The 56,653-nt window shown below is 41.6% G+C and carries 61 protein-coding genes, 1 tRNA gene and 2 pseudogenes (2 of these 64 only partly in view); 21 read left to right on the forward strand and 43 right to left on the reverse strand.

Features of this window, described 5'->3' with window-relative positions; all coding sequences use genetic code 11:
• The 3 genes from BMZ06_RS06150 to BMZ06_RS06160 form a co-directional block, all read right to left on the reverse strand.
• A protein-coding gene (locus BMZ06_RS06150; protein ID WP_089751154.1) for a glycerate kinase crosses the window boundary here: on the reverse strand, positions 1-838 show its 5' portion. Its footprint begins 320 nt before the window's first position; 838 of the gene's 1,158 nt are visible here — the first part of the coding sequence; it begins with the start codon at positions 836-838; its stop codon lies beyond the left edge, outside the window.
• A gap of 2 nt (positions 839-840) precedes the next feature.
• Positions 841-2,559 (reverse strand): sugar phosphorylase, encoded by a 1,719-nt coding sequence (locus tag BMZ06_RS06155; protein WP_089751156.1) that lies wholly within the window; start codon positions 2,557-2,559, stop codon positions 841-843.
• Between the two features lie 135 nt (positions 2,560-2,694).
• A complete protein-coding gene (locus BMZ06_RS06160) occupies positions 2,695-3,885 on the reverse strand; it encodes a CdaR family transcriptional regulator (protein WP_089751158.1) in 1,191 nt (396 codons plus the stop codon).
• Positions 3,886-4,411: 526 nt separating this feature from the next.
• On the opposite strand from BMZ06_RS06160, the gene BMZ06_RS06170 reads away from it, so the two are divergent.
• Together BMZ06_RS06170 and BMZ06_RS06175 are read left to right on the forward strand one after the other, a co-directional pair.
• Positions 4,412-5,344, forward strand: a complete 933-nt coding sequence (locus tag BMZ06_RS06170; protein ID WP_245755960.1) for a hypothetical protein — start codon at positions 4,412-4,414, stop codon at positions 5,342-5,344.
• On the forward strand, positions 5,307-5,789 hold the full coding sequence (locus tag BMZ06_RS06175) for a flavodoxin domain-containing protein (RefSeq protein ID WP_089751164.1): 483 nt from the start codon (positions 5,307-5,309) through the stop codon (positions 5,787-5,789). The genes BMZ06_RS06170 and BMZ06_RS06175 overlap by 38 nt, the downstream gene beginning before the upstream one ends.
• Positions 5,790-5,956: 167 nt before the next feature.
• Here the strand turns inward: BMZ06_RS06175 and BMZ06_RS06180 are convergent, their stop codons facing one another.
• From BMZ06_RS06180 to BMZ06_RS06190, 3 genes are all read right to left on the reverse strand, one after another.
• Positions 5,957-8,503, reverse strand: a complete 2,547-nt coding sequence (locus BMZ06_RS06180) for a glycoside hydrolase family 31 protein (RefSeq protein WP_089751166.1) — start codon at positions 8,501-8,503, stop codon at positions 5,957-5,959.
• A 489-nt stretch (positions 8,504-8,992) separates the two neighbouring features.
• Complete coding sequence (locus tag BMZ06_RS06185; RefSeq protein ID WP_089751168.1) at positions 8,993-10,177, reverse strand: MFS transporter; 1,185 nt, start codon at positions 10,175-10,177, stop codon at positions 8,993-8,995.
• A gap of 385 nt (positions 10,178-10,562) precedes the next feature.
• On the reverse strand, positions 10,563-11,414 hold the full coding sequence (locus BMZ06_RS06190; RefSeq protein WP_089751171.1) for a DegV family protein: 852 nt from the start codon (positions 11,412-11,414) through the stop codon (positions 10,563-10,565).
• A gap of 383 nt (positions 11,415-11,797) precedes the next feature.
• Between BMZ06_RS06190 and BMZ06_RS06195 the strand changes: the two genes are divergently transcribed.
• Entirely contained in the window at positions 11,798-12,094 is a 297-nt protein-coding gene (locus BMZ06_RS06195) for a hypothetical protein (protein ID WP_089751173.1), read from the forward strand.
• Between the two features lie 614 nt (positions 12,095-12,708).
• Here the strand turns inward: BMZ06_RS06195 and BMZ06_RS06205 are convergent.
• From BMZ06_RS06205 to BMZ06_RS06225, 5 genes are all read right to left on the reverse strand, one after another.
• Positions 12,709-13,950: an Ltp family lipoprotein gene (locus BMZ06_RS06205; protein ID WP_089751176.1), complete on the reverse strand. Its 1,242-nt coding sequence runs from the start codon at positions 13,948-13,950 to the stop codon at positions 12,709-12,711.
• A gap of 422 nt (positions 13,951-14,372) precedes the next feature.
• On the reverse strand, positions 14,373-14,726 hold the full coding sequence (locus BMZ06_RS06210) for a hypothetical protein (protein WP_089751177.1): 354 nt from the start codon (positions 14,724-14,726) through the stop codon (positions 14,373-14,375).
• 17 nt (positions 14,727-14,743) lie between these two features.
• Complete coding sequence (locus BMZ06_RS06215; protein WP_089751179.1) at positions 14,744-15,016, reverse strand: hypothetical protein; 273 nt, start codon at positions 15,014-15,016, stop codon at positions 14,744-14,746.
• A gap of 27 nt (positions 15,017-15,043) precedes the next feature.
• Complete coding sequence (locus BMZ06_RS06220) at positions 15,044-16,216, reverse strand: matrixin family metalloprotease (RefSeq protein WP_089751181.1); 1,173 nt, start codon at positions 16,214-16,216, stop codon at positions 15,044-15,046.
• Positions 16,217-17,512: 1,296 nt separating this feature from the next.
• Entirely contained in the window at positions 17,513-17,971 is a 459-nt protein-coding gene (locus BMZ06_RS06225; protein ID WP_089751182.1) for a hemerythrin domain-containing protein, read from the reverse strand.
• Positions 17,972-18,571: 600 nt separating this feature from the next.
• Between BMZ06_RS06225 and BMZ06_RS06230 the strand changes: the two genes are divergently transcribed.
• Together BMZ06_RS06230 and BMZ06_RS06235 are read left to right on the forward strand one after the other, a co-directional pair.
• Positions 18,572-19,942, forward strand: a complete 1,371-nt coding sequence (locus BMZ06_RS06230; RefSeq protein ID WP_175477811.1) for a glycosyltransferase family 2 protein — start codon at positions 18,572-18,574, stop codon at positions 19,940-19,942.
• A gap of 11 nt (positions 19,943-19,953) precedes the next feature.
• Complete coding sequence (locus tag BMZ06_RS06235) at positions 19,954-20,892, forward strand: LCP family glycopolymer transferase (protein ID WP_245755961.1); 939 nt, start codon at positions 19,954-19,956, stop codon at positions 20,890-20,892.
• Positions 20,893-20,993: 101 nt separating this feature from the next.
• On the opposite strand, the pseudogene BMZ06_RS21260 reads toward BMZ06_RS06235, so the two are convergent.
• From BMZ06_RS21260 to BMZ06_RS06250, 3 genes and pseudogenes are all read right to left on the reverse strand, one after another.
• Positions 20,994-21,152: pseudogene (locus BMZ06_RS21260) on the reverse strand (YolD-like family protein); the annotation flags it as partial.
• A gap of 12 nt (positions 21,153-21,164) precedes the next feature.
• Positions 21,165-21,413, reverse strand: coding sequence for a hypothetical protein (locus BMZ06_RS06245; RefSeq protein ID WP_089751192.1), 249 nt, complete (start codon positions 21,411-21,413; stop codon positions 21,165-21,167).
• Positions 21,414-21,620: 207 nt separating this feature from the next.
• A tRNA-Val gene (locus BMZ06_RS06250) sits at positions 21,621-21,693 on the reverse strand.
• A 242-nt stretch (positions 21,694-21,935) separates the two neighbouring features.
• Between BMZ06_RS06250 and BMZ06_RS06255 the strand changes: the two genes are divergently transcribed.
• The 4 genes from BMZ06_RS06255 to BMZ06_RS06270 all read left to right on the forward strand — a co-directional run bounded on the left by BMZ06_RS06255 (position 21,936) and on the right by BMZ06_RS06270 (position 24,424).
• Entirely contained in the window at positions 21,936-22,661 is a 726-nt protein-coding gene (locus tag BMZ06_RS06255) for an alpha/beta hydrolase (protein ID WP_089751194.1), read from the forward strand.
• Between the two features lie 35 nt (positions 22,662-22,696).
• Positions 22,697-23,212 (forward strand): 2'-5' RNA ligase family protein, encoded by a 516-nt coding sequence (locus BMZ06_RS06260; RefSeq protein ID WP_089751196.1) that lies wholly within the window; start codon positions 22,697-22,699, stop codon positions 23,210-23,212.
• Positions 23,213-23,216: 4 nt separating this feature from the next.
• Positions 23,217-23,639 (forward strand): GNAT family N-acetyltransferase, encoded by a 423-nt coding sequence (locus tag BMZ06_RS06265; protein ID WP_089751197.1) that lies wholly within the window; start codon positions 23,217-23,219, stop codon positions 23,637-23,639.
• Between the two features lie 107 nt (positions 23,640-23,746).
• Positions 23,747-24,424 (forward strand): DUF421 domain-containing protein, encoded by a 678-nt coding sequence (locus tag BMZ06_RS06270; RefSeq protein WP_089751198.1) that lies wholly within the window; start codon positions 23,747-23,749, stop codon positions 24,422-24,424.
• On the opposite strand, the gene BMZ06_RS06275 is transcribed toward BMZ06_RS06270, so the two are convergent.
• The 5 genes from BMZ06_RS06275 to BMZ06_RS06295 form a co-directional block, all read right to left on the reverse strand.
• A complete protein-coding gene (locus tag BMZ06_RS06275) occupies positions 24,404-25,315 on the reverse strand; it encodes an MBL fold metallo-hydrolase (protein WP_089751199.1) in 912 nt (303 codons plus the stop codon). The two genes, BMZ06_RS06270 and BMZ06_RS06275, sit on opposite strands and share 21 nt — an antisense overlap.
• Positions 25,316-25,337: 22 nt before the next feature.
• Positions 25,338-25,640 (reverse strand): hypothetical protein, encoded by a 303-nt coding sequence (locus BMZ06_RS06280; protein ID WP_089751200.1) that lies wholly within the window; start codon positions 25,638-25,640, stop codon positions 25,338-25,340.
• A 69-nt stretch (positions 25,641-25,709) separates the two neighbouring features.
• A complete protein-coding gene (locus BMZ06_RS06285; protein ID WP_089751203.1) occupies positions 25,710-25,925 on the reverse strand; it encodes a hypothetical protein in 216 nt (71 codons plus the stop codon).
• On the reverse strand, positions 25,922-26,257 hold the full coding sequence (locus tag BMZ06_RS06290) for a DUF1360 domain-containing protein (protein ID WP_089751205.1): 336 nt from the start codon (positions 26,255-26,257) through the stop codon (positions 25,922-25,924). The genes BMZ06_RS06285 and BMZ06_RS06290 overlap by 4 nt, the downstream gene beginning before the upstream one ends.
• Before the next feature lie 236 nt (positions 26,258-26,493).
• Positions 26,494-26,724, reverse strand: a complete 231-nt coding sequence (locus BMZ06_RS06295) for a hypothetical protein (RefSeq protein WP_089751207.1) — start codon at positions 26,722-26,724, stop codon at positions 26,494-26,496.
• Positions 26,725-26,915: 191 nt separating this feature from the next.
• Between BMZ06_RS06295 and BMZ06_RS06300 the strand changes: the two genes are divergently transcribed.
• On the forward strand, positions 26,916-27,425 hold the full coding sequence (locus BMZ06_RS06300; protein ID WP_089751209.1) for a CotY/CotZ family spore coat protein: 510 nt from the start codon (positions 26,916-26,918) through the stop codon (positions 27,423-27,425).
• A gap of 42 nt (positions 27,426-27,467) precedes the next feature.
• On the opposite strand, the gene BMZ06_RS06305 is transcribed toward BMZ06_RS06300, so the two are convergent.
• The 7 genes and pseudogenes from BMZ06_RS06305 to BMZ06_RS20595 all read right to left on the reverse strand — a co-directional run bounded on the left by BMZ06_RS06305 (position 27,468) and on the right by BMZ06_RS20595 (position 31,541).
• Positions 27,468-28,001 carry a CotO family spore coat protein gene (locus BMZ06_RS06305; RefSeq protein ID WP_089751211.1) on the reverse strand — a complete coding sequence of 178 codons (534 nt, stop codon included), beginning with the start codon at positions 27,999-28,001 and terminating at the stop codon, positions 27,468-27,470.
• A 300-nt stretch (positions 28,002-28,301) separates the two neighbouring features.
• A complete protein-coding gene (gene fabI, locus BMZ06_RS06315) occupies positions 28,302-29,081 on the reverse strand; it encodes an enoyl-ACP reductase FabI (RefSeq protein WP_089751215.1) in 780 nt (259 codons plus the stop codon).
• 734 nt (positions 29,082-29,815) lie between these two features.
• On the reverse strand, positions 29,816-30,433 hold the full coding sequence (locus tag BMZ06_RS06320; protein ID WP_175477812.1) for a DUF2651 family protein: 618 nt from the start codon (positions 30,431-30,433) through the stop codon (positions 29,816-29,818).
• 126 nt (positions 30,434-30,559) lie between these two features.
• Entirely contained in the window at positions 30,560-31,000 is a 441-nt protein-coding gene (locus BMZ06_RS06325; RefSeq protein ID WP_089751218.1) for a hypothetical protein, read from the reverse strand.
• Positions 30,987-31,141, reverse strand: a pseudogene (locus BMZ06_RS21265) (helix-turn-helix transcriptional regulator); the annotation flags it as partial. The pseudogene BMZ06_RS21265 and the gene BMZ06_RS06325, both read right to left, overlap by 14 nt.
• Positions 31,142-31,150: 9 nt before the next feature.
• Positions 31,151-31,351 (reverse strand): hypothetical protein, encoded by a 201-nt coding sequence (locus tag BMZ06_RS06330; RefSeq protein ID WP_089751219.1) that lies wholly within the window; start codon positions 31,349-31,351, stop codon positions 31,151-31,153.
• Between the two features lie 37 nt (positions 31,352-31,388).
• Entirely contained in the window at positions 31,389-31,541 is a 153-nt protein-coding gene (locus tag BMZ06_RS20595; protein ID WP_175477813.1) for a hypothetical protein, read from the reverse strand.
• 168 nt (positions 31,542-31,709) lie between these two features.
• Between BMZ06_RS20595 and BMZ06_RS06335 the strand changes: the two genes are divergently transcribed.
• Positions 31,710-31,895 carry a hypothetical protein gene (locus BMZ06_RS06335; RefSeq protein WP_089751220.1) on the forward strand — a complete coding sequence of 62 codons (186 nt, stop codon included), beginning with the start codon at positions 31,710-31,712 and terminating at the stop codon, positions 31,893-31,895.
• A gap of 65 nt (positions 31,896-31,960) precedes the next feature.
• Here BMZ06_RS06335 and BMZ06_RS06340 read toward each other — a convergent pair whose 3' ends face one another.
• Both BMZ06_RS06340 and BMZ06_RS06345 read right to left on the reverse strand, forming a co-directional pair.
• Positions 31,961-32,422, reverse strand: coding sequence for a glycosyl-4,4'-diaponeurosporenoate acyltransferase CrtO family protein (locus BMZ06_RS06340; protein ID WP_089751221.1), 462 nt, complete (start codon positions 32,420-32,422; stop codon positions 31,961-31,963).
• On the reverse strand, positions 32,422-33,534 hold the full coding sequence (locus BMZ06_RS06345; protein WP_089751222.1) for a glycosyltransferase family 2 protein: 1,113 nt from the start codon (positions 33,532-33,534) through the stop codon (positions 32,422-32,424). Before BMZ06_RS06345 ends, BMZ06_RS06340 begins: the two co-directional genes overlap by 1 nt.
• Before the next feature lie 141 nt (positions 33,535-33,675).
• On the opposite strand from BMZ06_RS06345, the gene BMZ06_RS06350 reads away from it, so the two are divergent.
• Entirely contained in the window at positions 33,676-34,554 is an 879-nt protein-coding gene (locus BMZ06_RS06350) for an alpha/beta hydrolase (RefSeq protein ID WP_089751223.1), read from the forward strand.
• A gap of 418 nt (positions 34,555-34,972) precedes the next feature.
• On the opposite strand, the gene BMZ06_RS06355 is transcribed toward BMZ06_RS06350, so the two are convergent.
• The 4 genes from BMZ06_RS06355 to mgtE form a co-directional block, all read right to left on the reverse strand.
• Positions 34,973-35,206 (reverse strand): hypothetical protein, encoded by a 234-nt coding sequence (locus BMZ06_RS06355; RefSeq protein WP_089751224.1) that lies wholly within the window; start codon positions 35,204-35,206, stop codon positions 34,973-34,975.
• A complete protein-coding gene (locus BMZ06_RS06360; RefSeq protein WP_089751225.1) occupies positions 35,207-35,467 on the reverse strand; it encodes a hypothetical protein in 261 nt (86 codons plus the stop codon).
• 64 nt (positions 35,468-35,531) lie between these two features.
• A complete protein-coding gene (locus tag BMZ06_RS06365; protein WP_089751226.1) occupies positions 35,532-37,382 on the reverse strand; it encodes a monovalent cation:proton antiporter family protein in 1,851 nt (616 codons plus the stop codon).
• 16 nt (positions 37,383-37,398) lie between these two features.
• On the reverse strand, positions 37,399-38,763 hold the full coding sequence (gene mgtE / locus BMZ06_RS06370; protein ID WP_089751227.1) for a magnesium transporter: 1,365 nt from the start codon (positions 38,761-38,763) through the stop codon (positions 37,399-37,401).
• 185 nt (positions 38,764-38,948) lie between these two features.
• Here mgtE and BMZ06_RS06375 point away from each other — a divergent pair, with 185 nt between their 5' ends.
• Together BMZ06_RS06375 and prpE are read left to right on the forward strand one after the other, a co-directional pair.
• Entirely contained in the window at positions 38,949-40,121 is a 1,173-nt protein-coding gene (locus tag BMZ06_RS06375; protein WP_089751228.1) for an FtsW/RodA/SpoVE family cell cycle protein, read from the forward strand.
• Between the two features lie 260 nt (positions 40,122-40,381).
• Positions 40,382-41,116, forward strand: coding sequence for a bis(5'-nucleosyl)-tetraphosphatase PrpE (gene prpE, locus BMZ06_RS06380; protein ID WP_089751229.1), 735 nt, complete (start codon positions 40,382-40,384; stop codon positions 41,114-41,116).
• A gap of 30 nt (positions 41,117-41,146) precedes the next feature.
• Here prpE and BMZ06_RS06385 read toward each other — a convergent pair whose 3' ends face one another.
• From BMZ06_RS06385 to yjbM, 3 genes are read right to left on the reverse strand one after another with little or no spacing between them, the layout of a single operon-like run.
• On the reverse strand, positions 41,147-42,040 hold the full coding sequence (locus tag BMZ06_RS06385) for an RluA family pseudouridine synthase (protein WP_089751230.1): 894 nt from the start codon (positions 42,038-42,040) through the stop codon (positions 41,147-41,149).
• Positions 42,037-42,852: an NAD kinase gene (locus BMZ06_RS06390; RefSeq protein WP_089751231.1), complete on the reverse strand. Its 816-nt coding sequence runs from the start codon at positions 42,850-42,852 to the stop codon at positions 42,037-42,039. Before BMZ06_RS06390 ends, BMZ06_RS06385 begins: the two co-directional genes overlap by 4 nt.
• A 15-nt stretch (positions 42,853-42,867) precedes the next feature.
• Positions 42,868-43,506 (reverse strand): GTP diphosphokinase, encoded by a 639-nt coding sequence (gene yjbM / locus BMZ06_RS06395; protein ID WP_089751232.1) that lies wholly within the window; start codon positions 43,504-43,506, stop codon positions 42,868-42,870.
• 113 nt (positions 43,507-43,619) lie between these two features.
• On the opposite strand from yjbM, the gene BMZ06_RS06400 reads away from it, so the two are divergent.
• The 6 genes from BMZ06_RS06400 (at position 43,620) to BMZ06_RS20600 (ending at position 47,367) form a co-directional block, all read left to right on the forward strand.
• The gene (locus BMZ06_RS06400; protein WP_089751233.1) at positions 43,620-44,201 is read left to right on the forward strand and encodes a CYTH domain-containing protein; all 582 of its coding nucleotides are present in this window, start codon (positions 43,620-43,622) and stop codon (positions 44,199-44,201) included.
• Positions 44,202-44,255: 54 nt separating this feature from the next.
• A complete protein-coding gene (locus BMZ06_RS06405) occupies positions 44,256-44,657 on the forward strand; it encodes a globin domain-containing protein (protein ID WP_089751234.1) in 402 nt (133 codons plus the stop codon).
• Positions 44,654-45,541, forward strand: a complete 888-nt coding sequence (locus tag BMZ06_RS06410; RefSeq protein WP_089751235.1) for a ClpXP adapter SpxH family protein — start codon at positions 44,654-44,656, stop codon at positions 45,539-45,541. Before BMZ06_RS06405 ends, BMZ06_RS06410 begins: the two co-directional genes overlap by 4 nt.
• Positions 45,542-46,025: 484 nt before the next feature.
• On the forward strand, positions 46,026-46,838 hold the full coding sequence (locus BMZ06_RS06415) for a hypothetical protein (RefSeq protein ID WP_089751236.1): 813 nt from the start codon (positions 46,026-46,028) through the stop codon (positions 46,836-46,838).
• Between the two features lie 43 nt (positions 46,839-46,881).
• A complete protein-coding gene (locus BMZ06_RS06420) occupies positions 46,882-47,094 on the forward strand; it encodes a hypothetical protein (protein WP_089751237.1) in 213 nt (70 codons plus the stop codon).
• 96 nt (positions 47,095-47,190) lie between these two features.
• Positions 47,191-47,367: a hypothetical protein gene (locus BMZ06_RS20600; protein WP_175477814.1), complete on the forward strand. Its 177-nt coding sequence runs from the start codon at positions 47,191-47,193 to the stop codon at positions 47,365-47,367.
• Positions 47,368-47,410: 43 nt separating this feature from the next.
• On the opposite strand, the gene pepF is transcribed toward BMZ06_RS20600, so the two are convergent.
• The 3 genes from pepF to mecA form a co-directional block, all read right to left on the reverse strand.
• On the reverse strand, positions 47,411-49,219 hold the full coding sequence (pepF, locus tag BMZ06_RS06425) for an oligoendopeptidase F (RefSeq protein WP_089751238.1): 1,809 nt from the start codon (positions 49,217-49,219) through the stop codon (positions 47,411-47,413).
• Positions 49,220-49,282: 63 nt separating this feature from the next.
• On the reverse strand, positions 49,283-50,428 hold the full coding sequence (locus BMZ06_RS06430) for a competence protein CoiA (protein ID WP_175477815.1): 1,146 nt from the start codon (positions 50,426-50,428) through the stop codon (positions 49,283-49,285).
• A gap of 94 nt (positions 50,429-50,522) precedes the next feature.
• Positions 50,523-51,224, reverse strand: a complete 702-nt coding sequence (gene mecA / locus BMZ06_RS06435) for an adaptor protein MecA (protein WP_089751240.1) — start codon at positions 51,222-51,224, stop codon at positions 50,523-50,525.
• Positions 51,225-51,521: 297 nt separating this feature from the next.
• Between mecA and BMZ06_RS06440 the strand changes: the two genes are divergently transcribed.
• Positions 51,522-52,184: a TerC family protein gene (locus BMZ06_RS06440; protein ID WP_089751241.1), complete on the forward strand. Its 663-nt coding sequence runs from the start codon at positions 51,522-51,524 to the stop codon at positions 52,182-52,184.
• A 46-nt stretch (positions 52,185-52,230) separates the two neighbouring features.
• On the opposite strand, the gene spxA is transcribed toward BMZ06_RS06440, so the two are convergent.
• The 5 genes from spxA to BMZ06_RS06465 form a co-directional block, all read right to left on the reverse strand.
• Positions 52,231-52,626 (reverse strand): transcriptional regulator SpxA, encoded by a 396-nt coding sequence (gene spxA / locus BMZ06_RS06445; protein WP_014642562.1) that lies wholly within the window; start codon positions 52,624-52,626, stop codon positions 52,231-52,233.
• 280 nt (positions 52,627-52,906) lie between these two features.
• Positions 52,907-53,500, reverse strand: coding sequence for a GNAT family N-acetyltransferase (locus tag BMZ06_RS06450; protein ID WP_089751242.1), 594 nt, complete (start codon positions 53,498-53,500; stop codon positions 52,907-52,909).
• Between the two features lie 143 nt (positions 53,501-53,643).
• Positions 53,644-54,861 carry a putative glycoside hydrolase gene (locus tag BMZ06_RS06455; RefSeq protein ID WP_089751243.1) on the reverse strand — a complete coding sequence of 406 codons (1,218 nt, stop codon included), beginning with the start codon at positions 54,859-54,861 and terminating at the stop codon, positions 53,644-53,646.
• A 501-nt stretch (positions 54,862-55,362) separates the two neighbouring features.
• The gene (locus BMZ06_RS06460; protein WP_089751244.1) at positions 55,363-56,301 is read right to left on the reverse strand and encodes an ABC transporter ATP-binding protein; all 939 of its coding nucleotides are present in this window, start codon (positions 56,299-56,301) and stop codon (positions 55,363-55,365) included.
• On the reverse strand, positions 56,298-56,653 hold the final stretch of the coding sequence (locus tag BMZ06_RS06465; protein WP_089751245.1) for an ABC transporter ATP-binding protein. 706 nt of this gene lie beyond the right edge of the window; the window shows 356 of its 1,062 coding nt (coding positions 707-1,062); its start codon lies off the right edge, out of view; it ends in the stop codon at positions 56,298-56,300. Before BMZ06_RS06465 ends, BMZ06_RS06460 begins: the two co-directional genes overlap by 4 nt.

The raw sequence follows: 56,653 nt of genomic DNA on the forward strand, positions 1-56,653 counted from the left end.
CTAACTCTCCAAGTTGGGCGATCAATTCAAAACCACTTTCCACATGAAGATTTTCCAAAAGGCTGAACAAGGTGAAACCGAAGCCTCCTGCGGCACCACTACCTTCGTGATCTCTGACCACTTTACCGGTATGGTGTTCTAAAGCTGAAGCGTATCGCTGCATGGCTGATTCAAAGTATGGCAAACTTCCAGCCGCCACCCCTTTTTGCGGCCCAAAAACTGAAATCGCACCTTGCTCTCCCAACAGCGGATTGGTTACGTCAGAGGCGATGATCCACTCTACTTCCTTAAAGCGTTCAGCCGCATCCTGAGTTTCAATTTTAGCCACGTGTTGTAAGGCTTCACCATTCATCTTCAATTCGGTTCCTTCATCGTTGAAATACTTCACACCAAGCGCCTGAAAACAACCCGTACCGGCATCTACCGTAGCACTTCCTCCTAAGCCAAGGATGATTCTTTCTGCTCCCCGGTCAAGAGCTGCTTGAATAAGCTGGCCAGTACCATAGGTGGAAGCCTTCAATGGATTTAACTCCTCGCTCTTGAGTCGCGGAAGACCCGAAGCCGCAGCTGTCTCTACGATAGCCGTTTTAGTCTCATTCACCCATCCATATTCAGCAACCACCTCTCGCCCTAGTGGATCCCGTACCATTTCAGAAACGATTTCGCCACCTGATATCTTAACGATAGCTTCAACCGTACCTTCTCCGCCATCAGCAATAGGGATGGATTTAATATCACAAGAAGGAGAATAAGATCTCACTCCGGATTCAACAGCCGAACATGCTTTTGCACTGCTCATTGAGCCCTTGAATGAATCAGGTGCGACAATAATCCTCATTTCTAGGCCTCCTTTAACCACAAGGCTTGATAGGGTTCTACTGTAAGAGTCGATAATTCTGAAGGATAGTTCGACTCACTAATTACATCTATAAGTGCTTTATTTCCTAATTCTTCTTTCAAGGAATCTGTCGAAACTTCCAATTGCTGTTCGGATACGTTAATGATCGCAACTAGTTTTTCTTCGGTTTCTTCATGAGTACGAACGATCGTAAACAACCTGTCGTCTAGAAAAAGCACTTTTTGGTCAGCATTTGGATGGAACGCTATTTCAGCTTTTCTTTTCTCAATACGATCCATAAACCGGTTGAATATTCTTTCACGTAAACTCCCATCTTTTTTCAGTTCTTGCTCCAAGTCTTCTACAAACAATTTTTCCCGATTGATCGAACGGTTTCGTCCAGTCGCCTCAACGCCTTTCTGATCATTCTCAGAGCCTAAAATACTATGAATATAAATGCCCGGGACGCCTTTAACTGATAACAGAATAGATTGTGCTGCAATAAACCGATCAACGGTTTTCTGCTGCGTATCATCCTCTTTCTTCAAAGCACTCAAATAGTTGATATTCAGTTCATAAGGGCTTTTCGTTCCATCCCCGTTATCTTTATAAGATACATAGCCTCCATTTCGTTTTACGCGCTCGGCCATCTTCTGTACTTCAGCTTCCTCCAGGATTCCTACCACTGGACGTAATCCGACCCCATCATGGGAGGCTAGGAAATTAAAAAAGGAAGTGTGTTCACTAGTCGGTTCAAGCGAATCTGCCCACTCAGAGAGATGCTTGGCATTTCCCGAGAGAAAAGCATTGAGCGTCAGCGGTGGAAGTGGGAATTGGTAGACCATATGCGCTTCATTTGAACCATCACCGAAGTAGCTGATGTTATCTTTGTGCGGAACATTCGTCTCTGTAATGATGATAGTGCCAGGGGAAATTTCTTCAAGCACATCGCGCATCACCTGGACGATTCGATGCGTTTCATCCAAATGAATACTAGTCGTATTTAAGCGTTTCCATAAAAACCCTATCGCATCGAGTCTAAGGTATCGCGCTCCGTGTTGAACGTACTGGGCAAGAATTTCAAGCACTTCTAAGAATAATGCTTCACTCTCATAATTCAGATCGATTTGATCTTCACTGAAGGTTGTCCAAACGTACTTTGTCCCCTCTGCATGCTCGACTTCTGTAAGTAAAGGTAATGCTCGCGGCCTGACAATCGAGCTGTGGTCAAGGGATGGATCAGACTCTACAAAATAATCCTGATAGGAAGGATCACCTTTTAAATATTTTAGAAACCAATCACTCTTACTTGAAATATGGTTGATTACGGCATCAAACATAAGATCATAATCCTCTGCAAGCTTATGTATCTGTTCCCAGTTTCCGAGTTCCGGGTCTACTTTTAAATAGTCTTGGACTGAAAAACCGTCATCCGACGTGTAAGGATAAAAAGGCAGAATATGAACAGAATTAATCGTATCTCCTACATACTCATTTAAGAATTCTTTTAAGGTATGCAAAGGTTTTTGGGTTGAGTTTTTTACAGAATCACCATAAGTGATCAACATGACATCTTTTTCATCTACCCATTCTTTCGGCTGGGTACCTTGTTTATATTGGTCAATCAGCTTATAAATCGCTTTCAAAATTCGAGAACCTTTTTCATCTCCGTAAACTTTATATAGATTTTGTTTGATTGTATCTATACTATTTTGACTCATTTCTGTTCCCTCCTATGTGTGTTAACGCTATCATAAGAAAGATACAGAGCATTTTCTATGTTACAAAACATAAAAATAACACCCCAAAACCCATGAATTTTTAGTATAAGAACCAAAAACCTGTTAAGCTATCTTTCAAGTTATCTTATAAAACGCCAATGCTATTTGAATTAACGTTGAATCATTGATATTACGGGGGTCATATCCTGTCACTTCGCCTATCTTTTTTATTCGGTACTGCAGGGTGTTCTTATGAATATGAAGAACTTCAGCTGTATCTTTAATCGACCCGTTGTTTTTATAAAAAATTTCCAGTGTATGCAGACAATCAGGTATTAATTTTAATTGAGAAGGGCGGAGTTTACGTTGGATAAAATCCTGTCTGAACGATTCAGATAAATCATACATAAATGCTTCTACACCAAGATCTTCAAAATAATATAAAGGTCGTTGGTGATCGACTCCGAACCGCAGCGCCCGCTCCGCTTCTTCCACTGACCTCCATAATTCTCCCGGTGAACCACAAAGACTTCCAACACCCGCTACACTCTTTTGCTTATAGGTTACTTCCAGAGCCTGTTGAATTTCTTTAATCCTGTAAGTGATTAAATTTTTCTGCTTCTGATTTTCCTTATGTTCATCAACTGACAATAAAAGCATGTAGCTAGAGCTTCCGTTAGGTATTAAAACATGCTCGTTCTTTTCAGGGAAATGCTGTGAAATTAAGCTTTCTAAAGCGCGTCTGTACCGTTGTAAGTTAAGTTCCTCTTTAACATCCACATCTGACTTTTCGATTCTCTTATGCCAATATTCTTGGAAACCACTCATTTCTAAAAGAACAGCCACCCTGGACTTATATATATTGATACCAAACATCCAGCCGCGTGCTGCAAATAGCTTCTCATCGTCAAAACGATTACTAACCCACTCTTTAACAAATGTTTCCCTTGCCTGATTTTCAAGTTCTACTTGTTCTTCTAAGTAGGCTTCTTTGATTAAGATTTCAGTCATCCGTTGTAAGAGAGATCCCAATTGATTGACTTCCTCTGGATCACCAGTAATACCAATCACTCCGACTACCTGTTCATGGAGTCTTACAGGTAAATTGATGCCGGGTTTAGCCCCCTGATAGGTTTCATTGGAGGATATGACTATTTTTTGCTTAGTTCGTAAAACTTCAGCTGCACCTTCATGAAAATCTCCAATGCGATCCGGATTCAAGCTTGCGATAATTTTAGCTTCTTCGTCCATGAAATTGATGTTTCTATTCATAATAGATTCTGTTTCGTGCACGATTGACTGTGCGACTTCTTTAGGTATCAGCATTTAACGAATCCTCCATTTTTTCACTTAGTAAATCACATTGTACATGAGAATGAATGGCAGCCATATGTATGTCGGAAAATATTAAACCTTCCCCATGAAAGATAAATGAGTAAGTATCCTTATCCCTTAGGCATATAGAACTTTCAATAAGAGCTAGAATTTTACTACCATAGTTCATTACTCGCATAAAACCTTCCATAATATATCGTTGTTAACGGAATTAGTCTACACCATTCATTTTCAATTCTCCTACAAACCCAACTTCTTTCTTCAAAGCTTGCCCGTAAATGCCATTTATTTTAACCCTTGAAGTATGAGGCTCATCTATAGCTGTTAACATACACGACTCTCATATTCCTAAAGGATCCAGCAAAACTTCGCCATCTTTTACCATCTATCCAATACTTACTTGCAGTTAATTAGTCACAATGTACATGTATGTGAAATAATTCACAATAAAGTCATCATTGCTTCCTATATCCACCTCCTCACCATGATATAACAGAAGTGAGAAAGGATTTAGGAGGTGGGAAAGTTGAAGTTCAAAAAAGAAATAACCTGGCTGGTCTATTTTGCAAGTATCGTTTCACTATTCGTAGCATCCATTGGTGTTTCATCGAGCCATAGTTCTCCCTCCACTTCATTTCAATCGATTCAAGGAGAGAATATACCATTATACGGGAAAGGGTTATATCAATTAGACTCGGTGAGTGCAGCCGCTCAGGTGATCGCTCAGGACTGGGTAACCCTTTTATTAGGACTGCCATTATTATGGTTCTCGTTACACTGGGCTAGAAGAGGAAGTATGAAGGGACGAATCCTTCTTGCTGGAACAATTGGATACTTTTTGTACACCTATGCCTCGTATGCTTTGCTACTCATGTATAATGATTTCTTCTTACTGTATGTTGTCTTGCTTTCCACTTCGTTTTTTGCCTTCACGTTAACCATGATGTCATTCGATTATGAAAAGCTGCATCAATCCTTTGATGCTACTATCCCTGTAAAAACAATCGCTGGATTCTTGTTTTTCCTTGCGTTTCTACTGCTCGCTTTATGGCTAAGCCGAATCCTGCCAGCTATTATTAACAATACCCCGCCCACCGGTCTCGAACATTATACGACGCTTGTCATCCAAGTGCTAGATCTCAGTTTTATCGTACCCGCAGCTATTCTATCCGGCGTACTCGTCCTTCGAAAACATGCATTTGGTTATTTGCTTGCAACCATCCTCATCGTAAAAGGTATGACGATGCTGACTGCCATCACAGCTATGATGGCTAACATTATGAGAGCTGGAGAGGCTGTTTCCATTATAGAACTATCCCTATTTCCATTATTGAATATCTTCGTGGTGTACTGTCTTATTCTTATGTTGAAACACGTAAAGGAACATAAATCTGTTACAGGAGGTCCTTCCCATGAAAACACTAATCGTTTACGGCACCAAACACGGTAGTGCTAGAAAGGTAGCGTATAGATTACATGACAAATTGCCGGGAGATGTCCAGGTAAGATCTGTCACAAAGGAGAGTATCCCGTCTTTACAAGATTTCGATACAATCATTCTCGGAGGTTCTATTTATATGGGGAAGATTCAAAAAGAATTAAGGCAGTTTGCGGAGGAAAAGGAGGCGGAACTGCTCCAGAAGAAATTGGCGCTCTACATCTGCGCCGGAGAACCAGATCCTTCTCTGCGAGTTCAGGAGCTGAAGGATAACTTTCCAGAAAAACTGTACGACCATGCCGTCGTTAAAGAAGTGGCTGGTCACGAGATTCATATGGATCAGTTAAATCTATTAGAGAAGTCCATTTTGCGCATGAAAGGCGTTAAAAACAGTTCCTCTCAGTTGTCAGGGGAAATAATTGATCACACGGCTGAAAAGCTGGCAGAACCTCACTAGTAAGTGGGGTCCTCCATTTAGCATCCACACAGCACACAAGAAAAGGAGCTCCTCAATAATGAGAAGCTCCCTATACCAACTCTTTAAAAGCCTATGGACAATTAGGTTATTAGAATGAAAGAAAATGATGGCCGACAGGCACCCCTGTCAGCCTCAACTATAATAAGTTATTTTTTCTTACCCTTGAATTGAATCTTCACTTTTTTATCTTCATCAGCTGGAACATTAACATACAATGTTTCGTCTTCTTCATTATAGAAATAGGTTTCCTGGTTTTCTTTAACTTCCTTAATGGAATCTACCTCTTTATATTTTGAACGAGCTGCTTTAATTTTCTTAGGAGCATTCTCGCCATTCAGCTTAAGTGTATATGATTCTATTTCAGTATCATAACCTGTCACTTCATTTTTGTTAGTAAACTCTATGTGTTTACCTTTACGTTCTACTTTGAAATTTGTAATGTTGTATTCTCCATCTTTATGATCAAGAGTGGCACCATCATCTTCGTAGAAGGAATAGGTCGCTTCTTCTTCAAGATAGGTATCGAATACTAGGTTCTCCATCGGTTTTTCACCTGTGTACTGTTGTACTTCACGTGTTGGAATCATTGAATCTTTCTTTACGTAAATAGGTAAGTGCGAGAGTTCGGCTTCTGTGTGAATCGTTTGTCCACCTTTAAATTCTTCACCTGTCCAGTAGTCCACCCATGTTTCGCCTTCAGGTAGATAGACATCACGCTCTGTTTGTCCTTCTTTAATAACAGGAGCTATCATCATCGATTCACCGAACATGAACTGATCACTTATGTTATACGTGTTCTCGTCTTCTTGGAACTGATACACGAGTGGTTGCTGTACAGGAGTTCCGTCTTCCGATGCTTCAATGAACGTATTGTAAAGGTAAGGCATCAGTTTATAACGCATTTCGATGTACTTCTTACTGATATCTTCAACTTCCTCACCAAAGGACCATGGTTCTTGTCCTTGTTTAACGGCGGCTTTCTTATCACTATCATAATGAATACGGGAGAACGGAAGGAATGCACCGACTTCAATCCAACGTGCAAACATTTCAGCGTCTGGACGTCCGGCAAATCCGCCAATGTCATTACCCACGAACGGAACTCCAGAGAGTCCGATATTTGTATTCATTGGTATGGACATCTGCAGGTGGTCCCATTCACTGACGTTGTCGCCTGTCCATAGTGCAGCATATCGCTGGGAGCCGGCGAACATATCACGTGTGAGTACGAATGGACGTGTGTTTGGTTTGTACATTTCAAAAGCTTTATATGTAGCTTCCGCTTCATCGTGTCCATAAAGATTATGATATTCAGCATGACTCCGTTGATTTTCATCTTCACCAAAAGTAACGTCTAATGGCATGGTGTGATAAGGTCCGTCAAAAACAGCTGGCTCGTTCATATCGTTCCATACGCCGTCGATGCCTTTATCAAACAAGACATCATGTTTGCTTGCCCACCACTCCCGGACTTCTTCTTTGGAAAAGTCGGGGAACATGGAATCACCCGGCCAAACTTCACCTACAAAATTGGTACCATCTGGATTCTTCGCCCAGTAATCATTTGCAGTTCCCTCGTCATACATAAAGTAACCAGGATCCTTCTTGACGGCAGGATCATTAATGGTGATCTTGTGAAAATTCATATTATCAAGCTTTTGATGCAGAGCTTCACTTCCAAATTTATCAGCCCAAGTGAATACACGATATTCATCCATATAATCAATATCAAAGTGCATAGTATCCAGTGGAATTTCTTTTTCACGGTATGTTTCTGCTACTCGCTCAATATCCTCCGCGGTATACTCCCATTTGGATTGATGCAATCCTAAAGACCATTTTGCGGGTTTATCCATTTTACCCGTTAGTTCCGTATATTGGTCTAATACATCTTCAATTTCTGGGCCATACATAAAGTAATAATTCAGCTTTCCATCGTCAGCGTAGAAATAATAGTAATCATCACTTTCGCTGGCCATTTCAAAATAAGAGCGGTTTGTATTATCAAAGAAAATTCCATAAGCTTTTTCATCTTTCAAACCCATAAAGAATGGTATGGAAGTGTATAAGTATTTTGTGTCTGGCTGGTAGGCATAAGCGTCTGTATTAAACATACCGATACTTTCTCCACGCTGATTTAATTCCAGTCCGCCCTGCTCGCCAAAACCGTAGAAGGCTTCGTCTTTATCCGTTTTCTTATATACATATGGTTTTTCACCATCATAACCGGCGCCGTTTTGCATGTAGTCTTCGTTAATAACGTTGCCTTCTTTATCAAGAAACTTGATTCCGAAAGGCTCTTTTTTAATCTTTATCGTGATTTCTTTAGTGGAAAGGGTAATTTCATTGTCTGCTTGAGAAAGGTCAAACTCAGGTGCAGCCCAATCTTTTTTCTTAATCGCTTCAGAGAAATACTCTTCTTCTCCCTCTTTGAGAATCGATACTTTAGCCATGTCTTCAGAGAAAAGACGAATAAAAGCCTGCTGGTCTGAAGAAAGGTCCAGCATGACACCATTATCTAGCTGTTTCACGTCTTCAACTACAAGTTGTTCCTGAACTGCTTCTTGACTCAGTTCTTTGTCGGGGTGAGGTTGTGTGACAGCTAATACGTTTGGGGCTTGTGCTGAGAAAACTGTCGCTGCAATTGCGGTGGTAGCAATCAGGCGGGATACATTTTTAGATGGTTTGTGCATGAAAATATTCACCTCTACTTCTATTTTGTGGCAATCAGTTGCCCGTCTCTTACTGTAAACATGTATATACATGTTTACAATAGCAGAAGATGATTGAGATGAAGGGGGCCCATAGAATCAGACACTCTACAGTGGTAAGGATGAAAACGGTTATTTACATAAAGTAGAAGGATTACAAAAAAATGAAAATAAAACTTTATGCTCACGTTTTTTTTGGGTGTGACAAGTAGGTGAAAGCTTTGCTTTTCTGAAAATAGGAGAAGTGTTCCTATTTATTACTACAGAAATTTAATATAAAAATTCGTACTATAGTTAACTCTTAACTTATTCAACTATATCCACTAAAATATAGAAGGACTTACCCCTGGTCCCTTCCTACCCAAAGCTAAAAAGGAAACCTCTCTTAAGCTTTCCTTATCCTTTCTTCTATGCCTTTAACTCCTATGAAGAGTACAAAAAAGAGCTCCTCACTATGAGAAGCTCCATATATTAATTCTTAACAAACCTATGAACAATCATGTATCCCCCGGCAATCGTGGCGAATATAAGAAGCAAACCCGCAAAACCATCGGTAAATCCCGTACGCTCAATCGCAAATCCGAATAACGGAAAGCTGATCATGATCACAAAGCTCTCCATTAACCCAATCAACGAAAAGAAAGTGGATCTGACATTACTTTTCAAGAAGTTTTGCACAAATGAGCTGAAGATTGGCTCAAACAGACTCAACAGCTGGGCAAGAAAAAGGAATGATAAAAGAATCGCCCAGTCCGTGGCAAAAATAAATAGCGTGAAAAATAATAGAAAAAGCCCTATGCCATAATACAAAATATTGAAGAACTTAAACCGTTCTTCGACCTTATAAGCAATCTTCGCCATCACGACTCCAAGGAGCCCTTCTACCGTAAAGACGGCGCCTACAACAACAGAAGAGTAACCTAACTGAATGAAATACTCCTGACCGTAAAAAACAATAATTACCATCACGGCACTTGCCAGGATAAACAGCACCACGGGCTGGTGAATGACCGGATTACTCCTCCATACATTCACTCCCAATTTAAACTGATGCACCCACTGGTTATACCAGCGACCTGCGACATCTTCTGTCTTTTCACGTTCCGGCTCCTTCAATAAAAAAAGCGGAATTAATGCAAGAACGTGCGTGAAGATGGTTGAGCCATACACCCATTCCCAGCTGATGTCCGCCATAAAACCGCCAAGAAATTTGGCGAAGCTGAGTGACAACAGGGCAATAGCCGTCATCGTTCCTATTACTTTTGTGTACTCCTTCTCACGGTTTTCATTTTTCAAGGCGTCGTAAGCAAATGCCTGCTCAGCGCCTGAATGGAAAGTGATCATCAGCCCCATTGATAAAAAAGCCAGCGAAAACATGGAAAATGTTCCGCTAATCAACATGAACAGTCCGTAAAGAATGCTGAACAAATTTCCAATCAAGAGACTCGCTTTTCTACCATACAAATCTGCAATCATCCCTGTAGGTACCTCAAATAGAACAATCGCCAAGTGTAGAAACGCTTCTAATAAACCAATTTGACCAAACGTCATTCCTCTGTCGCCAAGATAAATTACCCACAGGGCACGGTCAAAAAATAACTGAGCAAAAAATATATACCCATACAGCATGTAAATATTACGTTTTGTTTTAAACATTTAATTTCGTCCTCTCTTATACATAAAAAACCACACGGAAACCACTCCCGTGCGTCTCTCTTCGCTATTTTCAGGAGTTCATCCATACGTTCACATCTATGAAATTTCAGCTAAAAAAGGACACACTTGTCCCGAGGACGGCTGAAATTCCAATAATAGACATCATATAAAGAAGATATTTACTCTCACTTTTGATGTCTAACGTGAACGTATGCATGATTTTCCCTCCTTTATGTATAAGATCTTTTTTCATTATATGACTTAAATTATTTATGGACAAGGTAAGCAGGGACATATCTATCGCTCTGCAGCTATCTGCTTGATGTTCTTCATTCCTTTAAGACTGCTTCAATTTTTTCTGAATCCACTCCTAGTCCAGCCCGTCCTATTCCTCTAATCCCGCTACCCCAAAGCCCCCGGCTCCAGAATGCGTCGAAATCATGCCGCCTGCCTGGATCCATCTTATATTTTGGAATCCGTTGTCTTTTGCAACTTCATCCATCCGCTCTTTGATTCTTTCATCGAGTCCGATCGAGTAGATAAAATAAAGCTGCTCTTTATCGATGTTGAATTCATTTAAGTAATCACGGAAGAGTTTTTCAGTAGCTCTAGTCATTTTCCCGCGGTACTTCTTTGTAGACATAAGCTTTCCATCCTTCAACTCTATGCATGGCTTTATTTTTAACAGAGTTCCAATTAGAGAAGCCGTATTGCTTACTCGTCCTCCCGCTTTAAGAAACTCCAGGCTGCCTGGGATGAAAGCAAGCCTTGCTTTAGGAACGATTTCCTCTATTTTTTCAACGAAGTGTTCCGGTTCAATGTTAGGTTCTTTTTCTAAAATTTTAGCGGCATACAAAACAATCGCAGCTAATCCTCCGGTAACGTTCAGAGCATCAATGAGATAAATGTCTTCAAATTCTTCCCTGGCAATGACAGCATTTTGAAAAGAAGAAGACGCTTTTGATGTATAACCAATATGAATAATGATGCACTCCGGGAATTTTTCTCTTATCGTTGCAAAAAACTTTTGATACTCATGAGCATTGGTGGAGGTCGTAGAGGGTATTTTCTTCGTACGTTCGTAATAGTCATATATCTCCTGGACCGGTAAAGATCCATCTAAATAATCCTTTCCATCCATAATGATGTGCATAGGAACTACTTGAATATCGTATTTGTCAGCTAACTCATTGGGTAAGTCGGCACCGCTTTCGGTCGATAAGATAATCCTTCGCATTCTAACTCCCCCTTGGAATATTTAGTTCCCCGTCTACTCTTCCTGCATTATATTTTAACTATACATGAGAAAATCGCATTGTGATAACTATTATTTGCCGTACTTTTATTGCACCTTCGAGATTTGATTATTACTGCAGGGTGAAAATCTGCTACTCTTTTCTCTCTCATTTAACGGAAGGCCTTCCCTCAAGATTAGGATTTTTCTGTCTAATTTATTTTCCAATTGTGGAATTTTACAGAAAATTGTGGAATAATAGGAAGTTAATACTAATAGCGCGAGGAGTGATAATTTGGTACAACAAATAAACTTTAGTAAACAAACAAATCACAAGTTAAGGACTGGTTTTTGGTAAATAACCCATTTTTAGAGGGGGAGCAGTATTGAAAAAATTATGCAATATGTGGACGGATGAACTAGGAATATTAGGGATCCTTGAATGGGAAGATGAAGTGTTTGGCACGTGTTTCCGACCCATAAAGATCTCAGAGAACGAATATGGAGGTTTTTCACTAATTGGTAAACGCTGGTACACTACATACAATGGAGCACGAGAGTTTTTTCGCCATAAGACGAACGATCTAACAATAAACGGAAGAATGAAGAAAAAGGACCTGGGGACTATGAATTATGTCGTAAAGAAGAGACAGAGAGATACCTATAACATAACAGAGAAATAGAAAGTCACTGGCCCTACATAGCCAGTGACTTTCTTACTCACATATTAGAGGGAGCCCAGATTTTACGATTACATTAATAAGGAGAATGAAACCTTTCCCTAACGCTGCATACATGTACGTTACTACCTGGATAAGAGCGGTACCTTTGCGGAAGGCGGGGCTCTTGAAGGTTAATATTTATCTATATTTTCAAAAGAAAAAGCCTCACCCTTTAATTGAAGGTGAGGCCACATCTTTGAATAATCTTTCGCAGGGGGCATGCCCATTGCAATCATGAAAGGTTCAAAGATGACCTAAGTCTAACACTTCAACTTTTCCCATCCAAATCATAAATACTATTTTCAAAAAGTTTTTTTAGAAGTTTTACTTTATATGCCAAACCTGCGAGAAATCCTCGGGAAATTTGTTAACATTCCCGAGCCAAACAAAATCTACCACCGACTTTGGATACGGAGCATAACCCTTTGCACTTTATACAGATGATAATAATTGGGTTCGGGCAACAACTTGGCAGCGCTATAGTAAATTGACCAACAACTTAGAAGGCTGTTGGATTACACAAAACACAGACCGAAAGATAACGGGAGCAACCTATTTGCTGCTCCCGTTATCTTTCACAAACCAACCTGGCTTACAGCGTAGGTCGCATGTTCAGTGCTGAATCCCTCGTACGTTAATTGTTCAATTAAACCTTGTCTTGAAAAAGAAGTGTAATCAAGATAATTTTGAGCCATTTTAACCGCCTGCTCTTGCCAATCAACTGTGATGTTTTCTACTCCATAGGTGGCATCTTTCGTACTAAAACCTTCATACTCTAATTGATCGACCAATCCTGTTTTAGAGAATGCTGTGTAATCAAGATAGTTTTGAGCCATCTTAACCGCCTGCTCTTGCCAATCAACCGTGATGTTTTCTACGGCATAGGTGCCATCTTCTGTGGTAAAACCCTCATACTTTAATTGATCGATCAATCCCGATTTAGAGAACGCCGTGTAATCAAGATAGTCTTGAGCCACTTTAACCGCCTGTTCCTGAGAAACAGTTCCACTGGCTTCTTCAGCTTTTTTAGCTTCTTGTTCTTCTCTGGCTTTACGCTCTTCCTCTTCTTTTGCTATTCGTTCCTCTTCTTCTTTTTTCGCTTGTTCCTCAGCCTCTTTTGCTTCTTGCTCTTCTCTGGCTTTACGCTCTTCCTCTTCTTTTGCTATTCGTTCCTCTTCTTCTTTTTTCGCTTGTTCCTCAGCCTCTTTTGCCTCTTGTTCTTCTCTGGCTTTGCGCTCTTCCTCTTCTTTTGCTATTCGTTCCTCTTCTTCTTTCTTCGCTTGTTCCTCAGCTTCTTTTGCTTCTTGTTCTTCTCTGGCTTTACGCTCTTCCTCTTCTTTTACCGCCTGTTCTTCAGCCTCTTGCTCTTTCTTTGCTTGTTCCTCTGCTTTCTTTACTTCCTCTTCCTGTTCAGCCTTCTCTTCAGCTTCTGCGGAAGCTTCAGTTGTAACCTCTTGATCAATAGGTGTTTCTTCACCTATCGATCCTCCAATCAGTGCTATGACTAGAAGTACGAACAGGCAACTACCTGATTTAGCAAAGTTTCTGAGCCTGTAACCTTTACCTTTTACTAAAGCTAAGATTGCAAAGACTACCGCACTTACAAAAGCTGTTAACATCAAGATTCCTAAAAAGGTTTGGAAAGCTTCATCCTCAGATCCTATAATCATTGCCAAGGCTAGAAATAAGAACAGGCAAGCACCTGATTTAGCAAAATTCCCGCGTCTGTTATCTTTACCTTTCACGAAAGCTAAAACAACAAAGACTACCATACCTGCTAAAGCCATTGACATTAGAATCATTAAGAATGTTTCCACTGATCAATCTCCCCTTATTTAGTTTTAAATACCTAGTTCTATAATATCATACCAAAGGCCATACTTTTCCAAGCAAAAGTGTAACCAGAGGACGAATTCATTGGAAAAATACGGTTATACAAGGAAGAATCTTTAGTAACGTTCAAAACTCTGAACATTGCGAACTTCTAAATACTGCTCACATAAGATGTGTATTAGAATTTACGCGTCTATTACTGAAAACATGTAAGAAAAAGCCACCCAAAAATGTAGCGAACTTGTGAGAGGCTTTTAGAAAATAGCTGAATTTTAAATTTTATGTATGAGAAAATGCCAATTCCTGCTATACAGACGATTGGTCTCATAGGTGCAAGACTGAATAAATAAGACTGACAGTCATATTTATTCAGTCCGCTAGTCATTCCAATATACTTATTTTTCATTTATTGAGCTACTACTACACCCATACCATATGAATCTAAATCACTTGAATGAACCGACCTTATCCGAAAGGTGATTCTTCGGCCGTATCCTACGTAAGCTCCCTGGTGAACATTGGAAGAATTTCCGGCAGAACCCCAGTGTTCTCCTCCATATACTGCCTTCCATGTTTCGACTCCATCAACCTGAAACACCTCTGCAACAACAGCATTGTCCGCATCAAAATCATTAAGTGAATCAATCATTGTTACGGATGCCCAAGCAAGAAAGCTTCTGTTCCGTCCGAGATCAATAGTTACTGTGTTGCTTCCGCCATGATTTTTCAATCCCCACATACTAATTTCATATGCGTCCATATTCAACCTCCTGACTTTTATTCCTTCTTTCCAATAGGTGCATCTTTATCGATGAATGTCTTAATAAGCGTATTTTTCGTAACATCTACACTCATTTTCACTTGTCTTCCTGAAGGAGGTTGTTCAAGTTCAGCTGAAATAAAGCCGACAGATTTTTGATCAATATGAGGAGGTATCATACGTTGAATTTCTTCTTCTGTACACGTGTAGCTTCTTCCATTAATATCTACATTACGATGCATGTGTACGATTTCTCCATTGCTTTTATCATAGATCATATAAACTAACATCGGCATTTTCCTTTCTAGGTTTGTCTATCACTCATCAAGTACCATAACTGACCCCACACCGTAAGCTTCCATATCATTAGGGTGCATGGAACGAATCCTAAAAGTAATAGTTTGTCCAAAACCAACATACGCTCCTTGGTGTACATTAGAGGAATTACCGGCAGCACCCCAGTGATCACCGCCAGATACAGCTTTCCATGTTTCTATTCCATCAACTTGAAACACCTCTGCAACGACAGCGTTATCTCTATCTAAATCTGATAGGGAATCCATCATGGTGATGATCCCCCATGCGACAAATCGCCTTGGGCGTCCTAAGTCAATCGAAATTGTTCCGTACCCTCCTGTGCTCTTTAATGCCCACATACTTGCTTCTGCGAACCTTGAACCGGCGGGCCTGACTGGTGAACCATAAAGCGCCTGTATCCCTTCAATATCATCTGAATGCAAAGTTCTCCTTTCCCCTTCATAAGAAGGCCACATAATCGCGTTACCTATGGTGGAGTGAGCCAGACCAAGGGCGTGGCCGACTTCATGAATAGCTACAGTAAGAAGATCACGTCGCCTCCACCACCAAAATCCACCGTCCTCTGTATCCCATTTTTCATCGTTATCAAAGTGAACATCACCAGCTGTAGGACGTGAATTTACAGGGGGTGGATAGAAAGCGTGAGCAAGTACATTTCCAAAGCCATCAAATGGATCGTCATCTCCATGACTTCCTGTCGCCCATAAAAATCGAATATCAGCTTCCGCTTCCGTCGTCACTTGTGTAAATGTTAAAGGCGTAACTTCAGCCCAACGATCCATGGCTTGCCGCATAATGTCCCATTCTCTAGTCCCAGAAATATCCCCCGTTCCATTCTGAAAAAAATACCTGATGTTGGTATTTTCCCATTTACCACCACTTAGGCTATAATCGTTTACTTTCTCACGAACATCTTCCCCAGGTAACAAATCAGGCAGTCCACACCTCGGCTTTTGCATCTGAGTAATAGTGGGTTCATCTAATTTTCCCGTGATAGACAATCCAAAATACAACTGATAATCCTTCACAGATTCATCGACATGTTTGCAGAATGCTTCTTCAAGACAAGGACAAGAATGATAGTAACCGAACTTTTTCAGGTATTTCTTAAGGTAAATAACTTTACGATCCTGGTCTCCCATGCTTAAGAATTGCGAATTTATTTTATCCATGGAACGTCACCCTACCTCCTTATGAACCTTGTCTAAAGCAATGAACATTAAGAAAAGGTTTAGCTTGATAAAGATAAAAAAAGAACAGTCTACTGGTAAACGGTTGCTTAACTTCCATTCTTGTACACGTTAAGAATGAGATTAACCTTCCTTTACTCGACTGTTCTGTCATCCATAATTTTATAAAAACCTGAAATCCAAGATTTACGAAACGTTGACTTTATGACCGCCTACTGACCTCCTTATCTCAAAAGAATTAACGACTTAATAGCAAAATAATTCGATAAATCTTTCCATATTCCTTCAATAACTACTTTATTTCTTTTTTTTCACTCTTACTTATTAATCTTATATTGTTACGTTATGTATATTAGTCAAATATCAATAGAGGTCGTTGGTTCGAACAAGTCAACGTATCAGCACACTTTTTTCCGTTTGAATTTTTCTAAGTGTATCGTATATTGCCGTCACTTTACGCGTTACGGATACCTTTGCCGATTTGATCGAAATGAACGTTTGAAATAATTCATCTAAACACAAAAAAACAAGCTCACTCCGTATAATTGCGGAAAAAACTTGCTTGCTGAATGAAAACTAAGAGCGCAACCCATCTAGTAGTCTTCGGAAGTTCGCGAAAAAAGTTATCAAAACAGAAAAGGACGCTACCACCCGCTCTGGATACGGATCATAACGCCTTCGCACTTTGTATGGATGATTCAGATTGGGCTCGAACCAACGACCTCCAAGCTGTCAAAGTGAATGTCTTTGTATAAACGTTTCAGAGAATCTTGTAATGAATACTATTATATCTGCTTTTATAAAAGCTCTATAGAAATGAATGGGACCATTTTATATGAAATTTGATGGGTTTGGACCACAAATGGTCCGCTTCTGTCCACTAAATATAACAGTTTACAATCAACAACTTAGAAGGCTGTTGGGACGGGTATGATTGCACAAGATGAGGCATAACAAAACACTATTAAATCAACGTTCTTTATGATTAAAACAAAATCAAACAAATAAAAATGGCTCAGTAATAATGAAATTCTGCCCCATTTTCTGCCCTCAAGGGGCTATAACCTTAAATTCCAAGTTTCTTCATTATAATGTAGCCTCTACAAAATAAAATAAGTTAATATGAAGCAAAGACGAAGCAAAACCATATTTCACTTAGCCCGAAGATGGAGTCGATATAATATGGTAATATTTCATATAAACCACACAAGTTTAAAGTTTTGAGATTATTTGTTTCGTATTGAGGTCTGCTGGCAGCGGAACACTTGCAAATACGTCTTAATTTCCACTTGACGAATCTCTATGAAAACCACCTTTTGCTTCATAAAGGTATTTATCGGGTACTGCTTCTTCAATCAATGGGAACAATTCTCTTTCTTCCGTCCGTACGTGCTCATCCAGTAATTTGCCTAATTCATTAACTTTATCATAGGACGTATTTGGGCTTTCTCGCAGATGACGAATCAGACTTCTAATTTGCGCATGTTGATATAGTATCTGTTTAACCAAGCTTTCATTAGGTTGTTCAGCATATTCGAGATAAACCGGCAATAGAATATCCTCCTCATCCCTAAAGTGGGCCTGGCCATCTTCTTTCCAAAACACAATCATTTCCCTTATTAATTGCTTATAGTTCTTTTCGCTTTTTTCTGTCCCTGCTTTTTTCATTTCAAGGGCCATCACTAAAGCGTGATGGTGGTGGTGGGAAAGAGGGATTAAAGCTTCGTGTCTTTTCATGTCCATCCTCCATTCGATAATCATTCTCAAGACCATTAGGCAAGTGGGAGAAAGCCAGTAAAAAATGCCTGTTTAGATGACAAAAGTCAATATGGTGTTAATCACTTTAATCGGTATACACACCACAACAAGATTCATGCCCATATAATCAAAAGAAAATAAAGTTTGTATTTTCATTATATATGTAATAAATAAAATTGACAGATGGATTTCTATAAGATAATCAAAGCCTAATGCAAATGATACAAAGAAAGCCTCTTGCAAAATTTATAAGCTTTGCGAGAGGCTTTTCCCTATTACTTAATTAGAGTATAAGTAACCCAGTCAATATTCTGTTGTCACTTCAAAACATCGTCCATTACAGAATTTGAGGACAACTTACAATCATACCGCCCATGGATTCACCATTTCTGCCCCAAGCGGGGTTCTCGTAATTATGACGAGTTTATTCATTGTTCGTGTCGCATGAATTAAATTATGTAAATTTTTTAATTATAGGTAAATTTTTCTGGTACCTTAGTACGGTTTTATTTCAGACTCTTGAAATTACTTTATATTTGGCCGATATGTAACAATAGCCTTATGAAAAGGAGTCGTTACATGGAATTATTTCTAACCATCTTTTTTTGCCTGTGTCTATTTTTCCCTTTACTTCATATACTCCATTGTTTGCCATTTTTTAATGAAGATGATGAAAATGTATCAAATTATTTAGATGAGAAAAAAGGAATTAGCATTTTAATTCCTTCTTATAATGAAGACGGGATTATTGAAACCTCAATAAATAGCATGATAGCCCTAGCATATCCAAATTACGAAGTTATTTATGTTAATGACGGGTCTTCAGATGAAACCTTTAAACTTTTACAACATCATTTAGATCTACAACAATCCCTGAAACCATCATTAGAGAAATTATCACACAAGGAAGTAGTAGGCGTTTTCCGATCCAAGCTTTACCCCAATATATATGTTGTCAATAAAGTAAATGGAGGAAAAGCAGATGCTTTGAATGTTGGGATTGAGTATGCCGAAAAAGAACTAGTAGTCACCTTAGACGCAGACACAGTATTAACACCTCCAGCTTTGGAAGTAGTGAATGAAAAGTTTTTAGATCCAAATGTTATCGCAGCAGGTGGAATGGTTCATGCGCTTCAGACTAAGTCAACAAACCCTTTAAGAAATCTTTCGTTAACAGGTACTAACATACTTGTACGAGTTCAAATGCTAGATTTCCTAAAGGCCTTCTATGTAACAAAATTATCCTTAGCTCGCTTTCGGGCTCTCGCCATAATATCTGGTGCATTTGGTATTTTTAAAAAAGATGCTTTGATTAACGTTGGGGGTTACCGATCCTCTATCGGAGAGGATATTGATATTACTTTAAAAATCCACCGTTATATAGCTAAGGAGAAAAGTAAAAAAGTGTTACTGATAACAAATGCGATCAGTTATACCGAGTTACCTGAAACTTGGAAAGATCTTTTTAAACAACGAATACGCTGGCAAAAGTCTTACATGGACTGCCTTGTGCATTTTCGTTCCTTCCTTGGTAAAACTGTACTTTCAAGAGCAGTTTCCTTTTTTTACATAGTTGAATCCTTTTTTGTGGGTATACTTGCTGCCTATATATCAGCAGGTTTTTTTATTGTTAACGCATTTCTAAATATAGCGTTTGTATTTTTGGGTTTTGTGGTCGTTTATTTAGCATATATTTTCTTGTTTAATTTTATTTATAATTTACTTGCCATAAAACAAGTAAAAAGCTACGGGTTCATATTTAGTAAGGGAGATACCATCCGACTTTTGAATACTGTAATTTTCGATGTATTTATCCATCGTTTTGTGACCATGTATATTGTGATGTATGGCAGCATTGCTTATTTCTTTAATAGGGATTGGAAGAAAGTTTCCCGTACAGGCAGAAATTACGAAATTGATTCAGTATCACAAGAAAAAATGGTTAAGTGAGGTTGCATAGTATGAAAAAAGTGAAATGGAAAAAATTACTTCTTATCTTTTTAACTTGTATCTGTGTAACCACCGTCGCGGCTGGAAGTTATGGATGGAAGATAGTTACCTCTACGTTTGCAGATATCCAAGAGGACATTGACAGGAAAGAAACTGAGAAAAGATTAGAAGGGATTAACTTTAAGGAAAAAGATCCATTGTCAGTTTTATTAATGGGTATTGACGAACCTGGTAGTAAACAGGATACAAATCAGCGAGCGGATGCTTTAATATTATTAACAGTAAATCCCAAGAAAAAATCAACTCATATGGTAAGTATTCCACGAGATACATATACGGAGATCATTGGAAGAGGAGAGAAAGACAAAATCAACCACTCCTTTGCATTTGGAGGAACAAAAATGACTGTACGTACAGTTGAAAACTTCCTTAATACCCCAGTTGATTATTTTATTAGATTGGATATGAAAGGATTAGAAGATATGATTAATGCTGTTGATGGTGTAAAGGTAAACAATCACTTGGGATTCACTTATAGACGCGATGAATTTAAGAAAGGGATCATCCATTTAAATGGGGATGAAGCAGTAAATTATTCTCGTATGCGCCACAAGGACCCTCGTGGGGACCTTGGACGGCAAAAAAGACAGAGGAAAGTGATTAAAGGGATAATGGACAAAGGTACAAGTTTAACTTCTATAACAAGACATAAAGAAATATTAGAAGTAGTTGGAGATCATGTACGAACTAACCTTAGTTTGGAAGAGATCTGGAATATTCAATCAAATTATAAAAATGCTCTTGAGACAGTAAACCAGCATGAAATTTCAGGCAAAGATGGTAATATGGATAATACGTATTATTATTTACCTGATAAAGAAAAACTACAAACGCTTTCCAAAACTTTAAGGAAGCATTTAGAGTTAAAAAAAGATAAAAATGGAGCTTAACCTCTTTAGAGATCACTAAACAGTAACATTGAAGATATCATCAAATTTAATGATGATATCTTTTTTATTTTTTTGATCATTAAATCCAATTATTCTGTTGCTTACGTCAATTCGGGTAACCTTTGCTGAAAGGTATTAAAATCAAATCCATTATGATATTGAACCCCTACTGAAAAACCATCACTCATAGCCCTTTGAAGAATAATACTCATTTCCTCAATCTTTTGTTCATCATTGACCGGAGGATCAATTCGATCTTCCTCTTTCCATAGTTACCTAATCATTTCCACAGGTTCAAGCAGCATAAGTGAAGTCCACTTAATCGTTACTCCGTCTCGATTTCGATTATCCATTACACTACACCCTCCATTTATAATACGGATTATCCTTTGAGACATTTCCCCGTTCGATGACACATAGATCATTTCAAGTCTTTGCTGATTCTCACCTGCACGCTCCATGCAGGATGCTAAAAATAAAACAGTAAACAATATAACTCCAGATAAAGATTGCCTTTTCACTCGTACCCCTCCCTTTTCAACATAATTGTAAGTAGGGGCTACTATAAAGGAAGCTAATTCGTTCGTAATTTTTCAAAAAAAATAGCTATAAAAATTCACTCATAATGAACCAAAGAAATCCTTTGGTCCACTATTCCTAAAAAATAAAAGAAATGACGCAGCCTCTCTCTGGATGAGAAACTGCGCCACTCCGGCACTTTGTATGGATGATTCCGATTGGGCTCGAACCAACGACCTCCACCCTGTCAAGGTGGCGCTCTCCCAGCTGAGCTACGGAATCGTATGTAGTAAGATGTCGTCTGACAACTAATAATATACAACGTAACCGAATTCGTGTCAACAGAATTTTAATTTTTTGTGAAGAGCGTGTAAATATCCTCAAAATATCCTATTTATCAAGCGCTTTCTTCGTCTTCTCCACTTTTTACATAATTATATGATAAAATAGTTATGGTACGTTTATGTACAGAAGGCAGCGGGAATTCTGATAGGAGCTTATTTGCATGTTAGGAGGTAATCGGGTTGGGTAGAAAAGGATCCATGACTGAATATACAATTAATAGCCGCTATCTAGATGAAGAAATGACACTAAAAGTGTACACCCCAGAAAATTTCTCCCCCTTGTATAAGTACCATTTCTGTATTATGCAAGATGGTAACGATTATTTCCAGCTGGGACGTGCGGCTACGCTTAGTGATGAGCTGCACGGTGAAGGAAAGATTGAGAATACCATTTTTATCGGTATTCATTATAGGGACAAGTACGATCGACAGGATAAATATCATCCGGACGGGAAGAAACAGGCGGGATATGTGAATTTCCTCATCCGCGAAGTGGTTCCGTTCCTAGATGAAGAGCTGCCGGGGTATCATATGGGCAGTGGTCGAACGCTTGTCGGGGATTCGCTTGCTGGAACGGTTTCTTTCATGACAGCGGTGAAGTTTCCGAATGTTTTTGGCAATGTAATTATGCAGAGCCCTTATGTGGATGAACACGTGTTTGAAGTGATTAAGTCATCAAAAGATATGTCCTCTCTGACGATTTACCACACGATTGGTGATCAAGAGTATGATGTGGAGACGACGGAAGGTGCAAGGAAGAACTTCCTGCAGCCGAACCGTGACTTAAACAACTACTTAACCGGACGTCCGTGCAGCTATACGTTCCACGAGCTTGAAGGCGATCATACGTGGGGCACGTGGCAGAAGGATTTCAAACGCGCTTTGTTAACCATCTTTGGTGAATAAAAGATTTGAAATAACAATCAGGAGGGGTATTTTCCATGAGATACGGTATTGCAGTATTTCCATCAAAAAAAGTTCAAGATGTCGCGAATTCTTATCGTAAACGCTATGACCCGCACTATGCTTTGATTCCGCCGCATATTACCCTGAAAGAACCATTCGATGCGGAAGAAGATGAGATTGAGGAAAAAATCATTCCTGAATTAAAACAAATTGCAAAAAACACCGAGCCTTTTTCCTACGGAATCTACAAAGTGAGTTCGTTTTCTCCAGTAACGAATACGATTTACCTGAAAGTTGAGCCATCAGAAGAGATTTTCGATTTAAATGAAAAGCTTCATACAGGAAGCCTGCCGGATAAGAAAGATTTTAAATTCGTACCTCACATTACGATTGCCCAGAAGCTATCGGATGATGAGTTTTTCGATGTATACGGCAGCTTAAGCATGAACAAATTTGATATTCAGGACAACATCGGTCGCTTCCAGCTTCTTTATCAGCTGGAGAACGGTGCCTGGAGTGTGTACGAAACCTTCCGTCTCGGGGAGGGGTAAACGAATGGAAATAAGACAAGTTGTAAGTCCACAAGAGAAGGACGACGCGTTTCACGTAAGACGCGTCGTTTTTGTTGATGAACAGAACGTGCCTGAGGATCTAGAAATCGATGAACACGATGATACCGCCCTTCACCTCGTCGGCTATGAGCAGGATGAGCCTGTAGCTGCCGCCCGTCTTCGATTTGTCGGCAATTACGGAAAACTTGAGCGTATCTGCGTGAAGCGTCCTTTTCGAGGCAAAAAGTATGGCAAAGAGATGATCCTGTTTATGGAATCCCTTATTAAAGATCATACGTATCAAGCCTCGAAGCTGAATGCGCAGACGCATGCGGAAGCTTTCTATCAATCATTGGGCTATGAAACCGTCTCCGAAGAATTTATGGATGCGGGTATTCCTCACGTCACGATGACAAAAACCTTATAAACCAAAAAACTGTCGATCCCCATTGGGTCGGCAGTTTTTTTGGTTTATATCTTATCCTTTTTGTCCACAATGAGGAATATACAATTATACGAGGACTGTGATCTTACATGGAATATCTTCAAATTACCGTGGAAACTTTATTCGGTTTCCTGGCCTTATTTATTCTCACAAAAGTATTAGGAAAAACACAAATCACGCAAATCACCGCGTTCGACTTTATCGCTGCCCTCGTATTGGGAGAGCTTGTTGGAAATGCCTTGTATGATAAGGAAGTCGGCGTCGTTGATATTGGCTTTGCGGTGATTTTGTGGGGCGTTCTCATATATGTTACTGAAATCATCACGGAAAAATATAAATCGACCCGCGGGCTGCTGGAGGGCCGGCCTTCCCTGATCATTTATAAAGGGGACATCGACCGTAAGCAGCTAAAAAAAAGCAAGCTGGATATCAATCAATTGCAGCACCTGCTGCGCGCGAAAGACGTATTTTCGGTGCAGGAAGTGCAGTACGCAGTGCTCGAAACAGACGGTACCGTTTCGGTGTTAAAAGCTTCTCAGTATCAGAGCGTAACCCGGGGGGACATGAACCTGTCGCCGCAAGCCGTTCCACTTCCACGTACATTGATCAGTGACGGTGAAGTCATCTGGGACAGCCTGGAGGAAATCGGCCAGAATGAAGCCTGGCTGAAAAGGCAGCTGCAGTCGCAGAATTTTAACTCGCCAGAGGACGTCCTTTTCGCAGAATATAAAGAAGGCGAGCCGAAGCTATTTTTGATCGGCTTCTAATGCGGTAAAAACGAAGCGGTGATCCTGAATCTGATGGATCGCCCTTCCCTGCTTCACTAAAGCAATCGCATACGCCGTAACGGCTGTCCGGTACAATAACCACTGGGACAGTTGAGGAGCTTTCACCCCGTAGTGATCACACATGGCGGCAACGAGTTCTTCATGACTGACCCCTTTTTCGTGTGCCTGAATACAGTCTTCCATCGTATCGAGAATATCCTCGTGATAATCGATATTGGTTTGAATGGTAGCCGACGCGTCCTCTTCCAGCTCTCCGTGGCCGGGTACATAGCCATCGCACGAAATCGTCAGTAAACGATTCAGGCTCTTGAGTGTTCGATCGGCATCGGAATTGTAAGGAATTTTATGCTTATGTAAAGTATCGACTCCAAAATAACTGTCCGCTGCGTAGAGAATACCGTGAGCACGAAGGGCAAGCTGATGATAGCTGTGTCCCGGCAGGAGATAGGTTTTTCCTTCAATGGCTCCGGCTTGAAACGTCCCCTCCTCGATCACTTCATCAATTGTAATCGCGGGGCCCTGCAGGAACTTATTCTGCAGTTCTTCTAACGGATCATTGCCCCCGAACAAATACAGAGGTTCAAGACCGGGGTACTTCAGCACGGCTTCTTCAAAGGCGGGGGCGATCGTATAAACATCGTAATTCTGCTGGATATAAGCCGCTCCGCCGTAATGATCCGCGTGGGCATGCGTAATAAAAAGGTGCGTCAATGGAAGCTCGCGTTCGCTCAGCTCCTTGAGCACCTTCTTTATAGAGGAACGGTCCAGGCCGGCATCAATCAGCAGGCCGTCTGTTCCTTTGTGGATGTATCCGATATTCACGGAACCGCTATAGTAATAGCAGTGGTCATTAATGGAATGAAAAGACACACGATCAACTCCTTTAGCTTTTCTAAATACTTTCGCTAAAGTGTTTCCCTTTTCCTGTTACATCGGAATATACTTTTTCATGAGCTGGTTTGGCTGGTTGCCACGGGCTCTTTACGGCATGCATATCTTTAGGAGTAAAAAGCTTTCGGCTCATTTCCTGATATTCAAGCCGGTCCTCTTCCCGCGATTGCTCCTGCTGCTTCAGCCTGTTATCGAGTGTCGTTTTAAAAATTTGTTCCAGCATAAAAGGAGAGCGTTCGGTCTGGATCGTACGATCGTGATAATCCTTATATTGATAATGGTTAATCGGCAATATATACCCCATCTATAACTCCTCCTCGTTTATAGACCCATACCCTTTTTCCAACCCTGATATACCTCCCTTACGCATCCTTTATTCAAAAAAACGTTCGACTTTACCCATTTGCTTATTTAAGAAGCGTTCCATATCCGTCATCCGTTTGGAAAACCGGCGGTCCCAGGCTTGAATGTCCTGGTCCCATCCCTGGAATTTCTTCTCAGGCTGTTTAATGATTCCATAGTTTTTCGACGTTTCCACATTGATTTCCTGTAAAACTTCAAAGATTGTTTTATCTTTTTTCTCACTCATGAGAGCTTTTCACTCCATTTATAGAAAATCGATTGTAAACCGGCAATCGCCAGGATCAGCACCAGAAAATAACCAAAAGGAATATAATAATATAGAAGAAAATTAATGAGCGCCGACCAAACACCGACACACCAGTGACAACTCAGCCCCTCCCCGATCCAACCGTTCGGTATTTCCCATTCTTCCTTCTTCCCATCTTCCTGCTCAATTACTTTCGTATGAAAGAAGGGCTTTCTCAGCCATTCCATAATCAGATCATCTACAATCAGCCGTGTCAGCCGGAAGCTCGCAAGCCCGAGCAATAACAACTCCAACCATGTTATACTCCCCATTTCTTACCCCTCCTTTTTCAAAATCATGGCACTGATAAATCGCTGTATTCATTAATTTATTCAACTACCTCGCTTAACTGTACAATCCGTTTCGATTACTTTGTAGCTCGAAACATGTAAGACAAAGTAATCATAATCGATCGAAGTAAAATGCCCTAATTATGGAAGGATTCGCAATCAAAACCATAAAGAAAAAGCCACTACACTCGTCGGTAGTGGCTGAAGAACTTTTTTGATTAAATCCAGGAAAACCCGCCCCGGCTGCTGGAAGACTCATCATGGCGATCTTTTGATTCACCAGCTACCTCATCTTTTCTACGGCGTCCTCCGAAAAATGGATCTACACGGTCGTTACGGCCGTGATGATCTTTCCGGTCATGGTGTTCTTTACGCTGAGGTTCAATAAATACGTTTTCAGCTTCAATAACAAGGTCTTTTACACGAATGACCTTTTTCTTCTCAGACATGCTATTCATCTCCTTATTCGAATTCACTGTTAATCTATGCGTTTGTCTCGATGAAGTATGGTCACATGCCCATTATTCAATAAAAAACATACAGAATTGAGGAAAGATGACAAATGCCCACACCGTCAAAGGGTCAAAACATATTCTAGTAAAGACAATACGTCAATTCGTATGGAAAGGGGAAAATAAATATGAGTTGTGGTAAAAAATTCGATAGTGGCTCTTGTGTCATTGATATCCTTAAAGATATCGTTGATGCTCAAAATGATGTCATCCATGAATGCATGACGAGCTGTGAGCAGTCCATCGCTGATCTTTTAGGCGACACAGGCGGAGGTTCTGGCTTCGATACAGTTCCGGTTATTCTTTACTGTAAAGATGGGTGCAAACCTTTTAAAGGATACGGTTCGAAAAAAAGTGGAGATGACTGCCAAATTAAAGGGAGCTTCTTCTTCCGAGTTAAATCTGTAGATGACGACGGATGTGCAGTAGTTGAGCTATTGTTCGCCGACCATCATCATCACGGAAATGTAGGGGGAACAGATGACTCACACGATGGATATCATCACCATCATGGATTTGATCCGAAATCTCCAGCTGACCAAAACTGCAGCAACCTGCGTGCTTCCGGCATCTGCATCACAGTAGATCTAAACTGCTTCTGCCACGTAACTTGCCTGCCTGCAACAGCAGCACTGTAATAATCAAACAAAAACCGCGCTGAAATAGCGCGGTTTTTTTTCTTAGAATCCGATTAATCGAATATCGACTATGTCTTTAAACGGAACCTCTTGCTGGAAGGGCCGCTGAAAAATCTTCAAGTGGACGATTCCTTCTTTATAGTCCGTAATATAGCCCCTGTATTTATTGTCTTGGGTCGTGACCTCACACTTCATTTTTGGCACGTGCGGGGATAACGTGAAAAAGTAGTTCACTTTCTCCTCTAGCGATAATTCATGGAAACGAAGTCTGCGATCTCTTGAAGATTCAGGCTGTTCTTTCTTCTCTGACTCCTCGGCAGGTGCCTCTTCTTTCGCTTTTGGTGGACTGGCAGCGGGTGCCGCTTTATTCTGATTTCTCAGTCTCAGTTCTTTTTCATGAAGAGAAGTCGAGGGCGCCTCTGATTTAGCGGGCTGCTCAGCAGGTGCTGAGGCAGACTGACTCCGCTGAGTACGAAAGCTGGTCTGCATGGAAACTTCTGCAGGTTTGAAATTAGGTTGGGCGATATAAAGCATCGGTTGCTTTGCCATTCGTTTGTTTTCCGTGTTTTCAGCCATTCTGGATCTCTCCTTTTTAAATAGGGTCATCGTTTTATGTATATGCTTGATTGGGACAGCATGTTCACAATCGCCCAAGTTCGACGTTATTTCTTCCTTTTTTACAAAGATTTATACAAAATGACACTAGATAAATACCTTACTAACCATGATATTCAAAGTCTGATTGAATTATTTCAATTGGCAATTGAAATGGAACTTTTATTTCCCCACACATCCTACTGAAAACGGTCCATGAAAGAACTGGTGGAAATAAAAAAATCCCCGGCACTCTTTTTCAAGAGTCCGGGGATTTATATATTAATAACCGATAATGTTAAAGCCGGAGTCCACGTGAATAACTTCTCCTGTTACGCCACGGGAAAGATCACTCATTAAATAATAAGCGGTATCGCCGACTTCTTCCTGTGTAACGGGACGGCGCAGCGGCGCACGTTCTTCAATTTCCTGCAGAATCTGGTTAAAGTCGCCTACGCCTTTAGCGGAAAGCGTACGGATCGGACCAGCGGAAATCGCGTTCACACGAATGTTGTGCTTGCCTAAGTCATTGGCTAAGTACTTCATGCTTGCATCAAGGCTCGCTTTAGCAACACCCATCACATTATAGTTCTGAACAACCTGCTCGCCGCCGAGGTATGTCATCGTGATAATGCTTCCGCCCTCTGACATCAGCGGCTTAGAGGCACGTGCCACAGCGGTAAGAGAATAAGAACTGATATTGTGAGCAGTTAAGAATCCGTCACGGCTCGTGTTCAGGAACTCATCCTTTAGCTCATCGCGGTTGGCAAAAGCAATGCAGTGAGCCAGTCCATGAATGACACCTACATCATTTTGAATATTTTCGAACGTTTGAATGATGGCTTCATCATTGGTTACGTCGCATTCATAGAATAAGGAATTGTTTTCCCCTTCAAGCGTGTCTGCCAGGTCACGAACGGATTTCTCGAAACGTTCCGATGCATAAGTAAAAATAAGTCTCGCGCCTGCTTCATGTAAAGAGCGTGCGATGCCCCACGCAATACTCCGTTTGTTGGCTACGCCCATTACGACATAGGTGCGTCCTTCTAATGATAAATTCATTCCATGCCCTCCTTGAGGTGATTTCTACAATTGGGATTTGTTATTAGTACCTGCTCCTATTTTATTATATCAAATGACAAAATACAATTATCCACTGAAGCAGCTCTTCCTTGTTACAATTCAGCCCCAGTAATGCCAAAGGAGTAATCTTGATCGGGGCTAAACCAACGAGCGATTTCTCCCTCTACAAGACTTTCTTTTCCCGCTACGTAGTGGGATATAACCTAATCCCCCTTTACGACTGAAAACGCAAGCGCAAGGAATATACCTTCTCTAATTAAGTTAGAGCTGTTTTGTTAAGTAACTAAAGCTACCCTTTTATTTAAAGTAACGCTCGTTTATGCTTTCTTTTTTTTATTAAAATCACACCTATAATCAATACTACAATCCCTACCTGCCAAAACCATCTATCCTCTGTTTGTAATAAAACAAACATTAAATAATTTGATGTTGAACTGAACTTATAGGGATATAGAAAAATAACTGGAAATAAGCCGAATACAGTAGAAAAACCACCAACTACTACTAAAAAATAAGCTGAAAATTTGATCAAACCACCCTAACAAAAATTTAAAATTAAAGATGTTACTTATTCAACATCCGTTTAATTGAGTACGTTTTAAGCTGTTCCCTTTTTTTTAAGACTAATCTCCTCGACCTTATTAGGTGGTCCGGAGCAGAAGTCAGGAACATTTAAATAACATTTTGAGCTTTTAAGCGCTCCGCTGCCATCCTTATTCAAAGCAGCCTCTAACCATATGCGGCCGCTCCTCAGTATACTCGTTTGTAAAAAAGTTCGGGCTCCTCTCATATTCACACATCTGCACGACTCGGTTTTCCTTTTTTAATTCGATATAACGATATGTATGGCCAGGGTCATTTGTAAAAACAACCTCCGCAATAATAGGTTCAGTCCGACTGGTATTACGTTTGCCATCATTAAAAGTTTCAATGGAGTAAATGTCACTGGACGAGTATTCTTCTTCCAGCAGGTGTTTCTCCACTTTTTTCTCCATCAGCACGGCATTTACCGGTCTAGATATGGTAAAAATAAATGCAGGAATAAGGACAGCTCCCAGAAGAATGATCATACTTGTCTTTTGAACTTTACGGCTGGGTTGAAATTTCCGGAGGAGAAAATGAGCGATCAGACTACCTGAAAAGGCAAGGGCTGTATAGATGAGGGTCCACGTGAAAAAAGAAAAACTTAAGTACAGGAATTGAGCCATTAGGGAAAGACCAAATACGATGGCAGGTGCAATAAACAGCTTGTTAAAAAGAGCGCGGCCTAGAACCCCCATCACAAAAGCAAGCATCGGAAACATAAATAGAACAAGTGGGATTAAGTACATACACATCATCCTCCCATTGAGTTTTAGTGTAATATTACACTTAAATAACCACTTTTTCAATATATCCACATAAAAAAAGACAGAAGTCCTGATCCATCAGAACTTCTGTCTTATTAAAAGAGATAATTAACTGGAAAGCTCCTCTTCATCCTCGTCTTCGATCTTCCTCTTTCTTAATAAGTAAATATAGATCACAGGCACCAGGGAACAGACTAAAATAATGCCGCCAATTAAGAAGCCGCTCCCTATCCCATTCGTTCCGATTAATGTCATCAATACTCCACTTAAAATAGCAAGGATACTAACGACAGCCAACGATATGTATAGGCTCTTCTCTGGTGACTTTTGCTTTTCATGATCCACACTAATGTTCATCATTAAGTACGCATTCACCACGGCTGAAATCATAAAAACGGCCCACAAAGGATTTCCTGTCATTCCATCCATACCTTTCGTTACAAGATCGTAGGCAAGGATGGCTAAAATTCCAAATGTCTGTATGATATAAACGATCCGAATGTTTTTTAAGTTCCTTAGCTGCAGCCGTTCATCTTTAATTCTTTCCATTGGTTCCGCTCTCCTTCTCTATCCAGAATACTTCGTCCAGCGTCTTATTCACCGCATAATAAATCTCAAGGCATAGCTATAATGATGGATTATACTTTTTTCTCAACTCTCAATTAGACTGATGGTCTGCCGGGTCGCGCCGCCTCTAGGCTAATTTCTACCGGGTGAGATATTACGCTTATCCCTATCCTTCGCAAACAAATGATAAAAGCTGATTTCCCATACGATAAAACCCACGACTAAGCTACCCAGATAAGGAGCAGGCGAGCCTACCGCTACTAAGACGAACACGCTAATGATAAACACAACTATTCCAATGATCAGAGAAGTTCTAACGTAGTGCTTTCCCACTTTACCACCTCCAAGAAATCGAACACGCTATAAATATTCAGCTTCTTTTCGAACGATTAAATCTTGGTTTGCTGAAATAAGCTGCCGTAAACAGAAAGAACAGCGAAATTAAGATTCCGGCAGCTGCCTGGTCAAAGAACAATGAAACCGGGAGGACAAGCGCTCCGATCATAAACATAAGTCTCATCATAGCTGATCACTTCCTTTCCTTACGTACGGTCCGACCGCTTCGATCGTTTCATTTTTTCTTTCATCCATTAACAGGAATGGCAGATTTTCCATGAAAAGGAGGGATAAATAATGTTCAGAAGGGAATACAATACATAGGATCGTATAGATCCGAGAAAGGCGGGATTAGATGTTGTGGTTATGGTTGTTACTACCAGCTGGATTGATTATCCTGTCCGTTCATTTTGAACAAAAACGCAGGGAGCAGACGCGCCTCGTTCCGGTGGTTGATGAGCAGAAGGCAATGGAAGAGATCTACAGATCTGAAGGTGCCGCAGCAAAATCGGCCGATCCAAAAAATATGAAAAATTTCTAAATGAATATGTTAGGGACGGAAGCGTATCACACGGCTTTCCGTCCCTTTTTGTGTGATGCAGCACGTCACCGCTGTTTCTTTTCGTAAACTTTCCTGAATCGTTCCAAACGGGTACGGTTATAGCGCTGTACAACGATAAAGGGCAAATTAAATAAAATAGCGTAGAGAACCATAACCCATCCGGCCCAGACGGGCAGGAAGAAAAAAAACACTGGAGACGGAAGGATTTGAGCCCAGTGGGACAGTTCGGATCGGCTGGTCTGCAGGGCTAAGGCTTGAAAGTCCTTTTCAGTTCGCAGGTGAGCCGCCGTCTTCCCCTTTCCCTGATTCACCCATTTCCTGGCTTCAGGAAGAAGATGCTTCCATTTCTTTATTTTCAGTTGTTCGTACACCCGTCCGTTTTTCTCCCAATTTTTTAATTCATATAGTCTGGAGAAAAATAAAACCATGGAAGCGGGCAGTTGAGATACAAGTACGCTCACGCTTATATGGATCATTACCCAGGCAATAATAATCTTTGTAACCATCAGGACGACCCTCTCTTATTCTTACCGGATATATTCCGGCCCTTCCAAGTTGATTCCTTCCAAAAGAAGGTTTTCAAAATGGAATAGCCAAACAGAACGACAAAGAATAGGAAATGCAGCGGGAAAAGGAGCGCATCATACCACTTGAAATTCCCCATTTCCCGGAGCGTGCGGCCGAGCCAGAAAGCAAGAATTACATAACCGATCACGCTCCACCACCCCATCTCAGGAATGTTAAGCAGGTAAGAGATCACAGCCGTGATCCAGATAATCGCAGCCGCAGTCATCCATGGCGATGCCGTTTTTGCTCCTGAAGCAAAGCTTTTTGACCACCCTTCAACCACCGCTTTCAGACTGGCTTCATACATACGCATGTTCACAACATGTCTGCCGCTGAAGGCATAGGTCTGTATGTCTCTGGATTCCGCATGTCTTGCGAATGCCAGGTGTTCCACAATTTCACTGCGGATTGAATCATGGCCGCCAAGCTCCCAGTACGTCTCTGTCGGAATAATTAAACAAGGGCCGAAGCCTCCATGCCTGCTTATCTGGTCCTTCACAATCATCGTGATTCCTGAGGAAGCAAACACGACCAGGTGGAAAATAGAAGAAAACTTTTCCCAGAATGAATGCATGTAGTGATAAGGATGCACCGTAACTAAAGCGTTCCGTCCTTTTTTCTCTGTAAACTGGATGATTCTTTCCGGTCCGTGTTTGGAAAACCATGTGTCTGCATCCAGAAAAAACAAAGTCTTTCCTTTTGCTATTTTTGCACCGTTATAACAAGCCCAGGATTTCCCCATCCACTCTTCCGGTAAAGGCGGATTGCTGATGACTTTAACTCCAAAGGATTCTGCCGCCGCACGGGTCTGGTCTTCTGAATGGTCGTCCACGACGATCACTTCCCTTTGGTCACTCTTCGTTGCAAGAATGGAAGGAAGTAAGCGTTTTAAATTTTCTTCTTCATTACGTGCTGGTATAATAATCGAGTATGTACTCGTTTTTCGAGGTTCTTGAATAGGAAATGAAACCCTCTGCCAAAAAAGCAGCAGAGTTGAAATTATGGCCAGGAACATAAACCACATGGCGATCACCTCATCTTTCTTAAGCATAGTGCATGCTTATTTTGTATGTAAACTAGTGTTGCGGTCGCGAATCAGCGCGATCGTCTGTTATACCTTGCGTCCTGAAGATCTCCACGATTATCTTCCTTTCATGCCGGGTATAAGCAATTAAAAAACAGGGGGTTCATTATGTATAAATCTATTATAGCCAATACACTCCGTTTCTTTTCAGATCAATCTCTGAATACACCAATGGTTCCTATACAGCCCGTCCAGGAAAAAAAGGACATTCTCGTTGAAACTGATGTGAAAGATACATATATATCCTGCTATTATCCAAAAGGAGCAGCCGAAAAAAATCTGCCTGTCTACATTAACCTGCATGGCGGTGCCTTCATTATGAATTCCAAAGAGATGGATGATCCATACTGCCGTCAGATCGCGAACAATACGGGCTCCGTTGTTATCAATGTTGACTATGCCAAAGCACCGGAATATCCTTTTCCAGGGCCTTTAGAGCAGTCCTACCAGCTGCTGCACTGGGTTAAAGATCATGCTGAAGACCTTAAGATTGATCCAGAAAAAATCATGGTCGGCGGGCAAAGTTCGGGTGGAAACATTATGGCAGCGCTCTGTCTATTGCTGAAGGAGCGCAAAGAACCACAGCCTCTCCTCCAGGTGCTGATCTGTCCCATGCTTGATTTCGTTACCCCGCATGCTGATAAACCAGAAGGCGATCCCGGTCGTGCCCGTTTCCCTCAGGCTGCCCATTTTCTCAACTTATGCTATGTACCGGAACGAAACCAGGCGGAACATCCACTTGCTTCGCCCGTTTTAGCTCCCCATACAGACAAGCTAGCCCCGGCGCTTGTAATTGCGGCGGAATATGACGCTTTCTCCCGGGAAGCTGAAACATACGCAGCCAAATTAAGAGACGCCGGCGTACCCGTGAGACACGAAGTTTTTGAAGACTGCTATCACGCCTTCACTCATTTAGGACCTGAGCAAAAAGCCCAGGAAGCATGGGCAATGATTGAAGATGAAATCAGAAAAACCATTCAGTCTTAAGATTGAAGCCTGTTTGCATTGATTAAAAAAGCAACGTAAAGATTTCAGTAAATACGCCACTTATCAATACAAAAGCTGCTATGGACACATTTAAACGTGTACCGGCAGCTTCATCTGTTCTTGAATCTCTTTACCATATAAGAAAAACCTCGTATCTCGTCTAGCCTAACACACACGTTGACTGACAAAGGTCACACATGCTCACACGGTGAGAATCCTCTATCGAAGCGCACGGTCCAATTTCTTTTTACAATACGCCTTCAATAAAGTAAGTTTCAACAATTACATGTCAGGTCAACAAGTAAGGTGATCCTTCTCCTCCTTACTAAACTCCATAGTATGCATACGTTTTTTCAATACAGGAGTTTCAATAAAAGACGTTTTATAAACTATCTCCCTATCTCAGTTGGCGAGGGTTCTATTTCATCTGATCACGGCCCAATTCCACTCCAGCACGGCTCAATTCCGCTCCACCACGGCCCAATTCCATTCCTGCACGGCCCAATTCCATTCCAGCACGGCTCAATTCCGCTCCGCCACGGCCCAATTCCACCACAGCACGGCTTAATTCCACCCCAGCACGGCTCAATTCCGCTCCGCCACGACCCAATTCCACCCCACCACGGCCCAATTCCACCCCAGAACGGCTCAATCACGCTCCACCACGGCTCAATTCCACCCCACCACGGCCCAATTCCACCACAGCACGGCCCAATCCCACCCCACCACGGCCCAATTCCACTCCAGCACGGCCCAATTCCACTCCGCCACGGCCCAATCCCACCCCACCACGGCACAATTCCGCTCCGCCACAGCCCAATCCCACCCCAGCACGGCACAATTCCGCTCCGCCACGGCTCAATCCCACTCCACCACGGCCCAATTCCACCCCAGCACGACCCGATTCGGACAAATCAGAGGTAATCCACTACATAAAAAAAGATCCCCTTTCTTATCGAAAGGAGATCCCTAATCATTTAATATTCAAGATCCATTTTCAGTTCATCTACATACTCACTCGATCCCGTCACAATGAGACGGTCACCCAGTTTAAGCTCCGTGTCCCCGTGCGGCACAATGGAGTCTTTGCCACGGAAAATACGGACCATGATTACGTCTCCGGTAAACGGGAATTCACGGAGATAAACTCCGTTATAGGAAGAGTTGTTCATGTTGATCTGGTAGAGAGCACTTTCCTGTTTTGTAATGATATCGACGACGTTCGGTGCTTCGATCATCGCTTTCAGGAGAGCTTTGGATGATAGGAATACAGAGAATACGCTGACCTTAAGCTCTTTCAGCTCGGAAGTCAGTTCTGGAGATTCCACACGGGCAATGACCCGCTCCACTCCTTCTTCCTTCGCAAAGCGTGCGATTTCAGCGTTCTTCTCTTCATCGCCCGTTGAAGCGACCAGCAGATCAACTTCAAATACTCCGAATTCTTTCATAGCTTCCACATTATAGCCGTCAAGTTCTTTAATATCAAAACAGGAACGGCTGATTTTGTCATCAATTTTATCTACTTTTGTATGATACAAGTGGGTCTCATATGAGTTGATATCAAGCTCGCGGACGACCGGCAGCGTCATCCTGTTGGAGCCGATAAAGGAGACCACCGTCTTAGGCTGTTCATCCTCAAATTTGCCATAAATCTTCTTAAAGACAATCGGAGCGACCAGACAGGTGAGCACCGCTACTAAAATCAGCGCGCCTTCCATCTGAGCATCAATCATGCCTTCTCTCTCCCCAATCGTTGCAGCCGCAATTACAAGGGAGAGCGTGGAGGTAAGAATAAACCCTGTACTGAGCACCGTGCGCGTATCATACCATTTTTTCAAAATCAGCGCAGGTACGATTTTCGATACAAGCAGCGCGATGAATAGTAATGGAATGAGTATGACAACACGGTTATCGGTAAACAAATTCCAAATATCAATATCTACACCGACCATTACAAAGAAGATCGGAATCAGAAAACCATAGCCAAAGCTGTCCAATTTCTTCACCATCTCCTGGTTCGGAGACAAGAGAGAAACGAGGGTACCCGCCAGGAACGCACCTAGAATGTTCTCGGCTCCTACGGTTTCGGATAAGGCTACGAGCAGGATAATCAGTGTAAAGACTGCACGTGTATCGATTTGAATCGTACCTTTGGCCATTGTTTCCACAAAGGACTGGTGGCGGAATTGCTTACCGACAAAATATAGGAGAACACCCACAATAAATAAGATCAGCAGCAGCCACGTATTGCCTTCGCTTTCGCCGTAGAGCGATACAAAGACGGCTAATAGAATCATCGTCGCAAGGTCAGCGATAACGGCAACCAGAAGAATGGTTTGGCCTATCGTTGACTTCATCATCTGCGCATCCTTAAGCGTCGGTACAACAACTCCAAGCGATACGGTTGATATGATCAGCGTCATTAAGAAAGCATTGTCTATAAAGCCAGCCAGCACAAATAGATAGGATAAGCCCAGGGAGATGGCGAATATTCCGGCAAATACAATTAAAGCGACAATAACCGGATTGGGAGCTCCTGTCCCTTTATTTTCGGGCTTAGCCCTTTTCTTTCTTCTGGCAAAAATGGAGAAGTCAATTTCGAGACCGCTAAGAAACATAAGAAAGATGAAGCCGAGCGTTGATAAAATCTCAAGCCAGCTTCCTTGTTCCACGATATCGAAACCACTTTTTCCTATAATTAGTCCGACGATAATCTCAGCGACTACGACGGGAATCATGTTCAGTTTAAATCGATGCAATAAGATGGGAGTGATAAATGCAGCTAGTATGACAATAACTAAGGAAGTTACTGAAGCTCCATGTTCCATACTCGCCCTCCTTCCACTAGATGAGTAAATTCATAAATGCTGTCGCCATACCGAAATAAATCAGTATGGAAATGATGTCATTGATGGTCGTGATGAATGGTCCTGATGCAACAGCAGGATCGATATTAAATCGATGCATGATGAGAGGTACGAGAGAACCAGCCAAGGTGGCTACAATCAACGTCGATAAAATGGAAAGTCCGACGAGTAAGCCTAAAAAGAAGTTTCCCTGCCAGAAATAAACGACGATAGTAATGAGAACCCCGCAGGAAATTCCTGTGATCAATCCAGTTCCGGCTTCTCGCAGCATCATCTTCGTCTTACCCTGTTTATCAATTTCACCGGTTGCAATCCCACGTACGGCTACGGCAAGAGCCTGGGTGCCTGTATTCCCGGCCATTCCGGCAATGAGCGGAATGAAGATCGCGAGAATCGCCACCTTATCAAGAGTTTCTTCAAAGCGGCCGATGAGGCTTGCCGTTATACTGCCCAAAAATAGTAGAATAACAAGCCAGGGCAGCCTTTTTTTAGCTGAATCAAAAGCATTTTCATCCGGACTGTCGACGTCGGAAATACCTGCAAGCTTGGAATAGTCATCACTTGCCTCTTCTTCCATAACGTCCATAATATCATCGACCGTAATAATGCCGAGCAGGTGGTTTTGGAAATCAACAACGGGAAGGGCAAGAAAATCATAATCTCTTACCATCCTGGCGACTTCTTCCTGGTCTTCGGCTACAGAAACGGACACCACTCGTTCATTCATCACGTCCGAGATGAGCCAGTCGTCTTCCGAGATAATTAAATCACGAAGCGAAATAACCCCAACTAGACGCTTGTCTTCGTCAATGACATAGGTGTAATAAATTGTTTCGGCATCAGGCGCTTCTTTTCTTAAATGAAGCATCGCTTCCCTGATCGACATGCCGGCTTCCACGATGACGAACTCCGTGGTCATAATAGAGCCCGCGGTTTTCTCTTCGTAGTGCAGCAAGTCCTTTATTTCCTGTGCCGCTTCCTTATCCATAATGGTCAGGAAGCTTGCCACTTTGTCTTTATCCAGTTCATTAAAAATATCTACCGCATCATCCGTAGACATCTCTGCGAATACCTGGGCCGCAAATCTGGGATCCATTTCAGAGAAAAACGGCTCGATTTCCTCATAATCAATGTGCTCCATGAAATCGGCTACTTCTTCGGGAGATAGATACGTATAGATCTGCATACGAACATCAACATCTAATCCCTCGAAAATCATAGCCTGATCATAAGGGTGGAGTTCTAGAAACTCGGCGCGGAATTGGTCAATGTAATCGTTAAAAAGCGCATCCTTTATAGTATCCCAAACTTCTTGGCGCTCCTGGTCATCTAAGTGTTCCATAGCTCCCCTCCTTGACGTTCTGTTCGTTTTTGACCGTTTAATCTTAATTGCCTACTGGACGTTTGTCAACGAAAGTATTTTCTTTTCATTAAATCATAAAGTTGACTTAAAATTATTGGAAGAATCATGTACACTTACAATTATAACCGTAGTTTAACAGATTGCTTGATAGAAAGGGAACATTCATGAATGATAATCAGCAAACTTCACCGATTGATTTTACCATTATATTCATTGTCCTGGCCTTTGGAATCATCAGCTGCTATACCCTTTACACCGTAGATCCTTACTTAGGCGCTGGAGATCAAGGTTCTTATATGAAACAAATCGTCTGGTACATACTTGGAAGCATAGTCGCAGGCATGGCTATGGTTTTGGATTATGACCGTCTTCATCAAATCGTTTGGGGGCTGTACGGATTTGGTCTCGCGGCCTTGCTTATGCTTTTCTTTAAATTCCCGCCGGGGCTCGTTCACTATTCAGGCGGAGCCTGGAGCTGGTTTAAGTTACCAGGGATCGGCACCATTCAGCCCTCCGAATTTATGAAGGTTTTCCTTGTCATTACACTTGCTCATGTGATTGTTAAACATAATGAAAAAACCCGGATGAAAACCGTTAAGACAGATCTTAAGCTGCTCGGAAAGCTGATGCTTCTTTCCATAGTTCCCATGGGACTTATTGCGGTGCAGCCGGATTTAGGTACCTTCCTTGTGTTAGTATCCATCACAGCATTTATGATTTTAGTATCCGGTATTCAATGGAAAATTCTGCTCTCGATCGTCTCATCCGTACTAGTCGTTATTGCAGCTGTTGCGACTACGTTCCTATTTAATATTACAAAAGTTACCACCTTCTTTGAAGAATCCGTATTTGCCCACGTGGACTCCCGTTTCTACGGCTGGCTTCAGCCTGAAAAGTACGAGCTCGGCGCCGGCCTGCAGCTGATCAAAGCCATCACCGCGATCGGCTCTGGCCAGCTGACCGGTAAAGGTTCGGGAAACTTTGAAGTGATGGTGCCCGAACGACATACCGATATGATCTTCACCGCGGTTTCTGAACAGTTTGGGTTCGTAGGCTCAAGTATTGTCGTCACGCTGTTTTTCCTTCTGGTCTATCGGATGATCCAAATCGCTCTCGAAAGTAACGATGCGTTTGGAAGCTATTTAATCGTTGGTGTCGTAGGAATGATTGCGTTTCAAGTCTTTCAGAATATCGGCATGTCCATTCAGCTGCTTCCGATTACAGGACTTCCGCTGCCCTTCCTCAGTTACGGAGGAAGCTCGACACTCGCTTATATGCTCGCAATCGGACTTGTGCTCAATGTAAAATCCCGTACAAAATCTTATATGTTTGAATAAGGTAAACAAAAGGTGGAGAAGCTTTGTAAAAGACTTCCCGCCTTTTTTATTGGCTTTGGTAAGCTTCTGTGTTGATTTTACAGTTAAGCTCCCGGTGCGTAAGACTTAATTTCGAGGTCTCTAGAGAGAACTAGGTCCTGCGGGGAACCCGACCCATTATCGTAATAAGCCTCCTATAAAAATTAACAAAAAGCTTTAACAGGGCTTTATAAAAGAACAATCTGGTTATCTCATAAAGATTCATTGGAAGGAGAATGATGATGAAAATTGATGTAATTGGCGATGTGCATGGCTGCCTCGATGAATTAAAGCAGCTATTTACGAAACTTGGCTACGAATGGGAAAACGGCCTTCCTTATCATCCCGACGGACGCACGCCGGTCTTTGTAGGTGACATTACGGATCGCGGCCCTGCATCAGTGGAGTGCATTCGTTTCGTCTGCCAGTTAGTATTAGAAGAAAAAACGGCGCTCTATGTGCCCGGCAACCATTGCAATAAACTGTACCGGTTTTTCCTCGGCAACCCTGTAGAGGAAACCCACGGTTTAGAAACCACGGCAGACGAATACCGGAGCTTATCCACCCGTGAACAAAAAAAGGTGCGTAAGCAGTTTATGACGCTGGTAGAACAATCCCCTCTCTATCACGTACTGGAAGAAGCGGACGCAGTAATCGCCCATGCCGGCATCCGCAGAGAAGATATCGGAAAAAATGATAAAAAGGTGAAAACCTTTGTATTGTATGGCGACATTACAGGAGAAAAGCTCCCGGACGGACGTCCTGTTCGAAGAGACTGGGCTCAGCATTATGACGGTGACTTGTGGGTCGTTTATGGGCACACGCCTGTACGTGAACCTCGCTTCGTTAATAAAACCGCAAATATTGACACGGGCTGCGTGTTTGGAGGCGAACTAACGGCGTTCCGCCTGCCGGAAGAAGAACTGGTTCGTGTCCCTTCCTCGATGCCGCTCGTTGAAGAGAAATTCAGATACTAAAAATCAGACTCCATGCGGGGTCTGATTTTTTTAGTATTTACATGTCATCATATAACGTTTCCACTCTTCAGGGATCCCGGAGGTAAAAGACATAGGCTCGCCTGTCCATGGGTGATCAAAAGCAAGTTCATGACAATGAAGAGCCTGACCGCTCCAGGGAAGATCTTCTGTCTCTCCGTATAAAGTATCCCCCACGAGCGGATGACCGATAGAGGCCATATGGACACGAATCTGATGGGTTCGCCCGGTCTCAAGCTTTAGTCTGACGAGCGTATGCTGTTCGTCGCTTTCCAGAACCGTATATAACGTCTTCGATGGTTTACCATCTGCACAGGTGGTCCGTTCCACAATGGAGCCTGGTTTCCGGGAAATCGGCGTTTCAATGACTCCTTCACCCTCGAGCCTTCCTTTTACCAGTGCCGTGTAAAAGCGATCGACCCTGCTTTTTCCAAACGTTAGCAGCCGGTGACTGTAGGCGTGCTTCGCAGCAAGCATAAGTCCCGACGTCTCACGGTCCAGCCTTGTCACGATATGAACCGTATTGGAAAGACTGTGCTTATCGTAGTGATGAAGCAGCCGGGTTGCGATGGAAGAGCCTTCATGGTGGGAAGATGGAACGACCGGAACTGAGGAAGGCTTATCCAGCACAATCACATCTTCGTCCTCATAGCGAATCGCAAGTGCTCCTTCTTCAGGAGTCATCCTCTCGCCGCGAACTTCTTCCGGAAAATAAACGGTAACCACAGCCTTCGAATCCACTTTTTGTTTAAGAGAAGCGGGCTCGTGATTGACGTAAATCGATTCTGCCGTTTTCACTCGCTTAATCAGCTGGCGGGAGAAATCCGCCCGTTTTTGCAGAAAATCTCTAACAGTCTGACCTGACGCCTCAGGCGGAACGCGCCAACTTTTGGTAACCGTATTCACTCTTTAGAATGAGAGTACTCATCAGATACGAAGGAATCATGCACACGTCTCCAGAAAGGAAACGGACGGAAGCGGGCAAAACGGACTTTTTCAGTCGCCACACGGCACTGGATTGACTTCACATCTTTGTATGTGCGTGTAATATGATCCATCGTAATCAGAAAGCTTCGGTCGTTCAACGGCTTTAATAAGCAGGTATGATGGCTCGGTAGAATTAGCGGAGAACCGATAGTACGGAACACCCGGTTATTAATGGAAGCCATCTCCGCAATCTGAATCGCTTCAAGTGAAGGATGGAGAATCGCGCCGCCGAGCGCTTTGTTATAAGCGGTACTGCCGGATGGCGTGGAAATGCAAAGTCCATCCCCTCGGAAGGTTTCAAAATGATCGCCTTTAATTTCGATATCAAAAACGACCGACCCTTCTGAAGTCTTAATGGTACATTCATTTAATGCCAGGTACCTATCTTCCTCTTCCCCGTCTTTCGGGCGGATGGTGACTTCAAGAAGCGGGTATTCAACTACCTGGAAAGGCGTTCGCGCAATTTCAATAATCAGCTTTTCCAGCTCTTCAGGCATCCAGTCGGCATAGAAGCCTAAGTGTCCGGTATGAATTCCGATAAACGCCGTTTGATCAAGGCGGTGAACATAGGTGTGAAAAGCTTCTAATAACGTACCGTCGCCTCCCACAGAGATAGCAAGATCAGGCTCGTCCTCATCGTATTCCAGCTGGAATTCAGTTAAATAATTTTTGATTTTGGATCGGATTTCATTTGATTTCTGGTCGCCTTTGGAAAGGATCGAGAATTTCATCTTCTGCCCACTCCTCTACTTCTTTTTAGTATGGTTTTTCTGGTCTTCTTTACGCAAAAATACTTTCTGAGCTTCCTGGATTTCACTTTTAATCTTGGACATTTCTTCATCCAGGCGGAAGGCTGCTTCGCCGGCCCGTTTTAACCGGCTCTTAATTTCTGATGGTATTTTTCCTGCATATTTATAATTTAAGGAGTGTTCGTTGGTCGCCCAGAAATTCATAGCCAGCGTACGGATTTGAATTTCTGCTAACACCATCTTTTCTCCATGAATGGTCTCGACTGGATACTCAATAATTACATGGTAGGACCTGTAACCGCTCTCTTTTTTCCGGGAGATGTAATCCTTCTCTTCGACGATCTTGAAGTCGTGACGGTTTTTCAGCATGTTCACGACAGCATAAATGTCATCTACAAATTGACAGACTACACGCACACCCGCTATATCCTGAAGTTCTTTTTCTATGTTTTCAGGATTAATGGCTTTTCTTCTGGCTTTTTCAATGATACTTGATCTTGGTTTTACGCGACCTGTGACAAATTCAATCGGGGACTGCTCCATTTCATATTCAAACTGCTGGCGCATTCCCTTTAATTTTACTTTTAGTTCATCAACTACTTGTCCATAAGGTGCTATAAATATATCCCAATTCATCTTGCGCCCACCTTTATGTATCCAATCTGTATAGTAAATATGTGCGTTTTCTCCTGCATTCATTGTATCATAAAGTTAAGTCACATCAGAAATGATAAAGGAGGCATTCTAAATTGTCACAGGAAATCGAAATTGAATATAAGAACCTGCTCACGAAGGATGAGTACGATCGAGTACACCAATTATACCCATTCGAATCAGTTGAATTCGTGGAGCAAACCAACTATTATTTTGAATCAGATGATTTAAAGCTTCGCAGTCTAGGGGCTGCTCTCCGCATCAGGAAGAAAAATAATCAATGGACGCTGACCCTGAAACAGCCTCATCCTGAAGGTCTGCTTGAGACCCATGACTCCTTGTCTGAACATGAGGCAGATTTATGGATTCAAAACCGCATGGTGGAGAAACCAAATGTCGGGAAACAACTGGATGAGCTTGGAGTTTCAGTGGATGACTTGAAGTTCCTTGGTTCCCTGACCACAAGAAGAAAGGAAATCGAGTACAAGGATACCCTTCTCGTCCTCGATCACAGCCTCTATTATGATCAGGAAGATTTTGAGCTGGAACTCGAAGCTAAATCGAAAGAACAAGGGAAAAACGTTTTTTCCCAAATATTAAATCAATGCAATATTCCTGAAAGGGAAACAGATAATAAGATTAAACGCTTTTATAAAGCCCGGCAAGAATCAGAATAGTTGCCGTAGCACACACCCATTGCTAAAATGGATTAACAGACAGGAAGGGATTTTATGGTACAGCGACCTGGAACGATTTATGAGGCGCTTGGTGAAGAAAAAATATCAGAGCTTGTCGAAGCATTTTACAGCCGAGTAAGCAGCCATCCGGATTTAATTCCGATCTTTCCGGAAGATTTAACAGAAACGGCGCGGAAGCAGAAGCAGTTTTTGACTCAGTTCTTCGGCGGCCCTCCTCTTTACATCGAAGAGCACGGTCACCCGATGCTGAGAGCCAGACATCTGCCTTTTGAAATTACACCAACTCGAAGAGACGCCTGGCTGTCTTGTATGTCAGGCGCTTTAAACGAGGTTTCTATTGAAGAGCCTTACCGGTCTGCTATATTTGAACGATTAACGATGACAGCAAACCACATGATGAACACACCAGAAGAGGAGAAAGGAGAATCGAAGTGAGTTGGAAAAGCTTGAGCAGCAATAACGACACCCAAGGAACAGCCAGCGGTTTTTTCAATTTATTAAAGCGGCCCATAGAAATCTATGTGTTTATCGATCCGCTCTGTCCTGAATGCTGGTCACTTGAACCATTCTTAAAAAAACTCACTATCGAGTACGGCCGCTTCTTTACCATCCGTCCAATTATAAGCGGGAAGTTGACTTCCTTTCAGCAGAACAAAGTAAAGAAACCTGAAAATCTGAAAAAAGCGTGGGACAGCACTACTTCCCGCACCGGCATGTGCTGTGATGGTGATGTTTGGATTGAGAATCCGGTTTCCTCCCCCTTTGCGGCTTCTCTTGCTGTAAAAGCAGCCGAGCTGCAAGGTAAAAAAGCGGGCATGCGGTTTCTCAGAAAAATTCAGGAGTATGTTTTCCTGGAAAAACAAAATATCTCCGATGAAGATGTATTAATTGAATGCGCTAGTAAGAGCCGTCTGGATGTAGAGGAATTTAAGAAGGATCTTCATTCCGATGCCGCCCGCAACGCCTTGAACTGCGACTTAAAACTAACGCACGAAATGGAAGTAGAATCAACGCCGACCATTGTCATTTTTAACGAATCCGAAGAAGATGCAGGTCTTAAAATTACCGGTATGTATTCCTATGATGTGTACGTGAAAGTCCTTAAGGAAATGCTTCAAAAGGATCCAACTCCTGCCATTAAGCCAGCTCTCGAAGACTTTTTGCACTACTACCGATTTGTAGCGAATAAAGAAGTTGCGGTCGTCTACGACTGGACAGAACAGCAGGCTAAAAAAGAAATGAAAAAATTAGTGCTGAAACAGAAAGCGCGTGAAATACCCGTGAAGCACGGCGCCTTCTGGGAATATCTCGGCACGTAATAAGCATTTTTAAACGGTACCGAAATGGTTAGATCAGTGTCTAACGATTTCGGTATCGTTTTTTTTGCGTAATTGGACTGGAGCGTGTACAGCCTCTGTTTCGCCGTCAGGTCCCCCTATTTCGTCGTCATCACACGCAATTCTCCCGGGGTGTAATTCTCTTGAAACTTTTCCAGCGAATGAACGTAATACAATAATATGAAATAGAGACTTACGCGCGACAGCGCAGATTACTTTTTCGCGTGGATTGTTTTTGGTTACGAGGAATGGCTATGGATTACGGCCCTATCTGTCTGTCTTTGTTTTTACATAGCTAAAGAAGGTATCAAATAATCACGCAGAAGCCTTCCTGATAAACGACGTGTGCCAGCTGTGGCATTTGCTTATTTAGGAGCCATAGCTATTACACTAATCTTTATTTACACCTCCAACTATGTCATCAAGGTGATGACGATACTCCCGACAAAAGAAAGAAGGATTAACAATGATTGCTGAAATGTACAAAAGAAGAGAAAAATTGGCCTATTCCCTTATAGGTGCCCTCATTCTAATTTTGGGAGGATATTTGCTATGGAATCAGCCGGAGACCAGTCAAGAATGGTTGGAAGCAGCCATCCTGCTTTTCCCCCTTATTTTTATGGTGATAATTGCGGGCACGAGCCATCATAAATATAATAAGGTTAAGGATATATCTATCCCCGAATCAACTGGTTCGCTGCTCGAGGCTGAGCATGTGGTATGGAAAGCCGATGCCGGGAACCTCCCCCGACTGATGGCGTTCGAAAAAAACGGAGCCTATTTTGGAATGCTGAAAACGGAAAAGCTTTCATGGTGGGGCCATCCGATTGTGTTTTTCCAAAAGTCTATCTTATCGTTCATTCCGAGTACATACAGCTTTTATACCCAGGACGGTGAAAAGCTTTTTTCCTTTCGGCGAAACGGGTTTAAGGAAACGAAGGTAGCCATTTTTGATGCAGCAGGAAATCGTTCAGGCACTTATATACAAGAAGAATTTAAAAGCCTCCTCCATGTTAAAGGAGAATTTAAGGACGAGGAAAACCGACCTGTACTCTCCGTAAAGACCTCAGGAACAAGTGGTGATTTTTCCTTATCTGATCATGAAGGTCACCGCTGGGCGCATTTTTATAATGGCCGCTTCCCTCATGAATACACCGAATTATTCCGGGACGTTGATAACGACATCGTAGAATTATCGAACGAGCTCTCGTTAAAAAATAAACGACTGCTGCTTGCTGTCATCAGTTTTCTCTTTATGAATCGATCTTTAAATGGGTAAGCACCTTACTTGATAGGAATGAATCACGAGGAAGGAGACATATATGAATAAAATTAGAATTGGCGTCGGTTTAATCGGAAATCTTATCGTATGTTTTTGGGGCGTGAACAGTTTACTTACAGGTGACCCCATTTTAAATCATGCTATATTTTCTTACTTGTTTGCAATTGGTGGTTTTATTAGCTTTATTGCTTTAATTATGGAATTGAGAAAAAAAGAACGTGCAGATAATAAGAAGCCTCCGAACAACCCTTAGATCCCCATCGATCTAAGGGTTTTTTCAACTAAAATATTTCTGGTGGGCATAGCCGGGCTAAGACCTGTCATACATATAATCAAAGGAGGAAGAGTTATGAAAGTCTGGAAAATTATTGCCTGCGGTTTGGCTGTTTTGTTATTGGGAAGTTTTCACTTATTCGGCTTAATGCGTTTATATCCTTTATACATTACCTCCCCGCTTCTCTTCATTTCCATTTATGTGTGCATATCCTTTATTTATCACAGAAAAACATTTAAAGGATTTCATTAGAAAACCCGCGTGCCAGTAAGGATCACGCGGGTCTTTTATATGCTTATTTTTTAAGCAGTTCTTCCATTTCATTCAGCTTTTCTTCAAATACATCAAGGGCAGACAAAATTGGATCTTTAGAGGTCATGTCCACACCCGCCTGCTTCAGCACTTCAATCGGGTAATCGCTGCTTCCTGCTTTCAGGAAGCTCTTATATCGTTCAACTGCCGTGTCGCCTTCAGAAAGAATCTGATCCGCAAGCGCCGTAGCTGCCGCGTAGCCAGTAGCATATTGATAAACATAATATCCCATATAGAAGTGAGGAATACGTGCCCATTCCAGGCCGATATGATCATCAATCACAATATTGTCTCCAAAGTATTTCTTATTCAGGTCGTAGTAGATCTCTGTCAGCTTATCCGCTGTCAAAGCTTCACCGTTTTGAGCCTGCATATGAATCTCGTGCTCAAATTCAGCAAACATCGTCTGTCTAAATACGGTACCGCGGAAACCTTCCAGGAAGTTATTCAATAAATAAAGCTGTTCCTTCTCACTCTTCGTATTCTTCAGCATGTAATCATTCAACAATGCTTCATTACATGTAGAAGCCACTTCTGCCACGAAAATAGAGTAGTTCCCGTAACGGTATGGCTGATTCGCATGCGTGTAATAGCTGTGCAGCGAATGTCCCAATTCATGAGCGAGTGTGAATAAATTATTCACATTATCCTGCCAGTTCATTAAGATATAAGGATTTGTTCCGTAGTGACCCGAGGAATAAGCACCGCTTCGTTTCCCTTTGTTCTCCTCAACGTCAATCCAGCGGTTCTCAAAGCCTTCCTTAACAGTATTGACATATTCCTCCCCGAGCGGATCGAGTCCTTTCAGAACCAGGTCTTTGGCTTCCTCATAAGACACTTTCATTTCCGCGTCCTTAACAAGCGGCGTATAAATATCGTACATATGAACTTCATCTAATCCGAGTACTTCTTTCCTAAGTTCGATATAGCGATGAAGTAGCGGCAGACGTTCATTAACAGCTTCAATTAAATTATCATACACCGTTTCAGGAATATTATTATTGTTTAATTTCGCTTCCCGGGCGCGCTCGTAATTTCTAACCTGAGCATTAAAATTATTTTTCTTCACATGACCACTTAATGTCGATGCAAAGGTATTTTTGAAAGAACCAAACGTATCATACATCGCTTCAAACGCTGATTTTCGTACTTCACGATCATCGGATTTAAGAAAACCGACATAACGTCCGTGAGTAAGATCCACCTCTTCCCCTTCTTCATTCTTGATCGTTGGAAAAGTAAGATCCGCATTGTTTAAAGCTCCAAATGTCTGCGATGGATTGGCTCCTATTTCAGAGAAACCAGCGAGCAGTTTTTCTTCCTTCTCACTAAGTACATGCTCCTTCTGGCGGGTAATCTCATCCAGCGTATGCTCATACAACTTCAGAGGTTCATATTCCTTAATGAATCCTTTAATTTTCCCTTCCGGAAGAGCTAAGATTTCCGGCACAATAAAGCTCATGGCAGAAGCGATCTTCGTGTATAAGCTTTCCGCTTTAGCATTCATTTCCTGATAATGGGAGTTTGTTGTATCCTGATCTTTGCGCATATGGGCATAGGTAAATAGCAGGCCAATTTTATTAGAAATTTTATCTTGAAAATGAAGAAGGTTGTAAAGCTGCTCGGCAGATTCCCCTAGCTTTCCGCGGTATTGATCCAGTTCAGGCAGGAGTTCCTCTGCTTCTTTCAGCTCTTTATACCACTCTTCGTCTGTAGCAAAAATAGCTTCGAGATCCCACGTTTTTTCTACGGGTACCTCTTCTCTTTTAGGTAATTGTTTAGTTGCAGCCATCATGATCCTCCTTCAGATAGTTCGTCACCCTAACAAATTCTCGATTCAGGTGTGAATCCCTTCTTAAATATTGATTCTTTCCAGTTTTTTTAATGCTGCGACTGTCTTTCGATCGTCTTCGAGAGCATTCCTCATATGTTGGTGAATAATGACCTGTTTTTTCTTAACCCATCCCTTATTTGCGGACTTATTGATGTACCCAAGAGATTCAAGCAGATATGAATATTCTTTCATTAAATCCGGCTGATATCCATTAATGGTGGAGGGAGCAGTCTGTTCAGGGAAAAACACGGGTGCTCCTACTGCAAGGTCTACGAAATGATCTAACAGGAACTTTGTCTGCCACACATAGGACGGCTCCGCTCCAGAAACCTCCCCCTTAGATGGCAGGAAAGCAAGTGTAGGAAGCAATGAAACGTGAATCCCCCGCCTGTACACATCATCCCGAAATGCCTGCACTTCTTTACTGACGTGTGGATTGTATACGGTCCGTTGCTTATATAATAGTTTTTCCCACATGGGCAGCAAGTCATGCAAAGAGGATGAAGCAGGAATTTGAAACAGTTGAGGAAATTGGATGCTTGAGAGTGAATAAGTGCGAAGATCGGCTAAGGTTTTCCGCTGGCTGATGCTTCTCAAGTTGGAAGCAATCGTCAAACGATGGGTTTTGGAGTTAAAAAAGTAGAGGGAATAGTGGTTATGAAAGGAATAAAGAAAGTTCCGAAGAAATTCGCTTATGTGGATCGTGCCTGGGGACGTTCGTTTTAAGAGATGACTTCCCAGAATCCAGAGAGGGAAAATACCATGTTCTTTGTACTGGCTAGTTCGCCGCTTAATTTCTTCTTTAGGGATTTTGGTACATTGATATTCAATGGCTATTCGTTTAGAGCCAATGGTTACAAATACATCGGGACGCTGAGTGGGACCACGTAGCGGGTATTCTAATTTAGTTTCGTAGTTGTGATGAACCAGCCACTCATACAAAGCCCATTTTCCTTGTTCGTGCGCTTCACTCTCCCCACGATTCGCGACACACTCACTTTTGGGAAAATGGGCAAAGTGCGGTTTCACTTTTGGTCCTGATCGAATCAACAGGACTTCTTTACAATGAGGGCAGTAGTAGGTACAAGTTCGTGGGGCCTGCAATTCTTGAGGGGTTAAGTGTAATAGTGACTGTAGCTTTCCTGAGGAATCCTCGGCGTAAAACAAGCGTTCACCTCCTCCTCTTCTATTCGCCATACATCCACAATTTTCCTTTATATACAAAAAAATAAGCACACTTGTAAGGGTGTGCTTGTAAACGTTAATGAGCTGGAAAATATTCTTTGACTTTGGTCAAAGCTTGTTCATCGAATATGGTTTTACCATATTCCTCTAAACGATAAATCGTAACAGGCGACTCATGTCCGAATTCCATTACTTGGCTCAACATATTTTCCTGTTCTTCATCACTCATATTTTCATCAATGAACTGAATATATAAATAATAGTTGTCTTCGAAATGGAAAAGACGCTGATCCATGGAATTCTCAACAGACATGTAATGGCTGAGTTGAATGACGTCTTCAAACTCATTGAATTTTAATGTGAATGTCAACGGTTCATCCTTGTGGTCCTCATCCTCTGTGTCCTGTTCTTCTCCCTGATCATTTTGATCAGATTTACTAAATTTATCGTCAAGCAAAGATTCCAGTTTTTCATCAACCGGTACATCAATAGCATTTTCATCGTCACTAGGGAGCTCGAGTTTTTGACCGTCCTGGGAGACTTGCGCTTTCGTAACGATCACTTCTAAACCTTTATCCATGGCTTGAACTTGAATCCACAATGGACCGTCAGCCTGGAAGTTTTCCTGATCATTCACTTCGTCCATCATTTCCCAGAAAAGCTGCTCGCTTCGTTCCCGGTTATACCAAATTTCTTCTCTGTCGAACCCACGCTGTTCTACATCCTGGTAAGTGACGTAAAACTTAACCGTGTTTTCATTAATACGTTCTATTTCCATGAAATTTCTCTCCCTTCTTAACAAGTATTAAGGGGGAAGGGAATACTCACCCTTTTTTAATGCTTATAAAACCTTACCCGTTAGGTCAAAGCCTCAACCTTCAAAATGTGTAGAATGAAGGATTGATTAATTCTATTGTATGACAGTGTAAGGCAAATGGAAAACAAATTGCTTCAATTCAGCATATAACTATACCCAAAATGAATATCTTTTTTTAAGACCCTTTATTTTGTTTCTGTTGGGTTACCATTTTAGCTTATTCTGAATGCTTTGTCACTACAAGCGGGAGGATTTACTATGAACTGGGACATGCTCGAACCAATTTTAATCATTATCAGTATTGATATCATTTTAGGTGGCGATAACGCCATCGTAATTGCCCTAGCCAGCCGGAACCTTCCCAAGCACCAGAGAAATAAGGCCATTTTTCTTGGGACGGGCCTTGCGATCGCAGCTCGTATCTTACTAACAGCTGTTGCTCTTTATCTTCTCCAAATTCCCTACCTTCAATTAATAGGCGGACTGTTTCTTTTTTACATTGCTATGCAATTATTAACAGATACCGATGACAGCCAGGATATTCAAGCAGGCGATAACTTAATGACCGCAGTTAAAACCATCGTACTGGCCGATATTGTTATGGGCTTTGACAATGTACTCGCAATTGCTGGAGCTTCACATAACAATATAGTACTTGTCGTTTTTGGACTATTAATTTCCGTGCCGATTATCATCTGGGGGAGTCGATTCATCCTCCTGCTAATGGACAAGTTTCCCCTTCTCATCTACTTCGGAGCAGGATTACTCGCTTATACAGCAGCCGAAATGATTATCGAGGATCAATCCGTTTCTTACCTCATAACGGACTATCCTAATGTAAAAGTCTGGATGCCTGTCCTTGCTGTAATAGCCATTACTTTTTCAGGTTATTTTATAAATAAACGAAAAGAAAGGACATAACTAAAACAAAAACTGTGACCCTCGGGACCACAGTTTTAACGTTTATTTAATTAACTAACTTCTGTGCTTCTTTTAATTGGAACGTACGTACACTTCGCGGAAGGAAGCGACGAATCTCATCTTCGTTATAACCTACTTGCAGACGCTTATCATCAATGATAATCGGACGGCGAAGTAAACCAGGGTTTTCCTGAATAAGATCAAATAAATCCTGCATCGGTAATTGATCGAAATCAACCTTCAGCTTTTGGAATACTTTAGAACGTGTAGAGATAATCTCTTCAGTTCCGTCTTCCGTCATTCTAAGGATCTGCTTAATCTCATCTAGAGTAAGAGGTTCGGAAAAGATGTTTCTTTCCGTATAAGGGATATCGTGCTCTTCAAGCCAAGCCTTTGCTTTACGGCATGATGTACAACTTGGTGAGGTATAAAGTGTGACCATACAGAAACTTCACTCCTCAATATTATTATGGTAAAAATTTGAACTGCTTATTAAATTACAATCTTTATAATCTGACCTACTTAAACTATAACACATCTGTCAACTGTTTCATATGTCTATATGAATCGGAACGAATCCTGAAACGTCTATTTTCATCTTGAAGTAATATGTACCACTGCAAGCGATATATTAAACCACATTCTGTACAAAAAAATAAGAGTTTTTTCAATTGTGAACATTTATTGAAAAAACCCACCTGTTTATTGGTGGGTAATGAAACCTAAGAATTTTTAGACTTATCCAGTTCGTCTAAAATATCGTCGATTCCACGATTTTCATCCATTTGAAGAACCTCATCTACATGCTGGTAAGCTTTACCATAGAACTCTTCATCTCTATAGGTATGAACTTCCGTGTACATACGTTTCATTTGTTCATAAATCTCTTCTTCAGAAGCATCTTCTGGAGACCAATAAAGAATTTCCATCTGGTTGACTTCGTTTGTAGCGAGGGAGCGCCTCGTATATCCTATGGACTGAGCATGTTTGAAGCCTTCTCTTTGATAGAAACGCAGACGCTTTTCGGAATCCGTCTCATCATAGTCCACTGGCTCCACTTCCAGAATAATCGGTTTATTTTTAGCCTTCATTTTCTCAATAAGTTTATGCCCAAGTCCTTGACCGCGAGCAGCGTTGGAAACGTATACATAATCGATAAAAATGAAAGAATCGAATTCCGCATACATTAATACGTGTTTATCACTTTCATCCTTATAGTAGATATCGCTTTTTTCTTTGAGCAATGCTTCCATATGTTCTTTTGACTTCATTTCCTCTACAGGGAAATATTTGTTCAGCTTTTCATACCAATTCATTGATCTACTCCCTTTTCATTAATTACTTTCATTATACAGAAGTTTGCTATTATTGTTAAATCCGTAGAAGTTCACCATTCATTAACCTTCCCTGCTTCCTTAAAAAATAAACGAAGAGTGCCGGTGTCCAGCACTCTTCCTTTTTAATTCATAGGGGTATAATCAACATTTGAGGTGTAATTATTTGTAGCGTTCCATAAGAGATACTCATGAATGCCATTTTCCTCAAGAGCTTTGATTTGCGCTTCTACTTCAGCCTTGCCGTACTGCTTAGTAGCTCCTGAATAAAGCCAGGGAGCTTCAAAATCCTGCAGCCATGGCCGGGAAGTTGGTTGGTTCTCCAGTTTACTTAATACTTCATTCTCGACTTTAGCATACTCATCAATGACTCGGTAAGGTTCTGTATCCGGTTTGGATATGTCAAAATATGGCCCCCAGTGACTTGGATAAATCATTGATGATATAACATCGACGTTTTCAGAGATTTTCGAGAAATTCTGACCAATATTTGGAGCTTCCGGAATCGTAGCAGAATATCCGAAGATATCTACAGAAACATCAACGTCGTAACGAGATAATTCTTCGTTGGCAAAAGCTACAAAATCGGTTACAGCTTTCACACGTTTCTGTACTTCTTCCATTTCCAGATTAGCATATTCACCCTGGTCATACTCCAGGACGCTGGCCCGATTTCCGAATCCCTCTGGAAAACGGACATAATCAAACTGTATTTCCTGAAAGCCCATTTCAGCTGCCCGCTTTGCTATATCAAGATTATACTCCCATACTTCTTTTAAAAATGGGTTAACAAAGGCTTCTCCTCTTCCGTTCACCCATACCTTGCCATTCTTTGTATAAGACAAGTCCGGTCTTTTTTCAGCAAGCATTGAATCCTTAAATACTACCACACGGGCTATAGGATAAATACCTTTCTCCTCCAGTGTTTTCAGCATTTTCTTAGGATCATCGATAAATGGTTCGGCAATGTCTGCGTACGGCGAGCCTTTTTCCGGTTGAAACGTTATGTTTCCATGGTCTTCTTTAATATCGATTACCATGGCATTTAAGTCCGAGTTCTCTACCAGTTTAGTCAATTCACTCATTTTCTTTCCGCCTGCTGAAGGACCGGTTACATAGATCCCTCTTACAGCATCAGGATATTCAAACTTGAACCCTGAATTATACATAAAGCGTGCAGCTGGCTGTGAGGTATCCAGCTTCTTCAAACCTAGTTCCTTCTTCGTAAGCATAGAGACTTCTTTCTTTTCTTCATTTTCGGCATTAACGTTATGTAGAGGTACAGTACAAGAGATCAGTAAAAGACTAGCAACGATTAACATCCACTTCCGTTTTTTCCCCATTTAATCCTGCTCCTATTTTAATTTTTTGTCACTATTCATTATATAAGAGGTTAGTTGCTAAGAATAGCCCTTAATTGAAATTTATGTAAATATTCTTCAACTCTCTATTTACTATCGGATTTTTTTATAATTGTTAAACAAGAATTAGTTCTGAATTAATTTTTATTATTAATTTCTTAAAAATGTTATTCAACTATAAGTCCAGTTACTGAAAGAATCAGTTTCGAGATATCTTTGGGTCCTTTACTTAATATAGAGAAGGAATGGCTGCGGAAACAACTCGCTTTCCTGCGGCCCTACATGACGCAGGGTCGATCGACGTTGCGTCGTGCAGGGCCGGAAAGCGAAATCGTCCCCCGCAGGACCTTCCGCTCAACAAATGTCTCGAAATCAAGTCTTAAACAAACAGGAACTTTTCTGCAAGATCTTTGTGGGATTTTACATCTCTTAATCAAAAAAAGAGCTCTTGTCTCAGTAGACAAGAGCTCTCTTTCAGAACACTTATTTCGTTGTGGCATGTTCTTTTTTGTAGAAGTCAAATTCCTTCGATGTGCAAAGCACCCAGTGTCCTGGACGTACTTCACGGAATTCCGGTTCTTCACTCGTATCATGATTATTTGGATTATACGTAAAACGTTCACGAGAACGTTCATAGTCAGGGTCAGGCAGCGGAATCGCTGACAATAACGATTGAGTATAAGGATGGATCGGGTGATTATACAGATCATCTGCATCGGCAACTTCCACCAATTTACCGAAATACATAACCCCAATTCGATCACTAATATATTTAACCATGGATAGATCGTGAGCGATGAATAAATACGTCAGTCCTTTTTCATGCTGAAGCTTTTTCAACAGGTTTACCACTTGAGCTTGAATGGATACGTCCAAAGCAGAAATCGGCTCATCCGCAATGATAAAGCTCGGATCTACAGCCAGCGCACGGGCAATTCCAATACGCTGACGCTGTCCGCCACTAAATTCGTGAGGATAGCGGTTCGCATGTTCCTTATTCAAACCAACCGTTTCTAAAAGTTCATGAACTTTTGCTTTACGCTCTTTGTCGTTATTAGCAAGACCGTGGATATCCATGCCTTCCGCAATAATATCCTCTACCTTCATACGAGGATTTAAAGAAGCATAAGGATCCTGGAAAATCATTTGCATTTCACGGTTAAACTTTTTCAGATCTTCACGATTTTTCTTGCCGTGAACATTTTCACCATTAAAGATAACTTCTCCATCTGTAGCATCATAAAGACGAATGATGGTACGTCCGGTTGTTGATTTTCCACAGCCGGACTCTCCAACAAGACCAAATGTTTCACCTTTAAAGATATCAAAGTTCAAGCCATCTACAGCTTTAACCACACTGTGGCGGCCAGTCTTGAAATGTTGTTTTAGGTTTTTAATCTCTACCAGCTTCTCTTGACTCATATGCGATCACCTTTCTCACTGCTTGAGGATGATTTAGCCATCCCCTCCATACGTTTCTTAATCGATGCAGGCGGCTCCATGTTGGGAGCATTCTCATGTAACAACCATGTAGCTGCATAATGAGTCTCAGAAACTTTGAACATTGGAGGCTCTTGCTCCAGGTCAATCTGCATCGCGTACTCATTACGGGGTGCAAACGCATCTCCTTTTGGAGGATCCAATAGATCCGGAGGCGAACCTGGAATGGCATATAATTCTTCATCAGCACTGTCTAGAGACGGCATGGAGCCGAGTAGTCCCCACGTATAAGGGTGTTTTGGATTGTAGAAAATATCATCTACTGTGCCAATTT

Origin of the sequence: Halobacillus alkaliphilus, from assembly GCF_900113125.1 — a bacterium.
GTDB lineage: Bacteria > Bacillota > Bacilli > Bacillales > Halobacillaceae > Halobacillus > Halobacillus alkaliphilus.

Excerpts from the sequence above, each read along its gene's own strand:
- BMZ06_RS06325 (WP_089751218.1), bottom strand. The coding sequence starts at position 31,000 with ATGGAAAGAATTAAAGATGAACGGCTGCAGCTAAGGAACTTAAAAAAC.
- BMZ06_RS06270 (WP_089751198.1), top strand. The coding sequence starts at position 23,747 with ATGGAATATCTTCAAATTACCGTGGAAACTTTATTCGGTTTCCTGGCC.
- BMZ06_RS06365 (WP_089751226.1), bottom strand. The coding sequence starts at position 37,382 with ATGGAACATGGAGCTTCAGTAACTTCCTTAGTTATTGTCATACTAGCT.
- BMZ06_RS06390 (WP_089751231.1), bottom strand. The coding sequence starts at position 42,852 with ATGAAATTCTCGATCCTTTCCAAAGGCGACCAGAAATCAAATGAAATC.
- BMZ06_RS06260 (WP_089751196.1), top strand. The coding sequence starts at position 22,697 with ATGAGATACGGTATTGCAGTATTTCCATCAAAAAAAGTTCAAGATGTC.
- BMZ06_RS06265 (WP_089751197.1), top strand. The coding sequence starts at position 23,217 with ATGGAAATAAGACAAGTTGTAAGTCCACAAGAGAAGGACGACGCGTTT.
- BMZ06_RS06375 (WP_089751228.1), top strand. The coding sequence starts at position 38,949 with ATGAATGATAATCAGCAAACTTCACCGATTGATTTTACCATTATATTC.
- fabI (WP_089751215.1), bottom strand. The coding sequence starts at position 29,081 with ATGAATTTATCATTAGAAGGACGCACCTATGTCGTAATGGGCGTAGCC.
- BMZ06_RS06305 (WP_089751211.1), bottom strand. The coding sequence starts at position 28,001 with ATGGCTGAAAACACGGAAAACAAACGAATGGCAAAGCAACCGATGCTT.
- BMZ06_RS06300 (WP_089751209.1), top strand. The coding sequence starts at position 26,916 with ATGAGTTGTGGTAAAAAATTCGATAGTGGCTCTTGTGTCATTGATATC.
- BMZ06_RS06175 (WP_089751164.1), top strand. The coding sequence starts at position 5,307 with ATGAAAACACTAATCGTTTACGGCACCAAACACGGTAGTGCTAGAAAG.
- BMZ06_RS06210 (WP_089751177.1), bottom strand. The coding sequence starts at position 14,726 with ATGGACGCATATGAAATTAGTATGTGGGGATTGAAAAATCATGGCGGA.
- BMZ06_RS06460 (WP_089751244.1), bottom strand. The coding sequence starts at position 56,301 with ATGAGTCAAGAGAAGCTGGTAGAGATTAAAAACCTAAAACAACATTTC.
- mgtE (WP_089751227.1), bottom strand. The coding sequence starts at position 38,763 with ATGGAACACTTAGATGACCAGGAGCGCCAAGAAGTTTGGGATACTATA.
- BMZ06_RS06335 (WP_089751220.1), top strand. The coding sequence starts at position 31,710 with ATGTTGTGGTTATGGTTGTTACTACCAGCTGGATTGATTATCCTGTCC.
- BMZ06_RS06235 (WP_245755961.1), top strand. The coding sequence starts at position 19,954 with ATGAAAAAAGTGAAATGGAAAAAATTACTTCTTATCTTTTTAACTTGT.
- BMZ06_RS06405 (WP_089751234.1), top strand. The coding sequence starts at position 44,256 with ATGGTACAGCGACCTGGAACGATTTATGAGGCGCTTGGTGAAGAAAAA.
- mecA (WP_089751240.1), bottom strand. The coding sequence starts at position 51,224 with ATGGAAATAGAACGTATTAATGAAAACACGGTTAAGTTTTACGTCACT.
- BMZ06_RS06440 (WP_089751241.1), top strand. The coding sequence starts at position 51,522 with ATGAACTGGGACATGCTCGAACCAATTTTAATCATTATCAGTATTGAT.
- BMZ06_RS06340 (WP_089751221.1), bottom strand. The coding sequence starts at position 32,422 with ATGGTTACAAAGATTATTATTGCCTGGGTAATGATCCATATAAGCGTG.
- spxA (WP_014642562.1), bottom strand. The coding sequence starts at position 52,626 with ATGGTCACACTTTATACCTCACCAAGTTGTACATCATGCCGTAAAGCA.
- BMZ06_RS06345 (WP_089751222.1), bottom strand. The coding sequence starts at position 33,534 with ATGCTTAAGAAAGATGAGGTGATCGCCATGTGGTTTATGTTCCTGGCC.
- BMZ06_RS06420 (WP_089751237.1), top strand. The coding sequence starts at position 46,882 with ATGAATAAAATTAGAATTGGCGTCGGTTTAATCGGAAATCTTATCGTA.
- BMZ06_RS06280 (WP_089751200.1), bottom strand. The coding sequence starts at position 25,640 with ATGGGGTATATATTGCCGATTAACCATTATCAATATAAGGATTATCAC.
- BMZ06_RS20600 (WP_175477814.1), top strand. The coding sequence starts at position 47,191 with ATGAAAGTCTGGAAAATTATTGCCTGCGGTTTGGCTGTTTTGTTATTG.
- prpE (WP_089751229.1), top strand. The coding sequence starts at position 40,382 with ATGAAAATTGATGTAATTGGCGATGTGCATGGCTGCCTCGATGAATTA.
- BMZ06_RS20595 (WP_175477813.1), bottom strand. The coding sequence starts at position 31,541 with ATGATGAGACTTATGTTTATGATCGGAGCGCTTGTCCTCCCGGTTTCA.
- pepF (WP_089751238.1), bottom strand. The coding sequence starts at position 49,219 with ATGGCTGCAACTAAACAATTACCTAAAAGAGAAGAGGTACCCGTAGAA.
- BMZ06_RS06155 (WP_089751156.1), bottom strand. The coding sequence starts at position 2,559 with ATGAGTCAAAATAGTATAGATACAATCAAACAAAATCTATATAAAGTT.
- BMZ06_RS06285 (WP_089751203.1), bottom strand. The coding sequence starts at position 25,925 with ATGAGTGAGAAAAAAGATAAAACAATCTTTGAAGTTTTACAGGAAATC.
- BMZ06_RS06220 (WP_089751181.1), bottom strand. The coding sequence starts at position 16,216 with ATGGATAAAATAAATTCGCAATTCTTAAGCATGGGAGACCAGGATCGT.
- BMZ06_RS06350 (WP_089751223.1), top strand. The coding sequence starts at position 33,676 with ATGTATAAATCTATTATAGCCAATACACTCCGTTTCTTTTCAGATCAA.
- yjbM (WP_089751232.1), bottom strand. The coding sequence starts at position 43,506 with ATGAATTGGGATATATTTATAGCACCTTATGGACAAGTAGTTGATGAA.
- BMZ06_RS06415 (WP_089751236.1), top strand. The coding sequence starts at position 46,026 with ATGATTGCTGAAATGTACAAAAGAAGAGAAAAATTGGCCTATTCCCTT.
- BMZ06_RS06230 (WP_175477811.1), top strand. The coding sequence starts at position 18,572 with ATGGAATTATTTCTAACCATCTTTTTTTGCCTGTGTCTATTTTTCCCT.
- BMZ06_RS06225 (WP_089751182.1), bottom strand. The coding sequence starts at position 17,971 with ATGAAAAGACACGAAGCTTTAATCCCTCTTTCCCACCACCACCATCAC.
- BMZ06_RS06215 (WP_089751179.1), bottom strand. The coding sequence starts at position 15,016 with ATGTTAGTTTATATGATCTATGATAAAAGCAATGGAGAAATCGTACAC.
- BMZ06_RS06180 (WP_089751166.1), bottom strand. The coding sequence starts at position 8,503 with ATGCACAAACCATCTAAAAATGTATCCCGCCTGATTGCTACCACCGCA.
- BMZ06_RS06290 (WP_089751205.1), bottom strand. The coding sequence starts at position 26,257 with ATGGGGAGTATAACATGGTTGGAGTTGTTATTGCTCGGGCTTGCGAGC.
- BMZ06_RS06160 (WP_089751158.1), bottom strand. The coding sequence starts at position 3,885 with ATGCTGATACCTAAAGAAGTCGCACAGTCAATCGTGCACGAAACAGAA.
- BMZ06_RS06185 (WP_089751168.1), bottom strand. The coding sequence starts at position 10,177 with ATGTTTAAAACAAAACGTAATATTTACATGCTGTATGGGTATATATTT.
- BMZ06_RS06190 (WP_089751171.1), bottom strand. The coding sequence starts at position 11,414 with ATGCGAAGGATTATCTTATCGACCGAAAGCGGTGCCGACTTACCCAAT.
- BMZ06_RS06450 (WP_089751242.1), bottom strand. The coding sequence starts at position 53,500 with ATGAATTGGTATGAAAAGCTGAACAAATATTTCCCTGTAGAGGAAATG.
- BMZ06_RS06320 (WP_175477812.1), bottom strand. The coding sequence starts at position 30,433 with ATGTACTTAATCCCACTTGTTCTATTTATGTTTCCGATGCTTGCTTTT.
- BMZ06_RS06455 (WP_089751243.1), bottom strand. The coding sequence starts at position 54,861 with ATGGGGAAAAAACGGAAGTGGATGTTAATCGTTGCTAGTCTTTTACTG.
- BMZ06_RS06295 (WP_089751207.1), bottom strand. The coding sequence starts at position 26,724 with ATGTCTGAGAAGAAAAAGGTCATTCGTGTAAAAGACCTTGTTATTGAA.